This window comes from Faecalibacterium sp. An58 (genome assembly GCF_002161515.1).
GTDB lineage: Bacteria > Bacillota > Clostridia > Oscillospirales > Ruminococcaceae > Faecalibacterium > Faecalibacterium avium.
Window position 1 is genome coordinate 1 of the sequence record NZ_NFHX01000017.1, and the last position, 46,869, is coordinate 46,869.

The 46,869-nt window shown below is 63.2% G+C and carries 41 protein-coding genes, 2 tRNA genes, 1 rRNA gene and 1 pseudogene; 28 read left to right on the forward strand and 17 right to left on the reverse strand.

From position 1 onward, the window contains the following. Positions 1–200: 200 nt before the first annotated feature. Both B5G12_RS10040 and B5G12_RS10045 read right to left on the reverse strand, forming a co-directional pair. Positions 201–1,859: a phosphoenolpyruvate--protein phosphotransferase gene (locus B5G12_RS10040; RefSeq protein WP_087324831.1), complete on the reverse strand. Its 1,659-nt coding sequence runs from the start codon at positions 1,857–1,859 to the stop codon at positions 201–203. Then, positions 1,856–3,022 (reverse strand): patatin-like phospholipase family protein, encoded by a 1,167-nt coding sequence (locus B5G12_RS10045; protein WP_087324832.1) that lies wholly within the window; start codon positions 3,020–3,022, stop codon positions 1,856–1,858. Before B5G12_RS10045 ends, B5G12_RS10040 begins: the two co-directional genes overlap by 4 nt. A 263-nt stretch (positions 3,023–3,285) precedes the next feature. On the opposite strand from B5G12_RS10045, the gene B5G12_RS14985 reads away from it, so the two are divergent. Further along, positions 3,286–3,441 (forward strand): hypothetical protein, encoded by a 156-nt coding sequence (locus B5G12_RS14985; RefSeq protein WP_242956006.1) that lies wholly within the window; start codon positions 3,286–3,288, stop codon positions 3,439–3,441. An 81-nt stretch (positions 3,442–3,522) separates the two neighbouring features. Here B5G12_RS14985 and B5G12_RS10050 read toward each other — a convergent pair whose 3' ends face one another. Further along, positions 3,523–4,647, reverse strand: a complete 1,125-nt coding sequence (locus B5G12_RS10050) for an FKBP-type peptidyl-prolyl cis-trans isomerase (protein ID WP_242956007.1) — start codon at positions 4,645–4,647, stop codon at positions 3,523–3,525. 298 nt (positions 4,648–4,945) lie between these two features. On the opposite strand from B5G12_RS10050, the gene B5G12_RS10055 reads away from it, so the two are divergent. The 4 genes from B5G12_RS10055 (at position 4,946) to B5G12_RS10070 (ending at position 8,083) form a co-directional block, all read left to right on the forward strand. After that, entirely contained in the window at positions 4,946–6,118 is a 1,173-nt protein-coding gene (locus B5G12_RS10055; RefSeq protein ID WP_087232908.1) for an NAD(P)-dependent malic enzyme, read from the forward strand. A gap of 12 nt (positions 6,119–6,130) precedes the next feature. Beyond that, positions 6,131–6,970, forward strand: a complete 840-nt coding sequence (locus B5G12_RS10060) for a fumarate hydratase (protein ID WP_087324833.1) — start codon at positions 6,131–6,133, stop codon at positions 6,968–6,970. A 26-nt stretch (positions 6,971–6,996) separates the two neighbouring features. Then, positions 6,997–7,551 carry a Fe-S-containing hydro-lyase gene (locus B5G12_RS10065; RefSeq protein ID WP_087232902.1) on the forward strand — a complete coding sequence of 185 codons (555 nt, stop codon included), beginning with the start codon at positions 6,997–6,999 and terminating at the stop codon, positions 7,549–7,551. A 124-nt stretch (positions 7,552–7,675) separates the two neighbouring features. Beyond that, positions 7,676–8,083, forward strand: coding sequence for a metal-dependent transcriptional regulator (locus tag B5G12_RS10070; RefSeq protein WP_087324834.1), 408 nt, complete (start codon positions 7,676–7,678; stop codon positions 8,081–8,083). A 108-nt stretch (positions 8,084–8,191) separates the two neighbouring features. Here B5G12_RS10070 and pckA read toward each other — a convergent pair whose 3' ends face one another. Continuing rightward, positions 8,192–9,781: a phosphoenolpyruvate carboxykinase (ATP) gene (gene pckA, locus B5G12_RS10075; protein WP_087232896.1), complete on the reverse strand. Its 1,590-nt coding sequence runs from the start codon at positions 9,779–9,781 to the stop codon at positions 8,192–8,194. 496 nt (positions 9,782–10,277) lie between these two features. Here pckA and clpB point away from each other — a divergent pair, with 496 nt between their 5' ends. Both clpB and B5G12_RS10085 read left to right on the forward strand, forming a co-directional pair. Next, on the forward strand, positions 10,278–12,890 hold the full coding sequence (clpB, locus tag B5G12_RS10080) for an ATP-dependent chaperone ClpB (RefSeq protein ID WP_087324835.1): 2,613 nt from the start codon (positions 10,278–10,280) through the stop codon (positions 12,888–12,890). Between the two features lie 152 nt (positions 12,891–13,042). Further along, positions 13,043–14,344: a hemolysin family protein gene (locus B5G12_RS10085; RefSeq protein ID WP_087324836.1), complete on the forward strand. Its 1,302-nt coding sequence runs from the start codon at positions 13,043–13,045 to the stop codon at positions 14,342–14,344. Between the two features lie 55 nt (positions 14,345–14,399). Here the strand turns inward: B5G12_RS10085 and B5G12_RS10090 are convergent, their stop codons facing one another. Then, positions 14,400–15,221 (reverse strand): MerR family transcriptional regulator, encoded by an 822-nt coding sequence (locus B5G12_RS10090; protein ID WP_158099712.1) that lies wholly within the window; start codon positions 15,219–15,221, stop codon positions 14,400–14,402. A gap of 87 nt (positions 15,222–15,308) precedes the next feature. On the opposite strand from B5G12_RS10090, the gene B5G12_RS10095 reads away from it, so the two are divergent. After that, positions 15,309–15,971 (forward strand): YitT family protein, encoded by a 663-nt coding sequence (locus tag B5G12_RS10095; RefSeq protein ID WP_087324856.1) that lies wholly within the window; start codon positions 15,309–15,311, stop codon positions 15,969–15,971. A gap of 9 nt (positions 15,972–15,980) precedes the next feature. Here B5G12_RS10095 and B5G12_RS10100 read toward each other — a convergent pair whose 3' ends face one another. The 4 genes from B5G12_RS10100 to B5G12_RS10115 form a co-directional block, all read right to left on the reverse strand. Continuing rightward, a complete protein-coding gene (locus B5G12_RS10100; RefSeq protein ID WP_087232884.1) occupies positions 15,981–16,865 on the reverse strand; it encodes a LysR family transcriptional regulator in 885 nt (294 codons plus the stop codon). Between the two features lie 113 nt (positions 16,866–16,978). Further along, a complete protein-coding gene (locus B5G12_RS10105) occupies positions 16,979–17,218 on the reverse strand; it encodes a phage holin (RefSeq protein WP_087324838.1) in 240 nt (79 codons plus the stop codon). A 29-nt stretch (positions 17,219–17,247) separates the two neighbouring features. Beyond that, on the reverse strand, positions 17,248–17,478 hold the full coding sequence (locus tag B5G12_RS10110; RefSeq protein ID WP_087324839.1) for a hypothetical protein: 231 nt from the start codon (positions 17,476–17,478) through the stop codon (positions 17,248–17,250). Between the two features lie 4 nt (positions 17,479–17,482). After that, positions 17,483–17,881, reverse strand: coding sequence for a YcbK family protein (locus B5G12_RS10115; RefSeq protein WP_087324840.1), 399 nt, complete (start codon positions 17,879–17,881; stop codon positions 17,483–17,485). A 265-nt stretch (positions 17,882–18,146) separates the two neighbouring features. Between B5G12_RS10115 and B5G12_RS10120 the strand changes: the two genes are divergently transcribed. Beyond that, positions 18,147–19,514 (forward strand): MATE family efflux transporter, encoded by a 1,368-nt coding sequence (locus B5G12_RS10120; RefSeq protein ID WP_087324841.1) that lies wholly within the window; start codon positions 18,147–18,149, stop codon positions 19,512–19,514. A gap of 108 nt (positions 19,515–19,622) precedes the next feature. Here the strand turns inward: B5G12_RS10120 and B5G12_RS10125 are convergent. Together B5G12_RS10125 and B5G12_RS10130 are read right to left on the reverse strand one after the other, a co-directional pair. Beyond that, positions 19,623–19,713, reverse strand: a tRNA-Ser gene (locus B5G12_RS10125). A gap of 33 nt (positions 19,714–19,746) precedes the next feature. Continuing rightward, positions 19,747–19,834 (reverse strand) — tRNA-Ser (locus B5G12_RS10130). 305 nt (positions 19,835–20,139) lie between these two features. Here B5G12_RS10130 and B5G12_RS10135 point away from each other — a divergent pair. Further along, positions 20,140–22,929 (forward strand): glycoside hydrolase family 2 TIM barrel-domain containing protein, encoded by a 2,790-nt coding sequence (locus B5G12_RS10135; RefSeq protein WP_087324842.1) that lies wholly within the window; start codon positions 20,140–20,142, stop codon positions 22,927–22,929. A gap of 200 nt (positions 22,930–23,129) precedes the next feature. Here B5G12_RS10135 and B5G12_RS10140 read toward each other — a convergent pair. Then, positions 23,130–23,717 (reverse strand): annotated as a pseudogene (locus B5G12_RS10140) (recombinase family protein); the annotation flags it as partial. A gap of 128 nt (positions 23,718–23,845) precedes the next feature. Continuing rightward, positions 23,846–24,475, reverse strand: a complete 630-nt coding sequence (gene udk, locus B5G12_RS10145; RefSeq protein ID WP_087232865.1) for a uridine kinase — start codon at positions 24,473–24,475, stop codon at positions 23,846–23,848. A gap of 161 nt (positions 24,476–24,636) precedes the next feature. Here udk and B5G12_RS10150 point away from each other — a divergent pair, with 161 nt between their 5' ends. After that, positions 24,637–25,251: a C39 family peptidase gene (locus tag B5G12_RS10150; protein ID WP_087324844.1), complete on the forward strand. Its 615-nt coding sequence runs from the start codon at positions 24,637–24,639 to the stop codon at positions 25,249–25,251. A 66-nt stretch (positions 25,252–25,317) separates the two neighbouring features. Here B5G12_RS10150 and B5G12_RS10155 read toward each other — a convergent pair whose 3' ends face one another. Further along, entirely contained in the window at positions 25,318–26,349 is a 1,032-nt protein-coding gene (locus B5G12_RS10155) for a glycosyltransferase family 2 protein (protein ID WP_087324845.1), read from the reverse strand. 164 nt (positions 26,350–26,513) lie between these two features. On the opposite strand from B5G12_RS10155, the gene B5G12_RS10160 reads away from it, so the two are divergent. The 13 genes from B5G12_RS10160 (at position 26,514) to B5G12_RS10220 (ending at position 39,357) form a co-directional block, all read left to right on the forward strand. Beyond that, on the forward strand, positions 26,514–28,046 hold the full coding sequence (locus tag B5G12_RS10160; RefSeq protein WP_087324846.1) for a RecQ family ATP-dependent DNA helicase: 1,533 nt from the start codon (positions 26,514–26,516) through the stop codon (positions 28,044–28,046). Between the two features lie 145 nt (positions 28,047–28,191). Continuing rightward, complete coding sequence (locus B5G12_RS10165; protein WP_087232853.1) at positions 28,192–29,046, forward strand: type III pantothenate kinase; 855 nt, start codon at positions 28,192–28,194, stop codon at positions 29,044–29,046. Next, positions 29,043–30,023, forward strand: coding sequence for a Gfo/Idh/MocA family protein (locus B5G12_RS10170; protein WP_087232850.1), 981 nt, complete (start codon positions 29,043–29,045; stop codon positions 30,021–30,023). Before B5G12_RS10165 ends, B5G12_RS10170 begins: the two co-directional genes overlap by 4 nt. Before the next feature lie 88 nt (positions 30,024–30,111). Then, positions 30,112–30,720 carry an ECF transporter S component gene (locus B5G12_RS10175; protein ID WP_087232847.1) on the forward strand — a complete coding sequence of 203 codons (609 nt, stop codon included), beginning with the start codon at positions 30,112–30,114 and terminating at the stop codon, positions 30,718–30,720. Positions 30,721–31,021: 301 nt separating this feature from the next. Continuing rightward, positions 31,022–31,804 (forward strand): NAD(P)-dependent oxidoreductase, encoded by a 783-nt coding sequence (locus B5G12_RS10180; protein WP_087324847.1) that lies wholly within the window; start codon positions 31,022–31,024, stop codon positions 31,802–31,804. Beyond that, positions 31,801–32,403, forward strand: coding sequence for a dipicolinate synthase subunit B (locus B5G12_RS10185; RefSeq protein ID WP_087324848.1), 603 nt, complete (start codon positions 31,801–31,803; stop codon positions 32,401–32,403). The genes B5G12_RS10180 and B5G12_RS10185 overlap by 4 nt, the downstream gene beginning before the upstream one ends. A gap of 100 nt (positions 32,404–32,503) precedes the next feature. Continuing rightward, entirely contained in the window at positions 32,504–33,817 is a 1,314-nt protein-coding gene (locus B5G12_RS10190) for a D-alanyl-D-alanine carboxypeptidase family protein (protein WP_087324849.1), read from the forward strand. Positions 33,818–33,846: 29 nt separating this feature from the next. Continuing rightward, positions 33,847–34,413: a dTDP-4-dehydrorhamnose 3,5-epimerase gene (gene rfbC / locus B5G12_RS10195; protein ID WP_087232835.1), complete on the forward strand. Its 567-nt coding sequence runs from the start codon at positions 33,847–33,849 to the stop codon at positions 34,411–34,413. A 5-nt stretch (positions 34,414–34,418) separates the two neighbouring features. After that, the gene (locus B5G12_RS10200; protein ID WP_242956008.1) at positions 34,419–35,228 is read left to right on the forward strand and encodes an ABC transporter permease; all 810 of its coding nucleotides are present in this window, start codon (positions 34,419–34,421) and stop codon (positions 35,226–35,228) included. A gap of 16 nt (positions 35,229–35,244) precedes the next feature. After that, positions 35,245–36,003 carry an ABC transporter ATP-binding protein gene (locus B5G12_RS10205; protein ID WP_087232831.1) on the forward strand — a complete coding sequence of 253 codons (759 nt, stop codon included), beginning with the start codon at positions 35,245–35,247 and terminating at the stop codon, positions 36,001–36,003. A gap of 3 nt (positions 36,004–36,006) precedes the next feature. After that, complete coding sequence (locus tag B5G12_RS10210) at positions 36,007–37,887, forward strand: glycosyltransferase family 2 protein (protein ID WP_204245674.1); 1,881 nt, start codon at positions 36,007–36,009, stop codon at positions 37,885–37,887. A 34-nt stretch (positions 37,888–37,921) separates the two neighbouring features. Then, positions 37,922–38,458 (forward strand): DUF5662 family protein, encoded by a 537-nt coding sequence (locus tag B5G12_RS10215; RefSeq protein ID WP_087324850.1) that lies wholly within the window; start codon positions 37,922–37,924, stop codon positions 38,456–38,458. Between the two features lie 254 nt (positions 38,459–38,712). Continuing rightward, entirely contained in the window at positions 38,713–39,357 is a 645-nt protein-coding gene (locus B5G12_RS10220; protein ID WP_087324851.1) for a hypothetical protein, read from the forward strand. Positions 39,358–39,648: 291 nt separating this feature from the next. Here the strand turns inward: B5G12_RS10220 and B5G12_RS10225 are convergent, their stop codons facing one another. Next, complete coding sequence (locus tag B5G12_RS10225; RefSeq protein ID WP_087233674.1) at positions 39,649–40,077, reverse strand: RrF2 family transcriptional regulator; 429 nt, start codon at positions 40,075–40,077, stop codon at positions 39,649–39,651. 293 nt (positions 40,078–40,370) lie between these two features. Between B5G12_RS10225 and cysK the strand changes: the two genes are divergently transcribed. Together cysK and B5G12_RS10235 are read left to right on the forward strand one after the other, a co-directional pair. After that, complete coding sequence (gene cysK, locus B5G12_RS10230) at positions 40,371–41,303, forward strand: cysteine synthase A (RefSeq protein ID WP_087233671.1); 933 nt, start codon at positions 40,371–40,373, stop codon at positions 41,301–41,303. Between the two features lie 6 nt (positions 41,304–41,309). Beyond that, a complete protein-coding gene (locus B5G12_RS10235) occupies positions 41,310–42,446 on the forward strand; it encodes a GGDEF domain-containing protein (protein ID WP_087324852.1) in 1,137 nt (378 codons plus the stop codon). 82 nt (positions 42,447–42,528) lie between these two features. Here the strand turns inward: B5G12_RS10235 and nrdG are convergent, their stop codons facing one another. After that, complete coding sequence (gene nrdG / locus B5G12_RS10240; protein WP_087324853.1) at positions 42,529–43,083, reverse strand: anaerobic ribonucleoside-triphosphate reductase activating protein; 555 nt, start codon at positions 43,081–43,083, stop codon at positions 42,529–42,531. Positions 43,084–43,637: 554 nt separating this feature from the next. Between nrdG and B5G12_RS10245 the strand changes: the two genes are divergently transcribed. Then, positions 43,638–43,859 (forward strand): hypothetical protein, encoded by a 222-nt coding sequence (locus B5G12_RS10245; RefSeq protein ID WP_087233662.1) that lies wholly within the window; start codon positions 43,638–43,640, stop codon positions 43,857–43,859. 110 nt (positions 43,860–43,969) lie between these two features. Here the strand turns inward: B5G12_RS10245 and nrdD are convergent, their stop codons facing one another. Continuing rightward, positions 43,970–46,141, reverse strand: a complete 2,172-nt coding sequence (nrdD, locus tag B5G12_RS10250) for an anaerobic ribonucleoside-triphosphate reductase (RefSeq protein WP_087324854.1) — start codon at positions 46,139–46,141, stop codon at positions 43,970–43,972. Between the two features lie 646 nt (positions 46,142–46,787). Between nrdD and B5G12_RS10255 the strand changes: the two genes are divergently transcribed. Further along, positions 46,788–46,869, forward strand: a 16S ribosomal RNA gene (locus B5G12_RS10255); the annotation flags it as partial.

Below are 46,869 nucleotides of genomic sequence, written 5' to 3' on the forward strand. Positions count from 1 at the left end.
CAAAGAGGAATAGAACCATATTCCTTCTGTTGTTGATCGCACCAAAACAAAAGAACTTTTGCGTCACGAAAGATAGGGTCCCTCTGCGGGGGCCGGCTGCAAAGCCGGCCCCCGCATTGTTTTGCGTGTCGCTTTCAGCGTGCAGAAAAGGCCGCCCCGAAGGGTGGCCTGTGCGCGTTATGGTTTGGCGGGAAGGACGGTCAGCCCTCCTGCTGGGGCGGGCCGGCCCGGTGGGGGAGCGCCTCGGCGTCCAGCAGGGCTTTCTTGACGCTGAGCAGGTTCTGCGGGCCCATCGAAAAGCTGCGCAGGCCCATGTGCAGGTACTGCACCGCGTTGTCCGGGTCGCCCACCGCCAGACCGCAGATGCCCACCGGGATGCCGTGGGCCTTGGCGGCGTCCACCGACATACGGATCAGCTTGTACATGGCCTTGCTGGTGGGCTGGAAGTACCGCTCGGCGCTGGTGATCTCCCGCCCGGCCGCGTGGGTGTACTGGGTCAGGTCGTTGGTGCCGATCACAAAGAACTGGCACCCGTGCCGGGCAAAGTCCTCGGCGATCAGACAGGCCGCCGGTATGCTGAGCATGATCCCAAAGGGGACTTTGCTGTTGTAGGGCACCCCGCGTTCTTCCAGGTTCTGGCGGCAGTGTGCCACCAGTTTCATGGCGTCGTCCCAGTCCTCTACATTGGTCACCATGGGGAACACGATCCGCAAAGGCCCCCGGGCGGCGGCCCGCATCAGGGCCCGGATCTGTGCCTCGAACCGGCGCGGGCTGCGCAGGCTGCTGCGGATGCCCCGCATCCCCAGATGGGCCGACTGATCCCCCCGGTAAATGTTGGACAGGGTGCGGTCCGACCCGAAATCGAAGGTGCGCACCGTCACCGGCTTGCCCCCTGCGGCGGCAATGCAGGAAGTGTAGTAAAAGTATTGCTCCTGCTCGTCAAAGGTGTCCCCCGCCAGGATCTGGTAATCGCTGCGCAGCAGCCCCACCCCGGCAGCCCCCGACTGGATGGCGCTGTCGATGTCCTCGGGGCCGAAGCAGTTGGCCAGCAGCTCGAAGGATACCCCGTCCCGGGTCATGCAGGGCATATCCTGCAAGGGCATCTCCATGTCTCCCTCGCTGGCCCGCTGGTCCGTGCAGATGCGGGTCACCGCCTGCTGGCGGGTGGCGGCGTCCGGGTCCAGGATGCACACCCCCTGGTCGGCGTCCAGCACCACGATCCGGCCGTCGCAGTCGTCCAGAAAATCCCGCCCCACCTGCACCAGGCTGGGGATCTTGCGGGCCCGGGCAATGATGGCCGCATGGCTGAGGGTGCTGCCCTCGGATGTGATGATGCCCAGGATCATCCCCGCCGGGATGCTGAACAGGTCGCTGGGCATCAGCCGGTCGGCGGCCAAAATCACCGGATGGTCCAGCGTCAGCCGCATCCGGGGCCGGTCGCACAGAATATTGATCACCCGCTGGGTGGCGTCCAGGATATCCACATTGCGCAGCTGCAAATAGGTGTTGTCGGTCATGGCCCGCAGCTGGTCGGCATAGCGCTGGCCCACCCGGTTGATGGCCTCGGCGGCGCCGGTGCCCGCCTGTATGTAAGAGCGCACCTCACTGAGGAAGCTGTCATCCTCCAATAGCATACTCTGGAACAGGAAGATGGCCTGTTCGCTGTCCGCCGAACGGCTGGCCATGGATTCCAGTTCGCTCTGGGCGGTGCGGATGGCGTCCTCCAGCAGCAGGAGTTCCTTCTCGGGGTTCTGGGGATTGCGGTTGAAGGAGGAGCGGTCCCGGCTGCTCATGGCCAGCAGGCTGACCTGTCCCAACACCAGTCCCGGCGATACGGATACACCCTGATAACGCTTCATGTGATCACCTCCGGCACATACGGCCCGGTCAGCGCCCGGCGGACCAGGGCCTGCAAATACAGATGGGGCAGCAGCGCGGCCCGGGCGGCCAGTGCGCCGCTGCCGCTGCCGTCGAACAAGGGGTCAAAGGCGGCTAGCCGCTGGTGGTCGCACTGGGCCAGGAAAGCCTGCCCCAGTTCCTCCACGGTGTACATCCGGGCGGGGTCCACGCCGGCCTCCTCTGCGGCTGCTTCCAGGGGGGCCAGAGGCGTGTCCTCCAGCCCGGCCAGAGCCAGGGCCGCCGCCGAGGACAGATGGGCGGCCGGCCAGCGCCCCCGAACGGCTTCCTGCAGGGGGTCCAGCCTGGCCCGGAACAAAGCCGCAGCCTCGGCGCTGCCCGGCAGGGCGATGGCATAGGCGTCCCCCCGCAGCCGTCCGAAGGCCCGCAGGGTGTCGTAATAGCCCAGCTCGATGTTCCGCCGCGCCACCGCCGGATCGAACCGCAGGATGTCCCCCAGTTCCCAGTGGCTGCGGATCAGGGTGGTGGGCAGGCCGGTGCGGTTGGGCCGGGTGATGCCCAGCCCCTCCAGGTCCACGCAGACCAGCTCGGTGGCCCCCATCCGGGCGGCCAGGCCGGCGGGCATATTGTCCGCGTAGCCTCCGTCCATGTATTTGACCCCGTCGATGTCCCGGGCCTGGATGGCGGGGAAGCAGGCCGCCGAGGCCAGCAGGTAATCCGCAGCCCTGCCCTGGGGGATCTCCTCCAGGGTCAGCTGGTGGGGGCGCAGGCCCCGCTGTTCCACCGTTACCAGTCCGAACCGGATGGGGGAGGCCCGCAGCGCTTTTTCGTCCAGCACCCGCCGCACGATGTCCTCCAGAGGGGAGACGTCCACGCCGCCCTCGGCCACGAACTGGCGCACCGCCTCGCCCAGGCCCTCCAGACCCGAGCCGGGGGCGGGCAGCTCCATCACATCCTTGCTGCGGATGCTCAGCCACATATCCCGGGCCGTCTCATACTGCCCCAGGACGTACATGGCGCCGTTCAGACAGCCGACGCTGGTGCCGGTGACCACACCGGCCGTCCAGCCCAGCTCGTCCAGGGCGCGCCAGACCCCTACCTGATAGCTCCCGCGGGCGCCGCCACCGGCCAGCACCAACCCCCGGCAAAGTTTTTCTGTGCCCATCCGGCATCCCTCCTTTGGGCCGTCCGATCCGAACGATCATATTCAGTATACCACAAAACCCGGACGATTTCTGCCTCCCGGGCAACGCGCAAAATATACAAATTTACGAGAGAGTTTTTGCCACAAAGCCCCATCTGATATTCCAGTTGCTGCCAGTCTGGCCGGATGGGCGGATTTTTGACAAGACCTGGCGGGATAGGAATAGCTTTCGGGGCAAAGGGATGGTACAATCAAGGCAGAACGATCCAAAGGAGGGAGCTTTGATGCCCGATCTCAAACTGGTGGCCGCCGATGTGGACGGCACCTTCGTCCGCTCGGATTACACCTACGACAAGCCCCGCTTTGCCCGCCGGGTCTGCCCCTCCAACGACCAGGATGGGGTGCTGGTCACCCTGGAACAGCTTTTCCCCGACGAATGACCAGAGGATAAAACGACAAACGCCCCCGCCGTCTTTGGGACAGCGGGGGCGTTTGGGCGATACGGGGTGATTTGGGCCGGCTCAGCTGATCTGGGCGCCTTCCCGCAGGGTGGACAGGACCTTGTCCTGCAAGGCCAGCAGGTGGACGTAGCCTTCACCCATGGTCTCGGTGTAGCTGGCATAAGCCTCCAGCTCGGCATCGGTGGGGGCCAGGTCCAGGCTCTCGGCCACCGCCTGGAAGATCAGCAGCTGGTTGCAGCTGTTCAGGATGTCGGACTCGGTGTCGGCCAGCAGGGCGTCGGCGTTGTCGTAGCCCATGAAGCCGGACAAGAACTCGTCCAGGCTCTCGTAGCCGAACATGGACGCATAGCTGTTGTAGTAGCTCAGTTGGCTGCATACCTGGTAGTTCAGCAGCACCTGGGGCACGCTGGAGATCTCGGCGTTTTCGGTCAGATAGTCCACGATGGCGTTGGTCAGGTTGGAATCGTAGAGGCTGTCGTGGAAATACTGGTCCACATCCGCCACCGTGTGCAGGTCGTTGGAAGCGCCGAAATTCTCCTCCACCCAGGCGTCGGTGGCCTCGGGCAGGACGCTGACCGCCAGGCTGTTGAGGGTGACCGAGAACACGGCTTCCTTGCCCGACAGGGTGATGGGGTTGCCCGCCTCGTCGGTGGAATCGCCGTAATCGTCGGGGAAGGTGACGGTGACGTCAAAGCTGTCTCCGATGTTGTGGCCGATGATCTGATCCTCAAAGCCGTCGATGAAAGAGCCGCTGCCCAAGGTCAGGTCATAGCCCTGGGCGGTGCCGCCGGTAAAGACGACCCCGTCCACCGTGCCGCTGTAATCGATGTTGGCGATGTCGCCCGTCTCAGCCGGGCGGCCGGTGACCGGCTGGTTGACGCGGTTGGATTCCAGCAGGTTGTCCCACAGGGTCTGGATGTCCTCCTCGGAGGGCTCGACATCCGACTTCTTGAGAGGGATGGCGGCGTAGTCCTCGGGCAGGGTAACGTAGTCCAGGGCGGAGACGCCCTCCCAGTGCCCGTTGGCGTCCAGCCCCTGGCTGTAGGTAAAGTTCTGGTAGTCGTAGTTGGCGGCGGGGCCCAGCAGGGTGCTGGAGGACGCCGAAGAAGCGGCGCCGCAGCCCACAACAGAGACGGCCAGCGCCAGCGCTGCGGCCACGGCCGCGGCAGAGCGTAGATGCTTCAAAGTGAAAACCTCCTGATCGGTGGATGGGCGCAGGCATGGGCCGCGCCCTTTGCAAACAAAGCGATGCCCTGAGCGCGCCCGAAACGCCGCCGCGCTTTGCGGCCGGCCTTGAGGCACATCCCCGGGCAGGGGCGTACCCCAGTATACCGGAGAATTGTAAAAAAAGAAAGTTCTTTTACAAAATTCCCATAAATCCCGCCGCTCCAGGGCACTTTTGGGCCAAATGTGCCGTTCTGCGGGTGGAAACTGCTGCCCCCTTTGTGCTACAATAAGAAAAACGGCTTTGAGGAGGACAAGTATGGATTACAACAAGGCAGCTTTGGAAATGCACGAGGCCCATCAGGGCAAGGTTGGGATGCACAGCAAGGTGGAGGTGCGCACCCGGGACGAACTGGCCACCGCCTACACCCCCGGCGTGGCCGAGCCCTGCCGCCGCATTGCCGCCTGCCCCGAGGATGTCTACCGCTACACCTTCAAGGGCAACATGGTGGCGGTGGTGTCCAACGGCACCGCTGTGCTGGGCCTGGGGGACATCGGGCCCCAGGCGGCCCTGCCGGTGATGGAGGGCAAGGCGGTGCTGTTCAAGCAGTTCGGCGGGGTGGACGCTTTCCCCATCTGCATCGACGCCCACGACGCCGCCGGCGTCATCGCGGCCTGCAAGGCCCTGGCCCCCACCTTTGGCGGCATCAACCTGGAGGACATCAAGAGCCCCGAGTGCTTTGAGATCGAGCAGACCCTGGAGCGGGAGCTGGACATCCCGGTGTTCCACGATGACCAGCACGGCACCGCCGTTGTGGTCACCGCAGCCCTCATCAATGCGCTGCGGGTGGTGGGCAAAAAGATGGAGGAGGTCCATATCGTGCTGAACGGGCCCGGCGCCGCAGGCACCGCCATCATCAAGATGCTAATGACCGCCGGGGCCAGGGACATCATCGCGGTGGACCAGTTCGGCACCCTGTACAAGGGCTGCAACAGCGCCGAGGCCCACAAGAACTGGCTGGGCGAAGTGACCAACCCCCGCCAGGTCAAGGGCGGTCTGGCCGACGCCATCCGCGGGGCGGATGTGTTCATCGGGGTGTCCAAGCCCGGCTGCCTGACCGCAGAGATGTGCCGCACCATGGCCCCCGACGCCATCGTCTTTGCCATGGCCAACCCCACCCCCGAGATCATGCCCGATGAGGCCAAAGCCGCCGGCGTGCGGGTGATGGCCACCGGCCGCAGCGATTTCCCCAACCAGGTCAACAATGTGCTGTGCTTCCCCGGCCTGTTCAAGGGCGCTTTGTCGGTGCGCGCCCGGGACATCAACGACCGGATGAAGCTGGCCGCCGCCTATGCCATCGCCGACCTCATCACCGATGACCAGCGCAGCGACGAATGCATCATCCCCGGCGCCTTCGATCCCCGCGTAGCCGAGGCCGTGGCCCAGGCTGTGGCCCAGGCCGCCCGGGATACCGGCGTCGCCCGGCTGTAAGGAGGACCTGCCATGCGTACCATCCCCGCCCAAAAGCTGACCGACGCGGTGGCGGCCCTGTGCATCCAGGCCAACACCCGGCTGCCCGCAGACGTTCAGGCTGCCCTGGACGCCGCCCGCACTTCGGAACCGTGGCCCCTGGCCAGGACCACCCTGGACCTGCTGTGGTCCAATCTGGACGCCGCCCGCGAGGCCGATCTGCCCATCTGCCAGGATACCGGCATGGCCTGCGTCTTTGTGGAGCTGGGCACCGATGTCCATATCGAGGGCGACTTTGAGGCCGCCATCCACGAGGGGGTGCGCCGGGGCTACACCGACGGCTACCTGCGCAAGAGCATTGTGGCCGACCCCCTGCGCCGGGGCAACACCGGCGACAACACACCCGCCGCCATCACCGTCCACCTGGTGCCGGGGGAGGGCTGCACCATTACGGTGGCCCCCAAGGGCTTTGGCAGCGAGAATATGAGCCGCATCGCCATGCTCAAGCCCGCCGACGGGGTGGAAGGGTTCAAGCGGTTCGTGGTGGACACCGTGCGCCAGGCCGGTTCCAATCCCTGCCCCCCGGTCATCCTGGGCGTCGGGGTGGGCGGCAGCTTTGACAAGGTGGCCTATCTGGCCAAGAAAGCCCTGCTGCGCCCGCTGGACGTGCCCAACCCCGACCCCTACTATGCGGGCCTGGAGCGCGCTTTGCTGGAGGAGATCAACGCCCTGGGCATCGGCCCCCAGGGGTTTGGCGGGCGCACCACCTGCCTGGGCCTTGCCATTGAGCAGATGCCCACCCATGTGGCGGGCCTGCCGGTGGCGGTCAACGTGTCCTGCCATGTCACCCGGCGGGCCTGCGCCGCCCTGTGAGATGGCAGGGCAGAAAAGGAGATGCTATGGAATACAAACTGACAGCCCCCTGCACCGCCGCCGACCTGGCCCCCCTGCGGGCCGGGGACACCGTACTGCTGTCGGGGGTGGTGTATACCGCCCGGGACCAGGCCCATAAGCGGATGATGGAGGCCCTGGACGCCGGCGAACCCCTGCCTTTCCCTCTGGAGGGCAGCGCCATCTATTATGTGGGGCCTACCCCGGAACGCCCCGGCCAGGTGATCGGCTCGGCCGGGCCTACCACCTCGGGCCGTATGGACAGTATGTCCCCCCGCCTGCTGGACCTGGGAAACCGGATCATGATCGGCAAGGGCAAGCGGGACGCCGCCGTCAAGGAGGCGGTGGTGCGCAACGGAGCCGTCTATCTGGCGGCTCTGGGCGGGGCCGGGGCCCTCATGGCCCGCAGCGTCCTCTCCCTGGAAGTCATCGCCTGGCCCGATCTGGGATGCGAGGCGGTGCGCCGGCTCACCGTCCGGGATATGCCCCTGACGGTCATCCTGGACAGCACGGGGGGCGATCTGTACCAGTCGGGCCCCGCCGCTTACCTGGCCAGCCTGTAAAAGTCCTTTTTTCGACACAAACAGCCCGGTCCGCTCTTGCGTGCCGCAGCCGGTTGTGGTACTCTTATAGATACAGACCAACATCACCTGCCCGCCGGGCAGTAAACAGGAGGCAGAACCAATCATGACCATCCACCAGTCCGCTGAAGATTATCTGGAAACCATCCTGATGCTCACCGAGCGCCAGGGCAAAGTGCGCTCCATCGACGTTGTCAACGAGCTGGGCTTCACCAAAGCCAGCGTCAGCATCGCCATGAAGAAGCTGCGGGAAAACGGCTACATCGCGGTGGACGGCGAGGGCAATCTCAGCCTGCTGCCCCCTGGCCGGGAGATCGCGGAGCGGATCTACAGCCGCCACCGCCTGCTGACCCATTTCTTCATCCAGCTGGGCGTGGACGAAAAGACCGCCGCTGCCGATGCCTGCAAGGCTGAGCACATCCTCAGCGAGGTCACACTGGAGAAGATCCGCGAGTGCGCGCTGCTGACCGACGCCGAGAACTCCTGTAAAGACGCGGACAAGACCGACAGCTGAGCCTGCCGCAGAAAAAAGCCGCCGCCCCATGCATCACGGGGCGGCGGCCTTTTTGTCGTGCCGCAGGAGCGGCGCGTTTGCGTTCAGAAGATCATGCCGGGGGCAGACTTACTTTGCCTTGGGGCCGGCGTTGGCGATCTCGGCGGCCATGTGGGGATACTTCTTGGCGAAGTTGTCCTCGAACATCTTGGCCAGCTTGTTGGCCTGCTGGTCATAGGCGGCCTTGTCAGCCCACATGCCGCGGGCATCCAGCATCTCGTCGGGCACGCCGGGGCAGCTGGTGGGATAGTCCACGTTGAAGACGTCGTGGTGCTTGAACTCCACGCTGTCAAAGCTGCCGTTCAGAGCGGCGGTGACCATGGCGCGGGTGTAGCTCAGCTTCATGCGCTTGGCGCCGTCGGCTGCGCTGCCGCCGGCCCAGCCGGTGTTAACCAGGTAGACCTTGGTGCCGTACTGGTCCAGCTTCTCACCCAGCATCTTGGCGTACACCTGGGGATCCATGGGCATGAAGGGCTCGCCGAACAGGGTGGAGAAGGTGGGCTGGGGCTCGGTGATGCCGCGCTCGGTGCCGGCCAGCTTGGAAGTGAAGCCGGTGACGAAGTGGTACATGGCGGCTTCCTTGCTCAGACGGCTGATGGGAGGCAGGACGCCGAATGCGTCGGCGGTCAGGAAGATGACCACCTTGGGGATGCCGCCCTCGCCGGGGATCTGGGCGTTGGAGATATAGTCCACGGGGTAGCCCACGCGGGTGTTCTCGGTCAGGCTGTCGTCGTCAAAGTCCAGCTCGCGGGTCTCGGGGTCCATGACCACGTTCTCCACCAGGGAGCCGAACTTGATGGCGCGGAAGATGTCGGGCTCGTTCTCTTCCTTCAGGTTGATGCACTTGGCGTAGCAGCCGCCCTCGAAGTTGAAGATGCCGTCGGGACTCCAGCCGTGCTCGTCGTCGCCGATCAGCTTGCGGCCGGGGTCGGCGGACAGGGTGGTCTTGCCGGTGCCGGACAGGCCGAAGAAGACGGCGGTCTCATGGGTCTCGGGGTCCATGTTGGCCGAGCAGTGCATGGGCAGCACGTTCTCCTTGGTCATGACGTAGTTCATGGTGGAGAAGACGCTCTTCTTGATCTCGCCGCTGTACTGGCTGCCTGCAATGACGATCAGGTGTGCCTCGTAGTCGATCATGATGGCGGCCTCGCTGTTGACGCCGTCCACCTCGGGATCGCACTTGAAGCCGGGTGCCACCAGCATGGTGTAGTCAGGCTCGCCGTAGTTGGCCAGCTGCTCTGCGGTGGGGCGGATCAGCAGCTGATGGATGAACATATTCTGGCTGGCCAGCTCGTTGATGACCCGGAACTTCTTGGTGTACTTGGGATCTGCGCCGGCGTAGCCGTCAAAAATGAAGACCTCGCGGCCCTGCAAATAAGCTGCCACCTTGCCCTTGATGGCGTCGAACTTCTCGCGGCTGATGGGGCGGTTCACCTTGCCCCAGGCGATGTCGTCGTGCACGCCTTCGGTGTCCACGATGAACTTGTCGTTGGGCGAACGGCCGGTGTACTTGCCGGTGGTGACCACCAGCGCGCCGGTCTTGCTCAGGGCGCCCTCACCGCGGCGCAGCGCAGCCTCGGTCAGCTGGGCCGGGGTCAGGTTGCGGTAGACAGCCTTGGGCCCGATGATGCCATATTTTTCAATGCCGTAGGTTTCCATAGCTAACATCCCTCCGTTGGTAAATTCTGAGCAAATGGGCCCCGCGCAAAGACGGTGCCCATTCGCTACTAGTGCAGTATGATTATACCACATATCCCTTGGATATGACAAGGGCGGCGGCTCCTTTTTGGATGCAGCGACAACAAAAGCTCCTCAAAAAGCCCAAAAATTGACACCCGCCCGTCCTTCCCGGCGCGTAAATTTTTTGTGAACAGCCCCCTTTCGCCCCTCTCCCCTCTTGACAGAAGACCGCCCTGCGAGTATACTTTTAGCAGTCGAAAGACTAGAGTGCTAAAAAGCCTGTGCAGAGCAGGCGGGAGGCATACCATGACAAGACAGATCAAGATATTGGATGTGCATTCAGGCCAGGCCGGGGTTTGTGTCGGCGCGGCCCGGCCGTGCTAGCAGTCGGACGTTGCAAGTGACGAGCTGACGCGCCGGCCAGGGCCGGCCGCATCCCCGGGCCTTTGGGCGCCGGAGAATGGAGGGAAAGCATATGAACACCAATCAATATACCCAAAAGACCGTCGAGGCCATCCAGGCCGCCCAGCAGCTGGCAGTGGAGTACCAGCACAATGCTCTGGAGCCGGAACACCTGCTGCTGGCGCTGGCCAGCCAGGAAAACGGGCTGATCCCCCAGCTGCTGCAAAAAATGAATGTGGACGCGGGCAGCTTTGCCGCCGCCGTGTCCGAGAAGCTGGCCGGCCTGCCCCGGGTGTCCGGTTCGGGCCGGGACCCCGACAAGATCTATATCTCCCAGGCCGCCGACAAGGTGATGAACGCCGCCGCCCGGGAGGCCAAGGCCATGAAGGACGAGTTCATCAGCGTGGAGCACCTGATGCTGGGCCTGCTGAGCGAGACCAACGCCAACACGGCAGGGCTGTTCCGGGCCTTCGGCATCACCAAGGACGGCTTCCTCAAGGTCCTCAGCTCGGTGCGCGGCAACCAGCGCGTGACCACCGATAACCCCGAGGAGACCTACAACGCCCTGCAGAAGTACGGCCAGGACCTGGTGGATCTGGCCCGCAAACAGAAGCTGGACCCGGTGATCGGCCGGGACCAGGAGATCCGCAACGTGGTGCGGATCCTCTCCCGCAAGACCAAGAACAACCCCTGCCTGATCGGTGAGCCCGGCGTGGGCAAGACCGCCATCGCGGAGGGTCTGGCCCAGCGGATCGTCCGGGGGGACGTACCCGAAAACCTGAAAGACCGCACCATTTTCAGCCTGGACATGGGGGCCCTGGTGGCCGGCGCCAAGTACCGGGGCGAATTTGAAGAGCGGCTCAAGAGCGTGCTGAACGAGGTCAAAAAGAGCGAGGGCAAGATCATCCTCTTTATCGATGAGCTGCACACCATCGTGGGCGCCGGCAAGACCGACGGCGCCATGGATGCGGGCAACCTGCTCAAGCCCATGCTGGCCCGGGGCGAGCTGCACTGCATCGGCGCCACCACCCTGGACGAATACCGCCAGTACATCGAGAAGGACCCCGCCCTGGAGCGGCGGTTCCAGCCGGTGCAGGTGGATGAGCCCACGGTGGAGGACACCATCTCGATCCTGCGCGGCCTGAAAGAGCGGTATGAGGTCTTCCACGGGGTCAAGATCAACGACAGCGCCCTGATCGCCGCCGCCACCCTGTCCAACCGGTATATCACCGACCGGTTTCTGCCCGACAAGGCCATCGACCTGGTGGATGAAGCCTGCGCCATGATCAAGACCGAGATGGAGAGCATGCCCAGCGAGATGGACGACATGGCCCACAAGATCACCCAGCTGCAGATCGAGCAGGTCAGCCTGAAAAAGGAGACGGACGCGCTGAGCCAGAGCCGCCTGAAGGACATCGAAAAAGAGCTGGCCGAGCTGCAGGATAAGTTCAAGCAGATGAAGGCCCAGTGGGAGAACGAGAAGAACGCCATCAGCAAGGTGCAGTCCCTGCGGGAGCAGATCGAGCAGACAGGCGCCGCCATCGAGAAGGCCCAGCGGGAATACGACCTGAACAAGGCCGCCGAGCTGAAATACGGCCGGCTGCCCGAGCTGCAGAAACAGCTGGCCGCCGAGGAGAAACTGGCCGCCGAAAAGAAGGAGGCCAGCCTGCTGCGGGACCGTGTCACCGAGGAGGAGATCGCCCGGATCGTGGCCCGCTGGACCGGCATCCCGGTGGAAAAGCTGGTGGAGGGCGAGCGGGAGAAGCTGCTGCATCTGGCGGACGTGCTGCACAAGCGTGTGATCGGCCAGGATGAGGCGGTGACCAAGGTCAGCGAGGCCATCCTGCGCAGCCGCGCCGGCATCGCCAACCCCGACCGGCCCATTGGCAGCTTCCTGTTCCTGGGACCCACCGGCGTGGGCAAGACCGAGCTGGCCAAAGCCCTGGCCCAGGCCCTGTTCGACGACGAGAAGAATCTGATCCGCATCGACATGACCGAGTATATGGAGAAGTTCAGCGTCAGCCGCCTGATCGGCGCGCCTCCGGGATATGTGGGCTATGAGGAGGGCGGCCAGCTGACCGAGGCGGTCCGCCGCAAGCCTTACAGCGTGGTGCTGTTCGACGAGGTGGAAAAGGCCCATCCCGACGTGTTCAACATCCTGCTGCAGGTGCTGGACGACGGCCGCATCACCGACAGCCAGGGCCGCACGGTGGACTTCAAGAACACCATCATCATCCTCACCTCCAACCTGGGCAGCGACATCATCCTCAGCGACCTGGAGCAGCGCCGCGCGACCGGTTCCAACGAACTGAGCGACGAGGCCCGACACCAGATCGACACGCTGCTGCGCGGCAAGTTCCGTCCCGAGTTCCTCAACCGTCTGGACGAGATCGTCTATTACAAGAGCCTCACCAAGGAGGAGGCCCGTCAGATCGTCAGCCTGCAGCTGGAGGATCTGCGCCGCCGGATGGAGGAGGGCAAACGTCTGCACCTGCAGGTGACCGACAGGGCCAAAGACGCCATCATCGACGCGGCCTACGACAGCATCTATGGCGCGCGGCCCATCAAGCGGTTCATCCAGAGCCGGATCGAGACCCTGATCGCCAAAGCCATCATCGGCGGCAGCTATGCCGAGGGCGATACCCTGACGGTGGACTGGGACGGCAGCGCTTTTACCCTGGGGTAAAATCTCAGTAAAGCATCCCCATCCCCTTGCATACCCGAACCAAGTATGCTATGATAAAAAAAGAATGTGCTTTCCGTCGCTGAAAGCCGGCGGCGGAAGGCACATTTTTTGTTCCGTAAACCAATACAGAAAGTGGAGTTGATCGAATCTTTATGGACGATGGCAGTATGATAGCCCTGGCGGCCCTGATCCTGCTGGTGGCGCTCAGCGGCTTTTTCTCGGCGGCAGAGACCGCCTTTGCCTCCCTCAACGAGATCCGCCTCAAAAGCCGGGCAGAGGAGGGGGACGCGGCAGCGGCCCGGGTGCTGGCTCTGTCCCAGCAGCGGGATAAGGTGTTCGCCACCATCCTGGTGGGGGATACCGTCGCCAACCTGGCGGCAGCCTCTCTGGGGGTGCTGCTCCTGATCCGTCCGCTGGGCGCGCTGCGGGGCACTCTGGTGTCGGCTTTGATCCTGGCGGTGCTGATCCTGCTTTTTGGCGAGATCGGTCCCCGCAGCCTGGCCCGAGAGATACCCGAAAAGGTGGCCACCGCCTGCGCACCCCTGCTGCAGGTGTTCATCACCCTGCTCACACCCTTTACCTGGCTGTTCGGGCTATGGTCCAAGCTGGTGGGACGGCTGTTCCATGTACAGGCCGAGCCCGATTCCATCACCGAGGGCGAGCTGATCACCATGGTATCCGAGGCCGAGAGCGAGGGTGAGCTGACCGACCGGGAAGGGGAGCTGATCCGCAGTGCCATCGAATTTGACGATGTGGAAGTAGGGGAGATCCTCACTCCCCGGGTGGACGTGGTAGCCGTCAAGGATACCATCCCCCTGGAGGAGCTGGCCCAGGTCTTTGCCGAGTCGGGCTATTCCCGTCTGCCGGTCTACCACGGCACCATCGACAACATCACCGGCGTGGTGCACGAGAAGGACTTCTACTTAGCCCGGCTGCGCAACCAGGCATCGCTGCAGGCGCTGGTCACGCCGGCCCTGTTTACCACCGACAGCACCAAGATCTCGGCCATGCTGCGCACCTTCCGGGAGGAGCATCACCACATGGCAGTGGTGGTGGATGAGTACGGCGGCACCGAGGGCATCATCACCCTGGAAGATATCCTGGAAGAGCTGGTAGGGGAGATCTGGGACGAACACGATGAAGCGGTGGAGGAGTTCCGGCCCCAGCCCGGGGGCGGCTGGCTGGTGTCCGGCACGGCCAGCGTGGACGACCTGTACGAAAAGCTGGAGATCCCCCCGCAGCAGACCGATTCCAACACGGTCAACGGCCTGCTGCAGGACCTGACCGGCCATCTGCCCAAGGTGGGGGACGGTTTCCGCCTGGGCAATTACAGCGGCGTGGTCACCCACACCGCCCGCCGCCGGGTCACCGAAGTGCGCCTGACCCCCATACCGCCCCGGCCCGATCGGGAGGAACACAGCCGCCGGGCCTCCCGGGTCTTTGAGGCTTCCTGAGAGCAGAACCAAAACAGATGAGCGCCCCGCCAGGCAGGTCCCGGCGGGGCGCTTTTTATATCTGCGGCTCGACGTAGAAAGCGATCTTGGTGATGTATTCGCTCTCGTCGTGGGTGGTGATGTAGTCGTTGATGCAGAACTCATAGGAGTCGGACAGGATGCGCAGCCCTGCCTGCCGGCAGTGGTCCAGCAGCTTTTCGTAGGAGCGTCCCACCGACAGATAATCCCCTACATGGTAGATGCAGGCCCGGCGCCCCGGGGGCAGCCTGCGGACCCCGGCGGCCTGGCCGGTGGGGTCGATGGGCAAAAAGGCCAGGGATGCCTCGGTGTACCGGCCCGCCAGGATGCGCTCGAAAGGCACCACCACCCCGGACTGGAAGAACACCGGCAGCTGTTCCTGAAAGGCGTCCACAAAGCACTGCTTGCTGGCCAGGCTGACCTCCCGCAAACTGTAAGGGGCAGCCACCGGACGGCACAGCAGGTACTGCTCCCCGGCGTCCTCCAGCTGGACGCCGGCCTGGGCCCTGGCTTTGGCCTGCTCCATCTGCTGGCAGCGGTGCTGGACCCGGCTGCGCAGCAGACGCAGTTCGGCGATCTTCTGGTCGATCACGTCCAGCTGCCGGTGCAGCATGGCCAGGCTGCTGTCCAGGTGGTAGTGCTGCATATGCCGGCGGATCTCCTCCAGAGAGAAGCCGATCTTTTTCATCACCAGGATGGTGTCCAGGTAGTCGATCTGGCTGGCGCTGTAATAGCGGTAGCCGTTGTGCGGGTCCACATAGGCCGGACGGAACAGGCCGATCTTGTCGTAGAAGATCAGCGTCTGCTTGGAGATGTTTTGATACCGGGCCACCTCCCCGATCGAGAACAGATTTTCCATGGATACCCCCTTGACAATATAGTTACTATATCCTTTATACTGGTATTGTACAGAGGAACAAGCAAAAACGCAAGAAGGAGTTTTCGTATGCTTCGCAACACATCCAGGAATTGGGCCAAATGGGGCCCCAGGCTGCTGGAAGGCCTGACGATGCGCAGGGTGGGTCTGATCCTGCTGGGAGCCATGATCTGCACCTTCGGCATCCACAACATCCATCAGCAGACCGGCATCACCGAGGGCGGCGTCATCGGCATGATGCTGCTGGTGGAAAACTGGCTGGGCATCTCCCCGGCCATCGTCACCCCCGTACTGGACCTGACCTGTTACCTGCTGGCCTTCAAATACCTGGGAGGCGGGTTCATCCGCACTTCGGTGGTGTCCACCCTCAGCGTCTCTTTGTTTTATAAGATCTGGGAGCAGTTTCCCCCGATGCTGCCTGACCTGTCGGCTTACCCCCTGGCGGCCTCGGTGCTGGGAGCCCTCTTTGTGGGCCTTGGGGTGGGCATCATCGTGCGGCAGGGAGGTTCCAGCGGCGGCGACGACGCCCTGGCGCTCACCATCTCCCGCGTGACGGGCTGGCGGCTGTCCCGCAGTTATCTGTTCACCGACCTGGTGGTGCTGGTGCTCTCACTGAGCTATATCCCCTTCGCCAGGATCGCCTACTCCATCGTCACGGTCACCCTGTCCTCCTGGATCATCGACCGGGTGCAGGGCTTCCGCTTCCGGTGTTCGGCCTCCAAAGCCCAGTAACGGCTTTTCTCAATGCAGTGGGGCGCTGTTCTTGCAGAAATCCACGATGTGGTGGAACATCTGTTCCACCGCCGGGGCCATGGCCGCCGGCCGGGGCAAAGCCAGGCCCACCACGCGCTCCTCGGCGGGCTGGATGGGCAGGATCTGGATGTGGGCGCTGCAATCCTTGATGGTCAGCTGGGGCAGGATGGACATTCCGATCCCGGCTTCCACCATGGCGATGTTGGACATATCGTCGATGACATGGCAGCAGCGCTGCACCCCGATCTTGTACTTCTTCAAAAAGCGGCGCATATCGGCGTCGGTGGCGTCTCCCTGCACCACAAAGTTTTTCTGGCTCATCAGGGCGGGGGTCATCACCCCTTCCGGAGGGGTGGGCCAGTCCGCCGGCAGGATGGCGTACAGGGGTTCCCGCAGCAGTTCGGTGAGGGCAAATTCCTCCTGGCAGCTGGAGGCCAGGAACCCGATGTCCACCTGGCCGCTGCGCAGCCATTCCTTCACGTCGTCGTAGGTGCCCTGGTAGATCTCCACCTCGATCTGGGGGAACTGCTCCTTGAAGCTCTGCAGGATGCCGGGCAGCAGGTGGGTGCACACCGAGCTGAAGGTGCCCAGCCGCACCTTGCCTTTTTCCAGGCCGTTCAGCCGGGCGATGCTCTGCTGCAGGGCCTCGTCGCTGTTCAGCACCGCCCGGATGGCAGGGTAGAGGGAAGCGCCGTAGCTGGTCATGGTGACGCCGCTTTTGCCCCGGGTGAACAGGGCGAAGCCCAGCTCCTCCTCCATCACGGCAATGGCGTGGCTGATGGCGGAGGGGGTCAGGTGGAGCTGCTGGGCCGCCTTGTTGAAGCTGCCCTGCCGCGCCACCGCGTCAAAGATCTCGTATGAAAACAAAGTCATCCCAGTACACTCCTCCGCTGTGAATCTTTTTCATCTTGCATGTGAAGGTGATGAGCCTCTTTATAGGAAGTGTACTATCTCCCATGCCCTTTGTCAAGCGGTATCCCGGGTTTTCACTTGCTGCGGGCCGCTTTCAGGGCCGCATCGGCCCGGATGGCGGGGGCGGTGAAGCTGTTGTTCTTCCACCAGGCCGCCAGGGAGGCCGCCACCGTCAGCCCGGTGGTGACCAGGGCTTCCAGCTGGTCGTCCTGGATGGGAAGCACCGGCTTGCCTGCCGCCGACAGGATCTGGTTGGTGAGCGCCAGCGCAAGGCAGGCGGTGCGTGCGATGGTTCCAATGGAAATGTGGTTCATGTTGTGCTCCTTTCGGTTTGGATGTTGGTTCAGGCGCGGGGCGGGCCGGGCTGGCGTTCCAGCGCGGACAGGCGGCGGTCGGCCGCCTTGAGTTTTTCTTCCAGCACCGGCACGCGCTGGGCGAAGTTGTTGTGGGCCCGCACCTCCCTGGTCAGCTCTTCCAGTTTGGTGTCGGTGACGGCCTGGCTGCGGCTGTTGGCGATCAGCACTCCCGCCAGGGTGACCCCGCCCGAGAGCAGGGCGGCCCAGATGGTCTCCATGGCCTCACCCCCGCCAGCGGCTCTTTTGAGGCCGCACATCGATGTGGGTGAAGGTGCCATAGATCCCGATGCCCCCGGCGTCGGGCAGCAGGGTCTCCGCATAGGCGGCCACGGCGGCGGGGGCTGCCCCCTCCACCTGGATGTCGGCCGCCAGGCCGTAGAGATGCTGGCTGCGGGGGCTGCTGCCCCGGGTGGCCGCGTTGTGGGCGGGGGTGCGGTAGCCCGAGGTGATGGTCACCGGCGCGCCGAAATGGGTGCGGATGGCCTCCAGCACATTGGCCAGGCGGGGCGACACGAACACCGGGTCGCTGCCGTCTTTGCAGGCGAACTCCCGCACCTTGAAGTGGGGCGCCGCCTGGCTGTCCCCTTCGGCCGCCAGGCTGTAAGATCGTACGTCTGTCATTGGGTTCCTCCTTTCTGTGGACGGTTTTTCTGTGTCCATTTTCCCACGCCGGAAGGCCGGGGGCCAGTGCGTCCTTTTGCGCGCAGAATGCTGCGGCTTTTGGCCATGCGGTTTTGGCTTTTGCCGTGCGCTGGGTGGATTGCTTTCTGCAAAATCGATGGTTGCATTTCGCACGCCGGCGCAGTAAACTATAATCCGCTCCCGGCCGGAGCGGCTATGCGAAGTCAAAGATGCGTATCTTGCAGAAAGAAGGAACCATACAACTATGCGGCATTCGTCTGAGATCGATATGTGCAGCGGCCCCCTGGTGGGCAACCTGCTGCGTTTTTCCCTCCCGCTGATGGCGTCGGGCATCCTGCAGCTGCTGTTCAATGCGGCGGACATCATCGTGCTGGGCCAGTTCGCCAGCAGCAGCGCCATGGCTGCGGTGGGCGCCACCTCCTCGTTGAACAGCCTGATGGTCAACCTGTTTTTGGGCCTGTCCATCGGGTGCAGCGTGGTGATGGCCCACAGCTATGGCGCCCAGGACTGGCGCCGGGTGCAGGACACCGTCCACACCGCCATCCTGCTGGCCCTGTTCTGCGGGGCGGCCCTGATCCTGCTGGGGCTGCCCCTGCTGCCCGTCCTGTTGGGATGGATGGACACCCCGGCCGACCTGATGGACCAGTCGGTGCTCTATATGCGGATCGTCTTTCTGGGAATGCCCGCCATGATGGCCTATGACTTTGGGGCGGGCATCCTGCGCGCCATCGGAGACACCCGCCGGCCCCTGTTTTTCCTGACGGCAGCCGGGATCACCAACGCCTGCCTGAATGTCTTTTTCGTCCTGGTTTTTCATATGGATGTGGCGGGGGTGGCCCTGGCTACTTCCATCTCCCAGTATCTGTCGGCCGGCCTGATCCTGCGGTGCCTGGCCCGGCCCGGCACCCGCTACCAGCTGCACCCCCGCCAGCTGCGGCTCCACAAGGCCACCCTGCTGCAGATCCTGCGGGTGGGGCTGCCTGCCGGCATCCAGAGCGTGGTGTTCTCGGTCTCCAACGTGCTGATCCAGTCCTCCATCAACAGCTTTGGCACCCTGGCCGTGGCAGGCAGCACCGCCGCCGCCAACATCGAGAACTTTGTCTACACCGCCATGGAGTCGGTGTACCAGGCGGCCCTCAACTTCACCAGCCAGAACATCGGCGCGGGCCAAAAGGAGCGGGTGCCCCTCATCCTGCGGGACTGCCTGCTGCTGGTGGCGGTGATCGGGGCCGTCCTGGGCGGCCTGGCGGTGCTGTTCGGGCGGCAGCTGCTGTCCATCTACACCTCGGATCCCCAGGTGCTGCCCTATGGCATCGACCGCATCCATGTGGTCTGCCTGACCTATCTGCTGTGCGGCCTGATGGACGTGGCCTGCGGGGTGGTGCGGGGAATGGGCGCCGCCGTCACCCCCACGGTGGTCTCCCTGACAGGGGCCTGCGGGCTGCGCATCGTCTGGATCTTCACGGTGTTCGGGTCGATGCACAGCCTGTTCGTGCTGTACCTGTCCTATCCCGTCACCTGGATCGTCACCTTTACCATGCATATGGTGTGCTTTGTCTGGTTCTACCGCCGGCTGCGCCGGTCCGGCGCGGCCACCCTGCACACGGCGTGAACAGCACAAAAGGGCCGCCCTTCGGGGCGGCCCTTTTTATACGGACGCTGCCGGCGCCTGGCCGGGCATAAAAAATACCAGGGACCAACCTGTGGTTCCTGGTATTTTTGGCGGAGTAGGAGGGATTTGAACCCTCGCGCCGGTTTCCCGACCTACGCCCTTAGCAGGGGCGCCTCTTCGGCCTCTTGAGTACTACTCCAGAGCAAAGTCAGTAAAACTGATTCAAATAAAATGGCGGAGAGAGTGGGATTCGAACCCACGGTGCATTGCTGCACGGCAGTTTTCAAGACTGCTTCCTTAAACCACTCGGACATCTCTCCTCGTGGGCATCCCGCATCAAGCTGCGCCCGCCGAATGCCTATTCATGATACCAGTTTTGCACAGCCTTGTCAAGCCCCAATTTCAAAAAGTTGCATCGAAGCCCGCGCCTGCGCCCCGGCGGGCTTCGGCGCACGCCAAACCGGGGTGCAAAAAACGCTCTGCGCCGCTCCCGGGGGAGCCGGAGGTGCAACATTCCTCTATCCGGGCGGCTGATTTTCGCGTTGACAGCCATCTGAACGAAAGGTAAAATCTAGGGTAGAATCCTTTTGTACATTCCGCCTGCTTTTTTAAAGGAGGACCTATCATGAATGCTCCTGTTCCCGAACTGAACTGGCTGGAAGACCCGCAGGTCTTTGCGGTCAACCGGCTGGACGCCCACTCGGACCATGTATGGTATGCCGATGGGTCGGACCTGCGCCAAAGCCTGGACGGCCCCTGGCGCTTTGCATACAGCCCCTGTCCGGCTCAAAGGCCCGCCGCCTTCTGGCAGGAGGGGGCGGACCTGACCGGTTTTGCGGAGATCGCGGTGCCCGGGCACATCGAACTGCAGGGCTACGGCCAGATCCAGTATATCAACACCATGTACCCCTGGGACGGCTGCCACAACCTGCGCCCGCCCCGGATCGCCTGGGACGACACTCCGGTGGGCAGCTATGTCAAGACCTTCCGGCTGGATGAGGCCCTGCAGGGCAAGCGGGTCTGCGTCTCCTTCCAGGGGGTGGAGCGGGCTTTCTACTGCTGGTGCAACGGACAGTTTGTGGGGTACAGTGAGGACAGCTTCACCCCCGCCGACTTTGACCTGACGGCTTATCTGCGCCCGGGGGAGAACCGCCTGTGCGTGGAAGTGTATAAAAACTGCAGCGGCAGCTGGCTGGAGGACCAGGACTTTTTCCGGTTCTTCGGCATTTTTCGGCCGGTGTACCTCTATGCCAAGCCTTCGGTGCACATCGAGGACCTGTGGCTGCGGGCGGGCCTGGAGACCGACAACACCACCGGCACCCTGGCGCCCCGCCTGCGTCTGAGCGCCGCGGAGGGCGCGTCTGTGGAGGGCTGCGGGCTGCACTGCACCGTGACGGCCCCCGGCGGCCGGGTGATCTGGGACGCCCCCATGCCCCTGGACAAGGGCGGGGACGGCTGCTGGTACGGCGCGCCGGTGCGGCTGCCCGACATCCGCAAGTGGGATCATGAGGACCCGGCCCTTTACGAAGTGACCCTGACTTTGCGGGACGCCGGCGGCGCCGTGCAGGAGACGGTGCCCTACAAGACCGGTTTCCGCCGCTTTGGGATGGACCAGGGCGTCATGAAGCTGAACGGGGAGCGGATCGTTTTCAACGGGGTGAACCGCCATGAGTGGAATCCCGAGACCGGGCGCGCCATCGGCCCCGAGGATATGTACCGGGCCATGGAGACCTTCCGCCGCAACAACATCAATGCGGTGCGCACCTGCCACTATCCCGACCAGACCCTCTGGTATCATCTGTGCGATGAAAACGGCATCTACATGATCGACGAGACCAACCTGGAGAGCCACGGTTCCTGGCAGAAGATGGGCCGGGTGGACCCTGCCTGGAACGTGCCGGGCAGCCTGCCCGAATGGCGGGACTGCGTGGTGGACCGGGCCCGCTCGATGTTTGAGCGGGACAAAAACCACACCGCCATCCTGATCTGGAGCTGCGGCAACGAGTCCTATGCCGGGGAGGATATCCTGGCCATGAGCGACTTTTTCCACCGGAACGACCCCGGCCGCCTGGTGCACTACGAAGGGGTGTTCCACTGCCGGGCCTTCGACCAAATCAGCGACATGGAGAGCCGGATGTACGCAAAGCCCGATGAGATCCGGGCCTATCTGGACGCCAAGCCCGCAAAGCCCTTCATCCTGTGCGAGTATATGCACGACATGGGCAACAGCCTGGGCGGGATGGAGAGCTACATCCGCCTGGCCCGGGAATACCCCCAGTACCAGGGCGGCTTTGTGTGGGACTACATGGACCAGGCCCTCTGGCAGCCGGGCGTGCAGGGCCGCCGTCTGGGCTATGGCGGCGACTTTGGAGAGCGCCCCACCGACTATGCGTTCAGCGCCAACGGCATCGTCTTTGCAGACGGGACGGAGAAGCCCGCCATGCAGGATCTGCGCTACTGGTACGACACCCCCGCCCGTCGGGCTGCCTGGGACGCAGAGAATGCCCGTCAGGCTGCGGCCTGTACGCTGCCTCCTCTGCGGGCCGGCGGCCCTCTGACCGTGGTGGAAGGGGACGTCAACCTGGGGGTCCAGGGCGAGGGCTTTGCCCTGCAATTCTCCTACACCGAGGGGGGCCTGGCCTCCCTGCGGAAAGGGGATACCGAGTGGATCTGGCGTGCGCCCCGCCCGGCCCTGTGGCGCGCCCCCACCGAGAACGACCGGGGCTGCGGCTTCCCGGTGGCCAGCGCCGCCTGGATGGCGGCCGACGCCTACCCCAAACTGGAGGGCTGGACCACCGCCAGGGAGCCGGACGGCAGCGTGCGGATCACCTATACCTTCCGCTTCCCCACGGTGCCGGGGGCCTCGGCGGATCTCTGCTATACCGTCACAGGCAGCGCCCTGCGGGTGGATGCCCGCTACCATGGGACCGAAAACGCGCCCGAACTGCCGTTGTTTGGGGTGCGCTTTGCCACGGTACAGCCCGCCGCCCGGGTGAGCTGGACCGGCCTGTCCGGGGAGACCTACCCCGACCGGTATAAGGGGGCGAAATTCGGCGCATGGAGCGAGACGCCCCACATCCCCGCCTACCTGGTGCCCCAGGACTGCGGCGTGCATATGGGCACCCACACGCTGACGGTGCACCAGCAGGGCCCGGCCTGCCGCACCACTGCGGCCCTCACCCTGCGGATGGCCGACGGCAGACCCTTTGCCTTCTCGGCGCTGCCCTATACCCCCCACCAGCTGGAGAGCGCCGCCCATGCGGACGAGCTGCCCGCCCCCGCCCATACCATCCTGACCGTGATGGGCCCTGTGCGGGGCGTCGGCGGCATCGACAGCTGGGGCACCGATGTGGAACCCGCCTGCCGTGTCAGCGGCCGGCAGGATCACGCCGTCAGCTTCCTCATCGAGCTGTGAGTGCAAAGGGCCGCACCTGCCCGGCATAACAAATACAGCGCCGCCCCTGGCCCAAAAAGCCGGGGACGGCGCTTTTGTTTTTATATGTTCCGGGAGCCTTCGCCCTCCTCCCGGGCGGAAGGCGGGGATCCCTCCTCCGCAGGCGGCTGCCCGGTCCGGGGAACTTCGTCCCGGACCATGAGCTGGGCGCGCTGCTCGTCCTCGTAGCGGCGGGCCCGGTAGTAGAAGGTGTTGTGGTTCATGTGGCACAGTTCGGCAGCCTGACGGAGGGTGATCTGGCCCGACCGCCAGGTCCGGTGCACCGCATAGAAGTTTTCGGGCAGAGGTTTGGAGGGACGGCCAAACTGGACGCCCCGGGCTTTGGCGGCCGCGATCCCCTCGGCCTGGCGCTGGCGGATGTTTTCCCTCTCGTTCTCGGCCACGAAGGACAAGATCTGCAGCACCACATCGGCCAGGAATGTGCCCAGCAGATCCTTGCCGTGGCGCGTGTCCAGAAGCGGCATATCCAGCACAACGATATCGATGTCCTTTTCCTGGGTCAAAAAGCGCCATTGGACCAGGATCTCCTCGTAGTTGCGGCCCAGCCGGTCGATGCTTTTGATGTAGAGCAGGTCGTCCTTGCGCAGACGGCGTACCAGCCGCTTGTATTCCGGCCTCTGGAAATCCTTGCCGGACTGCCGGTCCACATATACATTCTGGGCGGGTACCTGCGCCTGGCGCAGGGCGATCCACTGGCGGTCGTCGTTTTGTTCGCGGGTGCTGACCCGGATGTAGCCATAGACGCTCACGGTTCTCCTTCCTGCCTTTCTGGGTCCGGCGGATTGGACAGGCGGCCCCTTCTTATTGTAACGCTTTGAAGGCAGTCAGGATAGAGTATTCTTGCATCCTTTTTTGGAAGGCTCTGTCCATGGGGCTGTTATAAAGTCTGTGCCTGCTGGATCAGGCTGCGGATGTGGTGCACCAGCATTTCCAGGGCGGGGCCGTTTTCGCCGCCGTTGGGCACGATGATGTCGGCGTTGCGCTTGCTGGGTTCCACAAAAGCTTCGTGCATGGGTTTGACGGTGGTGAGGTACTGGGTGATGACGCTGTCCAGAGAGCGCCCGCGCTCTTTGACGTCCCGCAAAATCCGCCGCAGGATCCGCTCATCGGCGTCGGTATCCACAAAGATCTTATAGTCGAACAGCTCCAGCAGCTCGGGCTCCACAAAGGGCAGGATGCCCTCCACGATCAGCACCGGAGCCGGTTCGATATGGCGCACCTGGTCCGACCGGTTGTGGATGGCGTAGTCGTAGACCGGGCAGTCCACCCCGCGGCCTGCCTTCAGCTCCTGCAGGTGATGGACCAGCAGCTGGTTGTCGAAGGCGTCGGGGTGGTCGTAGTTGAGCAGGCAGCGCTTTTCATAGGGCAGGTCGTCGTGGCGCTTGTAGTAGCTGTCGTGGGGGATCAGCCGCACCTCTTCTTCCCCGAATCTTGCTTTCAGCCGCAGAGCCAGGGTGGTCTTGCCGCTGCCCGAGCCCCCGGCGATGCCAATGATCAGACTGTTCATACTGTTCCTCCCTGCGGTCTGGCGCAGCAGGCCGCTTTGTAGTATACTGGTGGCAGAGGCCGGGCGCCGCCCGTGTAAAACCTCTGTAAAGCTTTCTACCATCATACCACAAAACCCTCGGTTTTGACAGGGCCTGACACCCTGCCTTGGGAGGATATTCTATGAAAAAAATCATTTTGGCCCCCTACATCGACCAGACCCGGCGCTGGGTGAACGGCTGCGAGAGCATCAGCGCCGTGATGGCTCTGGGCGCGGTGGGGGTGCAGGTGGACCCGGACACCTTCATTGCGCGCGACCTGCCCCATGCCCCGTTCTGGGAGCAGGACGGGCAGCTGTGGGGCCCCGACCCCCATTATGTCTATCCCGGCGACCCCCACGACCACACCGGCTACGGCTGCTATGCCCCCTGCATCTGCCAGGCCATGACCAGCGCGCTGGAGGCCGCAGGGGCTGCGGACCACTTTGCGGTGGTGGACGAGACCGGGCGAAGCGCCGCCGAGCTGTGCGGCTACATCGACCAGGGGCTGCCGGTGGTGTTCTGGGCCACCCTCGACTTTCAGCCGGTGCCGGGGGTGGACCGGTGGCGGCTGCCCAACGGCAGGATGTTCGACTGGAAGCTGAACGAGCACTGCCTGCTCCTGGTGGGCTACGACCAGGACCGCTACTGGTTCAACGATCCCTGGCACAACCACGGCCTGTGCGCCCAGCCGAAAGAGCTGGTGGAGGAGTGCCACCGGGCCCAGGATCTGTACGCTGTGGCGCTGCGCCGCAAATGACAGGCGCCCGGCCCGAAACGAAACCCCCGCCTTCCTGTCCGGGAAAGCGGGGGTTGGATCGTTGGATCAGTTGAACTTGACCACTTTGCGGGCCAGGCGGTAGCCCAGCACGGTGACCTTGTCTCCGCCGGGGAAACGCAGGTCGGTCAGGCCGCCCAGGGACAGCTTGATGCGGCGGTATACCCGCTTGCTGACATGGGCGCGCAGGTAGTCCCACAGCTCTGCCTTTTTGGCTTTGGCCTCGTCGCTGCCGTCCAGGATCAGGAAGATGCCGCTGATGGCCATCATGACCGACAGGTACTGGATCATATAGCTGCGCAGCCGGGCCTGCTCGGGGGGCAGCGCGTCCAGATCCTGGCAGTCGATCATATACCGGGTGACCCGCAGCTGCTGGTCCACCCGCTTGACCATGACGCTCTCGTTGACGCTCTGGTCCGCCCGGCCGATGAAGTACCGGTACAGGTCCAGGTCCATATAATACATACTTTTGACGTAGGGCAGGGGCTGGTAGATGAAGATGTTGTCCACATAGAAGGTGTGCTTGGGCAGCACCATCCCGCACCGGCGCAGCACCTCGGTGCGGTAGATCACCGAGTGCATCAGGATGTTCTGGTCGGGCCGGAACCGTCCCACGTGCATCCAGGTGAACAGCCGGTTCTGGGGGAACACGTTGGTGTACCGCACCGTGTGGCTGGTGCCGTCCTCGGTGTGCTCGTAAACATAGTTGCACAGCATCAGGTCGGGCGCCGTGCCCCGGTGCAGCAGCAGCCGCAGCCGGTCCAGCACCTTGGCCAGAGCGTCGGTGTCCAGCCAGTCGTCGCTGTCCACAACTTTATAATAGATGCCGGCCGCATGGCGGATGCCCTGGTTGACCCCTTCCCCGTGGCCGCCGTTCTCCTGGTGGATGGCGCGGACCACACCGGGGTATTTGGCGGCGTACTCGTCGCAGATGGCAGGGGTGTCGTCCTTGGTGGAGCCGTCGTCGATCAGGATGATCTCGGCATCCTCGCCGGCGGTCAGCAGGGTGTCCACGCAGTGGCGCATATAGGCCGCTGAATTATAGCAGGGCACCGCAAAGGTGATGAGCTTTTGTTCCATAAGGCGTACTCCTTACTTGATGAAAGACGGCGGACAGGCCGCCGCAGCGTATGCCTTTATTATAGCACGGCCCGGTGGGAAAATCTATCGCCCCGGCAAGGAATCTATGGCCCCTGCGGCCGGAATGTGGTATACTTGCCGCCGGAAAGGAAAGGAGGCAGCTTATGGAAGACCGGTACAGCGTGCTCAAACGAGTGTTCGGCTACGACCGTTTCCGCCCGGGGCAGGAGCAGATCATCGAGGCTTTGCTGCGCGGACAGGACGTGATGGCGGTGATGCCCACCGGCGCAGGCAAATCGGTGTGCTACCAGGTGCCCGCTCTGCTGCTGCCGGGGCTGACGCTGGTGATCAGCCCCCTGATCAGCCTGATGCAGGACCAGGTGCGGGCGCTGGTGGCGGCGGGGGTGCCTGCGGCCTACCTCAACAACAGCCTCAACGACCGGCAGAAGGAGCTGATGCTCCGCCGCGCCCGGGAGGGGCAGTACAAGATCATCTATGTGGCCCCCGAGCGGCTGCTGATGCCCGGCTTTGCGGCCCTGGTGCACTGCCGCCCGGTGAGCATGGTGACGGTGGATGAAGCCCACTGCATCAGCCAGTGGGGCCACGATTTCCGCCCCAGCTACCTGCAGATCCGGACCTTTGTGGAAGGGCTGGCCGAACGGCCCGTGGTGGGGGCTTTCACTGCCACGGCCACCGGCCAGGTGCGCCGGGACATCGAGGAGCAGCTGGGACTGCGCAGCCCCCTGCGGCTGGTGACCGGCTTTGACCGGCCCAACCTGCGGTTCGAGACACAGCGGCTGACCAACTCGGACAAGCCCCACGCTCTGGTGGATCTGCTGCTCGAGGCCGGGGACGTCCCCGTCATCGTCTATTGCAGCACCGTCCGCCAGGTGGAGCAGACGGCCCAGACGCTCCAGGGGCTGGGCTTTGCGGCGGCGGCTTATCACGGCCAGCTGCCCGCCGAACTGCGCCGCCGCACCCAGGAGGATTTCCTCTTTGACCGGGTGCAGGTGATGGTGGCCACCAATGCCTTTGGCATGGGCATCGACAAGCCCAATGTGCGGATGGTGGTCCACTACAATATGCCCCGGGACCTGGAGAGCTATTACCAGGAGGCGGGGCGGGCGGGCCGGGACGGGGAACCTGCCCGCTGCGTGCTGCTGTACGCTCCCAGCGATGTGCGCACCGCCCAGTTTTTCATCGACAAGGAGGAGACGGAGGGCACCGGGCCTCTGGTCCAGCGCCAGGAGAACGCCCGGCTGGCCCGGGAACGGCTGCGGTACATGACCTTTTACGCCACCACCCAGCGGTGCCTGCGGGCCGAACTGCTGCACTACTTTGGGCAGAAGGCGCCCGTCCGCTGCGGCAACTGCTCCAGCTGCCTGCAGCCCAAAACCGTCCTGCCGGCGCCCCGGCCCGCCGCGCCCCGGGCAAGGCCGGCCGCACCGGCCGCCAGGGCGGCGGGGCTTGGCCCGGGGGATCAGCAGCTGCTGGCCGCCCTCTACGCCGTGCGCAAGGAACTGGCCCGCCGGGATAAGCTCCCTGCCTTCACGGTCTGCTCCGACGCGGCGCTGCGCCAGCTGTGCACCCGCCGCCCGTCCAGCATGGCCCAGCTGCTGGAGATCCCCGGCATCAACGAGGCCAGGGCCCAGCGCTACGGTCCGGCCCTGCTGGATGCGGTGCGCCGGTACGGCTGACCCGCCCTTGACGGCAGCCCGCCAAAATATCTTGCGCCGGGCCTTGTATCCGGCGGCGAAATGATGTAAAATAAAGCGACATGGCAGGCCGCCCGGCTGTGCGGCCGCCGCTGTGAAAGGAGGGGCCGAAAGGCTTTCTGACAACATGATCTTAGCCATCGATATAGGCAACACCACCGTCGCCCTTGGGGGCATCCGGGACGGACGTGTATGCTTTGTGGCCCACATGGACACGGTGCGCACCCGCACCGCCGCCGAATACCGCGCCGAGATGGAGCGCATCTTTGCGCGGCGGCGCAACCCCGAGCGCAAGGTGTGGTTCGAGGGGGCTGTGCTCACCAGCGTGGTGCCCCAGCTCACCGGGCCGCTGGCCGCCTGCGCCCGGCACTACACCGGCAAAGATCCGGTGATCGTAGGACCTGACATCCGCACCGGCCTGCGGATGGGGGTGCCCGAACCCCAGATGGTGGGCAAGGACCGGATCGCCGACGCCGCCTATGCGGCGGCCAACTACCCATTGCCGGTCATCACGGTCGATCTGGGCACCGCCACCACCTTCAATGTGGTGGACGGCCGCCGGGTGTTCCGGGGAGGCGTCATCTGCCCGGGGCTGTCCACCGGGCTGCGGGCGCTGGGAGACCGGTGCGCCCAGCTGCCCCAGATCCATCTGGCCCGGCCGGCCCATGCCATCGGCACCACCACCCAGGAGTGTATGCTCTCGGGGTCGGTGCTGGGCACCGCCGTGCTGGTGGACGGCATGGTGCAGCGCATCGAAGAAGAGCTGGGCTGTCCCGCCACCCTGGTGCTGACCGGGGGCCTGGCCAAATATGTGGCGCCCCTGTGCCGCCACCCCCTCACTTATGACCCCGAGCTGATGCTCAAGGGGCTGGCGCTGCTGTATGAGATGAACAGCCGCCCCGCCCGCCGCGGCCGCCGTCTGCCTGCGCCCCGGCGGGAGCACACGGCCCGGACCCAGCCCAAAAGGAGGAATGCAGGATGAAACTGGGCATCGTAGGAAGCGGCAAGATCGTCCAGGAGTTCCTGCCCTGGCTGGTCCAGGCCCCGACGGTGGAGGTGGCCGCCCTGTGCAGCACCGAGCGCAGCGCCGAAAAGGCCGCGGCGCTGTGCCGGCAGTACGGGGTCCCGCTCCACGTCACCGACTATGGCCGGCTGCTGGAAGCGGTGGACACGGTCTACATCGCCCTGCCCAACCTCTTGCACACAGCCTATGCCAAAGCCGCCCTGGAGGCCGGCCGCAATGCGATCGTGGAAAAGCCCCTGGCCCCCTGCGCCGCCGAAGCGGCCCGGCTGGCGGCTCTGGCCCGCAGCAAAGGGCTGTACCTGTTTGAGGCGGTCACCACCCAATACCTGCCGAACTACCGCAAATTGCAGGGGCTGCTGCCCCGGGTGGGCCCGGTCAAGGTGGTGCAGTGCAGCTTCTGCCAGTATTCCAGCCGGTACGACGCGTTCCTGGCAGGGCAGACCGCCCCTGTATTCGACCCGAACCAGGCGGGGGGCGCCCTGATGGACCTGGGGGTCTACAACGTCAGCTACATCGTGGGCCTGTTTGGGGAACCCCAGCAGGTGCACTATGCCGCCAACGTCGAAAAGGGCGTCGATACCAGCGGCATCCTCACCATGGATTACAGCTCCTTCAAGGCGGTCAGCATTGCCGCCAAGGACTGCGCCGCACCCGCCCGCTATCTGATCCAGGGCACCAAGGGGTATCTGCTCCAGAAGAGCACCGCCAATCTCTGCGGCCCTTTGACCCTGCACCTGAACGACGGCACCGAGGAACACTATTCCCTCAACGGCAAGCGCATCCGGTGCGCAGCCGAATTCGAGGCCTTTGCCCGTGCCATCGACGCGGGGGACCAGGAGCTGTGCAGCCATATGCTGGACACCTCCCTGGCGGTCAGCCGGGTCCTGACGGCGGCCCGGCGCAGCGCGGGGGTGCGTTTCCCCTGTGACAAGTAAAAAGCAAAAGCAAACCCCGCCCCCTTTGGGGCGGCCAGCGTGCGCCGTATCCGGCAGTTTGGACGGAACGGCAGCAGGAGGTCTTATCATGACAAAACGAAACAATACCCATCTGCAAGTGTTGACCCGCCTGGGGCTGCTCATCGCCATCGAGCTGGTCATGAAAGCCATCGGTCTGGGCAGCGTGCCGGTCGGGCCCCTCTACATGAGCTTCCTCACACTGCCCATTGCGGTGGGCGCCATCACCATGGGGCCGGTGGCCGGCCTGGTGCTGGGCGCGGTGTTCGGCCTGGTCAGCTTTTATGACGCGGTCAGCGGCGGTTCGGCCATGACCAGCGCCCTGTTCCAGGTCAGCCCCCTGCACACGCTGATCCTGTGCGTGGGCACCCGTCTGCTGATGGGCCTGTGCGTGGGCCTGATCTACGAGGCGCTGCGCCGCCTGGACAAAAAGGGCACCTGGAGCTGCATCATCAGCGCCATGTGCGCCCCGCTGCTCAACACCCTGTTCTTTATGGGGTATATCGTGCTGGCATTCTATCACTGCGACTATGTGCAGGGCCTGGTGGCCGCCAACGGCGCGTCCAATCCCCTGATGTTCGTGGTGCTGCTGGTGGGCATCCAGGGCGTGGCCGAATTTCTGGTCAGCGGTCTGCTGGGCGGCATCGTGGCCCGGGCCGTGGAGCGGTATCTGAAATAAATCATCCCAATGGAAGCGGACCGCTCAAAGCGGCCCGCTTTTCAGCGTGTCGAAAAACGACACGCTCCAGGGGGAACCCATTTCTGCGCGCAGCCGCGCGTCAGAAATTCCTTCCCCCTGGTATCCCCCTGGGGACAAAATTTAGCGCTGAACCGCGCACTCGCCGCAAAGCGGCTCGCACACTCTCAGCGCTAAATTTCCCTGTATGTGTCCCGCCCGTACGCACATGTCGTCCGGGCGGGACGTTTTTGTCACCACCCGGAGAGGCCCGGCATAGGCTGGGGCACAGGGGGGATAGACCATGACAGACAGACTGTTTGCGGTGATCGGGGAGGACGGCAGGCAGGCCGCCGCTGCCCGGGCGCTGGCCCGGGCAGGCTGCCAGGTAGGAGGCATCGGGCAGATCGCCCGGGCCGGCTACATCCTGCTGCCCATGCCTCTGGATGACCAGATGGCGGGGCTGCTGCGGGCTGCCCGCCCTGGGGCGGTGGCGCTGGCGGGCAGGCCCTCGGAACGGGCGGCCCGCATCGCCGCGGATGCCGGAGTGGAGCTGGTGGACTACTATGCCCGGCCCGAACTGGTGATCCGCAACGCCATCCCTACGGCGGAAGGGTGCATCGGCATCCTGCTGGAAAAACGCCCCCGCACCCTGTGGGGCGCCCGGGTGGGGGTGACGGGGTACGGCCCGGTGGGGCAGGCGCTGGCCCCGCGGCTGACCGCTCTGGGTGCCCGCGTGACGGTGGCCGCCCGGCGTGCAAGCCAGCGGGCCCTGGCCCAGAGCCAGGGGGCCGGGGCCGTCCCGCTGAGCGGACTGCGCCAGGCCGCCGCCGGCTTTGATATTTTGGTGAACACGGTGCCCGCCCCGGTGGTGGGACGGCAGGTGCTGGAGGCTTTGCCCCCGGACAGCCTGACGGTGGACCTGGCCAGCGCCCCCGGCGGGGTGGATCTGAGAACGGCTGCTGCTTTGGGCCGCCGGGCCATGACCGCCCCCGGCCTGCCCGCCCGGTGCGCCCCCGACAGCGCCGGGGAGTATGTGGCCCAGACCGTGCTGGAGATCCTGCGGGAACGGGAGGTGGCAGAATGAACGCTGAACGACAAAAAACGGTGGCCTTTGCGGTGTGCGGCAGCTTTTGCACCCTGGGTGCGGCTGTGCCGCAGGCTGCGCGGCTGGCGGCGGAGGGCTGGCGGGTGCTGCCCGTCATGAGCTTTGCGGCGGCGGGCACCGACACACGGTTTGGCAGCGCCGCCGGCTGGAAGGCCCGGCTGGCGGCAGCGGCCGGCCATGAGGTGCTGGACACCCTGACGGCGGTGGAGCCTCTGGGACCCCAAAAGCTGGCGGACGCCCTGGTGATCGCGCCCTGCACCGGGGCCACCCTGGCCCGGCTGGCGGCCGGCCTGTCCGACACGCCGGTGACCCTGGCAGCCAAAAGCCTGCTGCGGGTGGGCTGTCCGGTGGTGGTGGCGGTGTCCACCAACGACGGCCTGTCCGGCTCGGGGGAGAATATGGCCCGGCTGATGCAGCGCAAGGGCTATTATTTTGTGCCCTACGGCCAGGACGACCCACAGAACAAGCCCCACAGCCTGAAGGCGGACCTGGAGCTTGTCTCCGAGACGCTGTCCCAGGCCCTGGACGGACGGCAGATCCAGCCGGTGCTGCTGCAAAGACCTCTTTCCCCTCACTGAAAAGTGTGCTATACTAAAAAATATCTGGGAACGCCCGGATGCACCCCATACGGGGAAATGGACAGAAAAACGGCGGGCCTCCCGCCGGGAAGAGGAACACATGAGAGGAATCGCCAAGGCCTTCGGGGCCTTTGCAGCGGCGCTGGCCCTGGTGGTGCTGGCGCTGCCTGCCCGGGCGGCAGGGCCCCAGCTGACCGCCACCCGGGCCTACTGCATCATGGACGCGGCCAGCGGCCTGGTGCTGGCCCAGCAGAATATGGATGAGGAGCTGCACCCCGCCTCCATCACCAAGGTGATGACCCTGGGTCTGGCGTGCGAAAAGGCCCAGGGGGACTGGAGCGGCAGCTACCCGGTCACCCATGAGGACGTATACTCCCTGGCCGGCACCGACTCCAGCCACATCGCCCTGCTGGAAGGGGAGCAGGTGCCTCTGGAGGACCTGCTGTACGCCACCATGATGGCCAGCGCCAACGACGCGGCCAACGTGCTGGCGGAATACATCGGCGAGGGGACCATCCAGGACGGGGTGGACGCCATGAACGCCAAGGCTGCTCAGCTGGGGCTGCAGCACACCCACTTTTCCAATCCGCATGGCATCAGCGACGAGGAACACTACACCAGCTGCTACGATATGGCCCGGATCCTGCGGTGGGCGCTGGATCAGCCCGGCTTTGAGCAGCTGTTCACCAACAACGAAATGTATATCATGCAGCCCACCAACCACCAGCCGGTCACTCGCTATTTCTCCCAGCAGGATTCCATGCGGGTGGGCTCCAGTATGTTCTACGAACCCACCATCCTGGGCTCCAAGATCGGATACACCGACATCGCCCGGCAGACCTACATCTGTCTGGCCGAGAAGAACGGCCTGCGCCTGATCTGCGTGGTCATGCGCAGCGACAGCCGTGCCGACCGCTATGCCGATGTGCGCACACTGCTGGAATATGCGTTTTCTACCTGGACCGGGTATACTGCTATTGACCCTGCACAGAATGCCGTCCAGATCAGCGTCCGGGGCGGGGGCGGCCCGCTGGGCCAGCTGACCCTGAATGCCCCCGGCATCCGCCTGCCTCTGGCGGCGGGCCTTGACGCCGGGAACGTGACCCTTTCGGTGGACCTGCCGGAGGAGTACATCCTGGGAGAGGAGCTGGAGGCCTGGGCGGTGTACACCGTGCAGGGCAACGCCTACCAGGAGACGGCCAGCGTGCGGGTGCCTTTGCAGCCGGAAGGGCTGGACGCGCTGCTGGCGGGCAGCCGCGGCGCGGCGCATCCGGCGGCGGAGGACGTGGCCCCGGCGGGGCATCTGGCCCTGGTGCTGGGGACGGCGGCAGCCGGGATGCTGGCAATGGGCGCGGCGGTCTTTTTGTGGGGCCGCAAATCGATACGCACAGACCGGGCAAAGCCTGTGGAATAGAAAACATTGGATAGAGAGGAAGAACGATTATGGGCAAGTTTACTTTTACCGAGACCGAGATCCCCGGGGTGGTGGTCATCCAGCCGGAAGTGTTCGGGGATGACCGCGGCTACTTTATGGAGACCTACAAGAAGGGCGATTTCGCTGCGGCGGGCATCGACCGGGAGTTCGTGCAGGACAATCAGAGCCGCTCTTCCCGGGGCGTGCTGCGCGGGCTGCACTTCCAGAAGCAGCACACCCAGGGCAAGCTGGTGCGTGTGACTCTGGGCGAGGTGTACGACGTGGCGGTGGACTGCCGCCCCCACAGCGCCACCTTTGGCAAGTGGGTGGGGGTGACCCTGTCGGCGGAGAACAAGAAGATGTTCTATATCCCCGAGGGCTTTGCCCACGGCTTTTTGGTGCTCAGCGATGTGGCCGAGTTCTGCTATAAGTGCACCGACGTCTACGACCCCACCGCCGAGGGCGGCATCCCCTACGATGACCCCACCGTGGGCGTGGTGTGGCCCGACTGCGGCTGCCCCCATAAGACCAGCGATAAGGACAAGCGGCACCAGCCCTTTGCCCAGCAGACCTTTGATTTCTTTGCAGAGTGGTGATCGCCGTGGCAAAACTGAGCGCAATGTGGAACGCCCTTTGGCGCTACCGCTATCTTCTGTATAACCTGGTCAGCCGGGATTTCAAGCTGAAATACCGCCGCAGCGTGCTGGGCGTGGTGTGGAGCGTGCTCAACCCGCTGCTGATGTGTCTGGTCTACTGGGCGGTGTTCAGCAGCCTGATGGATATGCGCGGCAGCGGCATCGACAATTTCCCCGTCTTTTTGATGTGCGGCCAGCTGCTGTTCAACTTTTTCAACGAATCCACCTCCACCAGCATGGGCAGCATCATCAGCGCCGCCCCTCTGCTGAAAAAGGTGTATATCCCCAAGTATATCTTCCCGCTGGAGAAGTGCTGTTTTGCCATGGTCAACTGTGTGTTCAGCTTTGTGGCGCTGCTGCTGGTGATGGTGTTCACCGGCAGCCCCTTCCACCTGACCGTGTTCCAGGCGCTGTACCCGCTGGTGACCCTGTTCTTCTTCAGCCTGGGAGTGTCCTTGTTCCTGGCGGCGTGCACCGTGTTCTTCCGGGACATCCAGCACATCTGGAGCGTTTTTATCACGGCGCTGCTGTACTTTTCGGCCATCTTCTATGACCCTGCCCAGATGACCTTTTCCATCGGCGGGTTCAATATGCAGCAGGTGATCGCCCTCAACCCCATCTATTGGTATATCACCGGCTTCCGCCGCACCGTCATGTGGGGCGTGCCGCTGGACCTGCGGATGGTGGAGGTGTGCGGCCTGTGCGCAGTGGTGTCGATGGCGGTGGGCCTTGTGGTGTTCCGCCGCACCCAGGACCGCTTTGTGCTGCATATTTGAGAGAGGAGGAGCACGGATGGACACACCCAATACCCAGCCCATCATCGAGATCCAGAACGTCTCGATGTGCTTCAACCTGGCCAGCGAAAAGCACGAGAGCCTGAAAGAATACTTTCTGGCCATGGTCCAGGGGCGGCTGCATTACGACGAGTTTTACGCCCTCCGGGACGTCAGCCTCAACATCATGCCGGGGGACTTCTACGGCCTGGTGGGGCTGAACGGCTCGGGCAAATCCACCCTGCTCAAGACCATTGCAGGGGTATATAAGCCCACCCGGGGCCAGGTGGTGGTGCGCGGCACCATCGCCCCCCTCATCGAGCTGGGGGCCGGCTTCGACATGGACCTGACCGCCCGGGAGAATATCTACCTCAACGGCACGGTGCTGGGTTTTTCGCCCAAGTACCTGGATGAAAAGTTTGACGAGATCGTGGAGTTCAGCGAGCTGCAAAACTTCCTGGACGTGCCCCTCAAGAATTATTCCTCGGGCATGGTGGCCCGTATCGGCTTTGCCATCGCCACCATCACCAAGCCCCAGATCCTCATTGCCGATGAGGTGCTGGCGGTGGGGGATTTCCTGTTCCAGCAGAAATGCGAAAAGCGGATGCAGGAGCTGATGGCCGGGGGCACCACCGTCATTCTGGTATCCCATTCCATCGAGCAGATCGAGCGGATGTGCACCAAGGTGGCCTGGCTGAGCCATGGGCGCCTGAAGATGAACGGGGACACCCAAACGGTCTGCGACGCCTACAAGGCCACCCAGCGGGGGGAGGTATAAGGCATGGACCAACAGCAGCGCAAACGGATGGCACAGCTGGGCCAATACGCGGTGCAGGTGGCAAGGCAGGAGGGCCTGCCCGCCATGCTGCGCCGGGGGGCCGGCTTTGTGCGCCGGCGCTTTTTTGGCAGGAAGGCCCGTTACCTGCCCGCCAAAAAGGTGCTGGAGGCCCAGCGGGCGGAGTACGAGGGCAAAACGCGGGAGAACTGCGGCCTGCCCACCATCAGCATCCTGACCCCGCTGTACAACACCCCGCCGGCCTACCTGCGGGCCTTTTTGGATTCCTTTGTGGGCCAGACGGCCCCCAATGGCCAGCTGTGCCTGGCGGATGCGTCCGACGCCGACCACCCCGAGGTGGGCCGTATCGTGGCGGAGTACCAGGCCCGCTGCCCCCGCATCCGCTGCCGCAAGGTGGAGAACAAGGGCATCGCGGCCAACACCAACGCCGCCGCCCTGCTGGCGGACGGGGAATACCTGGCCCTGGCCGACCACGACGACGTGCTGGCCCCCCATGCCATGTACGCCATGGGACAGGCCATCCTGGACCTGCGGGCGGAGGGTAAGCCCGACGGCTTTTTGTACAGCGACGAAGCGCTGTTTGAAAAGGACATCCGCCGGCCGCTGACGGCCCATTTCAAGCCCGACTTTGCCCCCGATTACCTGCTGTGCTGCAACTACATCTGCCATTTGGCGGTGTTCCGCCGGGAACTGTATGTGGGAGTCGGCGGGGAGCGCGGCGAGTACGACGGCAGCCAGGACCACGACCTGTTCTTCCGCCTGGCAGAGGCGGTGGGGGGCGCGGCCCATCTGCCCCAGGTGCTGTATTACTGGCGGGTACACAGCGGTTCCACCTCCGGGGGCGCTGCGGCCAAACCCTATGTGACGGCGGCGGCCAAGCGGGCCATCGAGGCCCATCTCGCCCGCACCGGCCAGCAGGGCCAGGTGGAGGACGGGCTGTTCCCCAGCACCTACCGGGTCAGATGGCAGATCCAGGGCCAGCCCAAGGTCAGCGTCCTGATCCCCAACAAGGATCACACCGACGATCTGGAACAGTGCCTGCACAGCCTGTACGCCCGCACCTTGTGGGAAAACTACGAGGTGATCGTCATAGAAAACAACTCCCAGCAGCCCGAGACCTTTGCGTATTACAAGCAGGCCCAGCGCCGCTACGATGGGCTGCGGGTGGTCCAGTATCCGGGCAAGGGGTTCAACTTCTCGGCCATCAACAACTTTGGCCGCCGCTACGCCGCAGGCAGCTATCTGCTGCTGCTGAACAACGACGTGGAAGTGACCGACGGGGACTGGATGACCGAGCTGCTGCGCCAGTGCGCCCGGCCCGGGGGCGGGGATATCTGCGGCGCCATGCTCTATTATCCCGACGACACCATCCAGCACGCCGGCGTGATCACCGGTCTGGGCGGCTATGCGGGGCACAGCCATAAGTACAAGCAGCGGGGCGGCAGCGGGTATATGTTCCGGGCTGCCACGGTGCAGGATCTGTCCGCCGTCACCGGGGCCTGTATGCTGGTCAAGGCCAGTGTGTGGGATGCGGTGGGAGGCCTGGATGAGCGGTTCGCGGTGGCCTTCAACGACGTGGACTTCTGTCTGCGGGCCCGGGACGCGGGGTTCCGGATCCTGTGGACCCCTTACGCCTGGCTGTACCACCACGAGAGCAAGAGCCGGGGGGCGGACGACGCCGACCCGGCCAAGGCCCGGCGCTTTGCGGCCGAGCAGCAGCGGCTGTACGACCGTCACGGCAGGGAAAATATCCTGGACGACCCCTATTATAACCCCAGCCTGACCCAGGACCGGGAGGACTTTTCGGAGAGCGCCGACCTGAAAAAGCTGCAATCGGGGCAGCTGAAGGTGCGCTTCCGGCGGTAGGACCTTGCAAAAATAGGAAAAGGAGTGGAACGCGATGAACATCCGGGGGCATTTTGACACCATCACCCATCACAAGCTGCTGGTCATGAAGTATTGCTTTGCCTGCGGCCTGTACCGGCAGGGGCTGGCCCATGACCTGAGCAAGTACAGTCCCACCGAGTTCATCCCGGGCTGCATCTACTACCAGGGGGACCACAGCCCCAACGAGGCCGAGCGCCAGGCCAAGGGATACACGGCGGCTTGGTTGCACCACAAGGGCCGCAACAAGCATCACCTGGAATACTGGATCGATTACGGCACCGGCAAGGGGGGCCTGGCCGGCATGAAGATCCCCCTGCGGTACATCTGCGAGATGGTCTGCGACCGCATCGCCGCCAGCCAGGTGTACCTGGGGGACAAGTATACCGACGCCTCCCCGTGGGAGTATTATGAGCGCAGCAAAAGCCATTACCTGATGCACCCGGCCTCCCGGGCCATGCTGGAAAAGCTGCTGCGCATGGTGCGCGACAAAGGCCAGGACCGCACCTTCGCCTACATCAAAGCCCTGCTTGGCCTGCATCAGGAATATTGAGCCGCCCTTCCCAAGAGCCGGCGGAAAGCAAAAAGCGCACGCTTTCGCGTGCGCTTTTCGTTTGCCTCAAACTCCTCCTGCCTCTAAAGTTAGATCACATGAACTAAAGAAAATAAAGAAAAAATGGAAAAATTGAAAATTGGGTCTTGACACCGGGGGGGGTATGTTATGATAGGCACACAAAGGAAAGGACCTTCCTTTGAACCTGTTTTGGGTCTCTATCTTTTATACACCATAAGGAGGAAAAATTCATTATGAAACTCAAGAAGATTGCTTCTCTGGCGCTGGTCGGCATCATGGCCGTCAGCATGCTCACCGCTTGCGGTGAGGGCACCGGCAACGGCGGCGAGAATGGCAACGGGGAAGAAGTCACTCCGAGCGCTAGCTATACTGTAACCGTTCTGGGAGATACAAGTGATGTGACTCAGGCCAAACTGAGCGCTAGTTCTAGCACTACGTTGGATAAAGCTGTGGCATTTGTTGCTAATAACTATACTATTGCTTCTAATGCAGTGTCCCAGAACCTTTCTGCAATTCCCAATGGTTGGAATCAGGTTACTGCCGTAGAGAATATTATGCTCGGCGCTACTTATAAGGATAATATGGATACTTTTAGTTTTGCTCCTGCTAGCTATGGAGAAAAAACTTACTGGATTATGTATCATGTTAGCCGTGCCATGACCGATGAGTATATTACTGAGCAGATTGCTGATAAGCTGGATGACTGGGCAGTAAGCATGGTCAATGATGACGAAATTGTTGATAATGCTACTTGGGATTATACGGTAAGTGTGGCTAAGGCTGATTGCCTTGCTGGGAATGAACCTGATCGTGCAAAAGACAGTGTTATTGTTGGTGTTGCTGTTACTTTGACAAAGACTGATGTCAAGTACAACTGAGAAACTTTACTTATAACACCCCCGGGGCACCATACCGGGAGATGATATAAGGGGCGTGCGGGTGCCAGAGACCACCTGCGCGCTCGGGTAAAACACCCATCCGATGTGGCGGCAAAGAGGAATAGAACCAATATTCCTTCTGTTGTTGATCGCACCAAAACAAAAGAACTTTTGCGTCACGAAAGATAGGGTCCCTCTGCGGGGGCCGGCCGTACGGCCGGCCCCCGCATTGTTTTGTGGGCGGACGGCGCAAAAAGCCCCCGCCATCCTTTGCGGGATGCGGGGGTGGGGTCAGATCACATAGTCGTCCCCGGCCTGGGCGGGGCGCGCCAGGTCGGCCAGGGTGATCTTGTCCAGATAGGCCCGGATCACCTCGTCCAGGCCGCGCCACATTTCGTAGGTGCGGCACTCGGACAGCCGGCCGCAGTCGGCGCCCGGCTCCAGACAGGCCACCGGGGCCAGGTTGCCTTCGGTCAACAGCAAAATGTCCGATATCCGGTATTGGCTGGGGTCGCGGGTCAGGCGGTATCCGCCGCCTTTGCCGCGCAGCCCCTGCAGCAAACCGTTCTGCACCAGGGTCTTGAGGATGTTTTCCAGGTACTTTTCCGAAATCTGCTGGCGGGCGGCGATCTCTTTCAGAGGGGTGTATTTCTCGGATTGGTGTTCGGCCAGGTCGATCATGACCCGCAGGGCATACCGGCCCTTGGTGGAAACGATCATATCATCCGCTCCTGTCCAGCCTGCGCGGGGCACAGGCTTTTTACCTATTATACGACAAGGTAAATGGATTTTCAACCGTATACGGTCGGAGTGTTGACAAAAATAGTGCCCAAAGTTATAATTCCCTTAAAACCAGTGGTCAATAGGGGTGTATCGGAAAAGCCAACGATGCCGCAAGATTCGTCCCGACCTGCCGCAGCGGCGCGGCAGATGGTATTTTTGGCAGACCGAACCGTAGGGGGCAGATACACCCTGGCAAAGGGCCGCCCCCGGCCCGCACAGGAGGTATACCCATGAGCCATATTTATACATCCGCCGACCAGCTGATCGGGCATACGCCCCTGCTGGAGCTGACCCACATCGAGCAGAACGAATTGCTGGAGGCCCGGATCCTTGCCAAGCTGGAAGCCTTCAATCCGGGCGGCTCGGTCAAAGACCGGGTGGCCAAGGCCATGCTGGATGACGCTGAGGCGCGCGGCCTGCTGGGCCCCGGCGCGGTGATCATCGAGCCGACCTCGGGCAATACCGGCATCGGTCTGGCCAGCGTGGCGGCAGCCCGGGGCTACCGGGTCATCATTGTCATGCCCGAGACCATGAGCGTAGAGCGCCGGCTGCTGATGAAGGCATACGGCGCCGAACTGGTGCTGACCGAGGGCAGCAAAGGGATGAGCGGAGCCATTGCCCGGGCCGAACAGCTGGCCGCCGAGATCCCCGGCTCCTTCATCCCCGGCCAGTTCGATAACCCCGCCAACCCGGCCGCCCACCAGAGCTCCACCGGCCCTGAGATCTGGGAGGACACCGACGGCCAGGTAGACCTCTTTGTGGCGGGCGTCGGTACCGGCGGCACCATCACCGGCGTGGGCCGCTATTTAAAGGAAAAGAATCCCGCCATCCGTGTGGTGGGGGTAGAGCCTGCCGGTTCGGCGGTGCTCAGCGGGGGTGCGCCGGGCCCCCACGGCCTGCAGGGACTGGGGGCAGGCTTTGTGCCCAAGGTGCTGGATACCGCGGTCTACGACGAGATCCTTCCGGTCACCGACGAGGCAGCCTACACCACCGGCCGCCGTCTGGGCCGTGAGGAAGGGGTGCTGGCAGGCATCTCGTCGGGCGCCGCCCTGTGGGCCGCCATCCAGCTGGCCCGCCGCCCCGAGAACAAGGGAAAGACCATCGTCACCCTTCTGCCCGACACCGGCGACCGGTATCTGTCCACCAAGATGTTCTCGGAGTGAGGGATTATGGCAAGTTTGCTGGAGCAATGGCTGGCGCTTGCCATGCCCATGCTGGAGGTCCTGTTTTTCAACCTGCTCACCTTTGAGCTGTGCGCCCGCCGCCGGTACAGCCTGCGGTACACCGCCGGGGTGCTGGCCGCCTTTACGGCGGTTTTCCTTGCGGCGTGGATGGGGATGCAGGCGATGGGCTTTCCAACGGGCAACGGGCAGATGACGCCGCTGAGTTTTCTCTACCTGCTGCCCTACAAATACCTTTATAAGGGCACCTGGACCGGTTTGGCCATCGTTATGTGCACCTGCTGGATCTACACCTTGGGGGTGCTGACACTGACCATCCAGCTGACCGCCCTGCTGGACCTGAACGGCCCCTGGGCCGTTGTGGCGGTGGAAAGCCTGCTGTTCCTGGCCAGCCTGACGGCCTTCTACCGGCTGGCGCTCCCCAAGTACAACTATGTGCTGCAGCACATGGAAGGCGCCCCCGCCCACTGGAACCGCTTCATCGTTGCGGAGAACTGCCTGTGGCTCCTGCTGCTGTACACCATGCATCTGTCCTTCCTGGATACCGAAGGGAAGGTGGTGCATCTGCTGGCGGTGCTGCTTCTGCTGACCGTCATCTATGTGTCCTACTTCATCCTGTACCGGGCGCTGCTGGATACCGACCGGATGGTCCAGCTGGAAAAAGCCGCCCTGGAAGACCCGCTCACCCGTCTGGGGAACCGCGCCTGTCTGTGGCAGGACCTGGACGCCATGCTGGGAGAGCAGAAGCTGTTCTCGGTGGTGTTTATGGACCTGGACCGCTTCAAGCAGATCAACGACCAGTACGGCCATATGGTGGGGGACGCTTACCTCCAGCACTTTGCCCGGATCAGCGCGGAGATACTGGCGCCCCGGGGCAGGGTCTACCGGTTCGGCGGAGATGAGTTTGTGGCGGTGTGGCCCGGGGTGATCCCTGCGGCCATCCTCCAGGAGATCAAGGCCTGTTCCAGATGGGACGAGGGGGCGCCCTGCCCCTTCAATCAGGTCAGCATCGGGGTCCTGCACTGCCGCCCGCCCCACCGCGGCGCCGAGAAGATCCTGCAGCAGGTGGATCAGCTGATGTATCGGAACAAGCTGAAAAAACAGGGCGGAGACCTCCGGGAGTGAGTCCCGGACGTTCCCGCCGCATATTTGGGCCTGTATGAGACAGCCCGGCCTTTTGGCCGGGCTGTCTTTTTGGGTCAATCCGTCAGTCCATGGTGTGGGTGGAAAAGACCGGTTTATCCTCCCACAGGACAGGGCGGCCCGCTGCCAGGGTCCTGGGCATATCCAGCAGGCGCTGGTTGGCGCTGCCCCGGAAGCGCAGGGAGATATTGTACTGCGCCTGGACAAAGGGACCGTCCACCAGTACGTCCAGCAGGGCCAGCAGGCTGTCGGTCTCGGCGCAGCGGCAGCGGCTGGGCTGCTGCCCCAGCAGCTGTTCCAGGGTGTAGCCGGAATAGCACCACACCGTCTTGCCAGGGTAGAGGGATTTGAAATTGCGCACAAAGGGGAGCAGTTCCTTTTGGTTGGCCGGCTCCATGGGCTCGCCCCCCAGAAGGGACAGCCCTGCGATATAGTCGGGCTGGCAGGAGGCAAAGATTTGGTTGCGCACTTCTTTGGTGAAGGGCTGGCCGTAGCCGAAATCCCAGGCCACCTCGTTGAAGCAGCCGGGGCACCGGTGGGTGCAGCCCGAGACGAACAAACTGGTGCGCACGCCGGGACCGTTTGCGATGTCGCAGTATTTGATGTTGGCGTAGTTCATGGAAATTCCTCCTTGCCGCAGGGTAATTGCGGCAGAAATGGCCCTGCCTGGGAGGGCCTTTTGTTTGTTACAGAATTACAGATCGTTCTGCAAATAAGAGTGTGTACGATGCGCGAACACTTTTCCGTGTAGATGGAACGAAAAATATTGCCTGGGACTGGTAAAACTTGTATGTGACGCCGAAATCCGTGATTGTTCACAAAAAGTTATTGATTTCGTTGTGCAGGATGAATATAATACAGGCAAGGACGCAGATAGAGGGCGTCCTGGAAAGGCCGGCGGTCGCCGCCGGAAATAAGTGGCCCGTTTGGTTTCAAAGCGAGGGCTGCGCACCGGAGCTTTGGCCCGGGCAATGCACGAGCAATGGGAGCCATTGCTCAGACCAAAAGGAGAGACCACTATGAAATATATCGAACTGATCCTTGCTTCGATCAGCACCAAGGCCGCCATGCAGAGCCGGATGGAAGACGCCTGCGTTGACCGCTGGGGCTTCTGCCTGGACAGCCAGAACTGACCGAAGCCGACCAAAACCGACAGAAAGGATGGATGCTTTTATGATCGAGAGAGTCAGAGTAAGAAACATTGACCAGATCAATAAGATCGCCTATGTGGCCAGCGCGCTGGACAGCGACGTGGGTATCCATGACGCCAACGGCCAGATCGCCGATGCCAAGAGCCTCTTGGGGCTGCTGCGGCTGGACTACACCCGCCCTGTGGAGGTAGTCTCGGAGAACGCCCGGGCCCTGCGTGCCTGCGTGCGCGCCTGCGCTGTCTGAGCGCCCTGCCGGAAACCGATACGGCGCCCCGGGACCTGAGGGTCCCCGGGCAGACATAGGATGACACAAAGAAACCCCCGCCGGAGCGATCCGGCGGGGGTTTTTGGCACTTACAGGTGGAGCACCCGGTCCCGGATCTCCTGGGTACGGCCCTGGTTCCAGAACTGTGTCCCGATATAACCGCAGGTGCGGCGGGCCACGTTCAGCTTGCTCTGGTCGCGGTTGCCGCACTTGGGGCACTCCCACACCAGCTTGCCGTCGTCCTCCACGATCCGGATCTCGCCGTCGTAGCCGCAGCACTGGCAGTAGTCGGATTTGGTGTTCAGTTCCGCGTACATGATGTTGTCGTAGATGAACTGGAGCACGCTCATGACGGCCTCCAGGTTATCCTGCATATTGGGCACTTCCACATAGCTGATGGCGCCGCCCGGCGACAGCTCCTGGAACTCGCTCTCAAACTTGAGCTTGGTGAAGGCGTCGATCTGCTCCGACACATGGACATGGTAGCTGTTGGTGATATAGTTCTTGTCGGTGATGCCGGGGATGATGCCGAACCGCTTCTGCAGGCAGGTGGCAAACTTGTAGGTGGTGGACTCCAGCGGGGTGCCGTAGAGGGAGTAGTCGATGTTCTCGGCCTGCTTCCATGCCTTGCAGCAGTCGTTCATGTGCTGCATGACGCTGAGCGCAAAGGGCTTGGCTTCGGCGTCGGTGTGGCTCTTGCCGGTCATATACTTGACGCACTCATACAGACCTGCATAACCCAGGCTGATGGTGGAGTAGCCGCCGAACAGCAGCTTGTCGATCTTCTCGCCCTTCTTCAGGCGGGCCAGGGCGCCGTACTGCCACAGGATGGGAGCGGCGTCGCTGAGGGTGCCCAGCAGCCGCTTGTGACGGGCCTGCAGGGCCCGGTGGCACAGGTCCAGTCGCTCGTCAAAGATCTTCCAGAACTGCTCGAAGCTGCCCCCCGAGCTCAGGGCTACGTCCACCAGGTTGATGGTCACCACGCCCTGGTTGAACCGGCCGTAATACTTGGGCTTGTTGGTCTCGGGATCCACATAGGGAGTCAGGAAGCTGCGGCAGCCCATGCAGGTGTAGCAGTGGCCTTCGCCGTTCTTATCCACCTTCAGCTCCAGCATCTTCTTCTCGGAGATATAGTCGGGGACCATCCGCTTGGCGGTGCACTTGGCAGCCAGCTCGGTCAGATAATAATAGGGAGAGCCGGGGCGGATGTTGTCCTCCTCCAGCACATAGATCAGCTTGGGGAAAGCGGGGGTGATCCACACGCCGGCCTCGTTCTTGACGCCCTGGTAGCGCTGGCGGATGGTCTCCTCGATGATGATGGCCAGATCGGCTTTCTCCTGGGGGCTGCGCGCCTCGCCCAGATACATAAAGACGGTGATGAAGGGAGCCTGGCCGTTGGTGGTCATCAGGGTGACCACCTGGTACTGGATGGTCTGGACGCCGCGGTTGATCTCAGCCCGCAGCCGCTTTTCCACGATCTGCTTTTTCCGCTCCTCGGTGACGGGCAGGCCCTCCATCTCGCTTTCCACCTCGGCTGCGATCTTCTTGCGGGAGACATCCACGAAGGGAGCCAGGTGGGTCAGGCTGATGCTCTGGCCGCCGTACTGGTTGGAGGCCACCTGGGCGATGATCTGGGTGGCGATGTTGCAGGCGGTGGAGAAGCTGTGGGGCTTCTCGATAAAGGTGCCCGAGATGACGGTGCCGTTCTGGAGCATATCCTCCAGGTTGACCAGGTCGCAGTTGTGCATATGCTGGGCAAAGTAGTCGGCATCGTGGAAGTGGATCAGGCCCTCCTGGTGCGCCTTGACGATGTCGGGGGGCAGCAGCAGCCGCGCGGTCAGGTCTTTGGAGATCTCGCCGGCCATATAGTCCCGCTGCACGCTGTTGACGGTGGGGTTCTTGTTGGAGTTTTCCTGCTTGACCTCCTCGTTGTTGCACTCGATCAGGCTGAGGATGCGCTCGTCGGTGGTGTTGGTCTGGCGCTTGAGGTTCTGTACATAGCGATAGGTGATATAGTGGCGGGCCACGTCGTGGGCCTGGATGTCCATCAGCTGGTTCTCCACCATATCCTGTACCTCTTCCACGCTGACAGCGCGGTTGAGACACTGGCACTTGTCGGTGACCGCTGCGGCAATCTGGGTGATCTGCTCGCGGCTCAGGCGGAGCTTTTCGTCCACCGACTGATTCGCCTTGGAGACAGCCACAATGATCTTGGTGATATCAAAGGGCACTTCGGTGCCGTTCCGCTTGATGATCTTCATGAGGTCCTCCTTCTCTCTGGTGCAGACTGCACAGGGCGCCGGCCGCGCCGCAGCTGCATCTATGGTTATGGCAGGCCTGCCCTCTGCCCGGGGACCGTCCGGAACAGCCTCTCTTTATTAATAGGAAATAGGCCCTGCGCGTCTGTGCGATGGAACAGGCGGCCAGCGGCCGCCTGCTCTACAATGTCTATCATACCATTATTTAGGGCCAAGTCAAGTCTCTGACCACAACATTTAGTGTTTTTCGGAATGTTGCCCAAAAATGGAGCCGGAATTTCAGAGGGAATCAGGGGCCAGGGAGAGAAGCGGAAAAGATCCCAAAAAGTTGAAAAAAGGGGTTGACAAAAGGAGGAAAGAGTAGTACTATACATGAGCGCTCCACGGGGCGCCCACAAAACGCAAAAGAGCTTGCGAAAAGCTTCAAAAAAGAGCTTGACAAGCAAAAGCGGATGTGGTAAAATGAACAGGTCGCCGGTCGAGAGACAGAGCGACGCAGGACCTTGAAAATTGAACAATATCGAATACTTGTAACGGAACCTTTTAAAGTGTTGGAAACACTTAAAATTCCAAAAAAGTAATTCACAGGACGCAAGCGATTGCGTGCTGAGAAACAAGATTTAACACTTTTTAAAGTGATAAATATCATTTTATAAAGAGTTTGATCCTGGCTCAGGACGAACGCTGGCGGCGCGCCTAACACATGCAAGTCGAACGGAGTTGAGAGGAGC

Bases quoted from the DNA above. Each gene is read 5' to 3' on its own strand.
- nrdG (WP_087324853.1), bottom strand. From the start codon at position 43,083: ATGAACTACGCCAACATCAAATACTGCGACATCGCAAACGGTCCCGGC.
- B5G12_RS10120 (WP_087324841.1), top strand. From the start codon at position 18,147: ATGCGGCATTCGTCTGAGATCGATATGTGCAGCGGCCCCCTGGTGGGC.
- cysK (WP_087233671.1), top strand. From the start codon at position 40,371: ATGAGCCATATTTATACATCCGCCGACCAGCTGATCGGGCATACGCCC.
- B5G12_RS10110 (WP_087324839.1), bottom strand. From the start codon at position 17,478: ATGGAGACCATCTGGGCCGCCCTGCTCTCGGGCGGGGTCACCCTGGCG.
- B5G12_RS10095 (WP_087324856.1), top strand. From the start codon at position 15,309: ATGCTTCGCAACACATCCAGGAATTGGGCCAAATGGGGCCCCAGGCTG.
- B5G12_RS10070 (WP_087324834.1), top strand. From the start codon at position 7,676: ATGACCATCCACCAGTCCGCTGAAGATTATCTGGAAACCATCCTGATG.
- rfbC (WP_087232835.1), top strand. From the start codon at position 33,847: ATGGGCAAGTTTACTTTTACCGAGACCGAGATCCCCGGGGTGGTGGTC.
- B5G12_RS10155 (WP_087324845.1), bottom strand. From the start codon at position 26,349: ATGGAACAAAAGCTCATCACCTTTGCGGTGCCCTGCTATAATTCAGCG.
- B5G12_RS10180 (WP_087324847.1), top strand. From the start codon at position 31,022: ATGACAGACAGACTGTTTGCGGTGATCGGGGAGGACGGCAGGCAGGCC.
- B5G12_RS10065 (WP_087232902.1), top strand. From the start codon at position 6,997: ATGGAATACAAACTGACAGCCCCCTGCACCGCCGCCGACCTGGCCCCC.
- B5G12_RS10060 (WP_087324833.1), top strand. From the start codon at position 6,131: ATGCGTACCATCCCCGCCCAAAAGCTGACCGACGCGGTGGCGGCCCTG.
- B5G12_RS10210 (WP_204245674.1), top strand. From the start codon at position 36,007: ATGGACCAACAGCAGCGCAAACGGATGGCACAGCTGGGCCAATACGCG.
- pckA (WP_087232896.1), bottom strand. From the start codon at position 9,781: ATGGAAACCTACGGCATTGAAAAATATGGCATCATCGGGCCCAAGGCT.
- B5G12_RS10160 (WP_087324846.1), top strand. From the start codon at position 26,514: ATGGAAGACCGGTACAGCGTGCTCAAACGAGTGTTCGGCTACGACCGT.
- B5G12_RS10055 (WP_087232908.1), top strand. From the start codon at position 4,946: ATGGATTACAACAAGGCAGCTTTGGAAATGCACGAGGCCCATCAGGGC.
- B5G12_RS10045 (WP_087324832.1), bottom strand. From the start codon at position 3,022: ATGGGCACAGAAAAACTTTGCCGGGGGTTGGTGCTGGCCGGTGGCGGC.
- B5G12_RS10225 (WP_087233674.1), bottom strand. From the start codon at position 40,077: ATGATCGTTTCCACCAAGGGCCGGTATGCCCTGCGGGTCATGATCGAC.
- B5G12_RS10115 (WP_087324840.1), bottom strand. From the start codon at position 17,881: ATGACAGACGTACGATCTTACAGCCTGGCGGCCGAAGGGGACAGCCAG.
- B5G12_RS10085 (WP_087324836.1), top strand. From the start codon at position 13,043: ATGGACGATGGCAGTATGATAGCCCTGGCGGCCCTGATCCTGCTGGTG.
- B5G12_RS10040 (WP_087324831.1), bottom strand. From the start codon at position 1,859: ATGAAGCGTTATCAGGGTGTATCCGTATCGCCGGGACTGGTGTTGGGA.
- B5G12_RS10185 (WP_087324848.1), top strand. From the start codon at position 31,801: ATGAACGCTGAACGACAAAAAACGGTGGCCTTTGCGGTGTGCGGCAGC.
- B5G12_RS10215 (WP_087324850.1), top strand. From the start codon at position 37,922: ATGAACATCCGGGGGCATTTTGACACCATCACCCATCACAAGCTGCTG.
- B5G12_RS10175 (WP_087232847.1), top strand. From the start codon at position 30,112: ATGACAAAACGAAACAATACCCATCTGCAAGTGTTGACCCGCCTGGGG.
- B5G12_RS10105 (WP_087324838.1), bottom strand. From the start codon at position 17,218: ATGAACCACATTTCCATTGGAACCATCGCACGCACCGCCTGCCTTGCG.
- B5G12_RS10135 (WP_087324842.1), top strand. From the start codon at position 20,140: ATGAATGCTCCTGTTCCCGAACTGAACTGGCTGGAAGACCCGCAGGTC.
- udk (WP_087232865.1), bottom strand. From the start codon at position 24,475: ATGAACAGTCTGATCATTGGCATCGCCGGGGGCTCGGGCAGCGGCAAG.
- B5G12_RS10205 (WP_087232831.1), top strand. From the start codon at position 35,245: ATGGACACACCCAATACCCAGCCCATCATCGAGATCCAGAACGTCTCG.
- B5G12_RS10220 (WP_087324851.1), top strand. From the start codon at position 38,713: ATGAAACTCAAGAAGATTGCTTCTCTGGCGCTGGTCGGCATCATGGCC.
- B5G12_RS10150 (WP_087324844.1), top strand. From the start codon at position 24,637: ATGAAAAAAATCATTTTGGCCCCCTACATCGACCAGACCCGGCGCTGG.
- B5G12_RS10165 (WP_087232853.1), top strand. From the start codon at position 28,192: ATGATCTTAGCCATCGATATAGGCAACACCACCGTCGCCCTTGGGGGC.
- B5G12_RS10100 (WP_087232884.1), bottom strand. From the start codon at position 16,865: ATGACTTTGTTTTCATACGAGATCTTTGACGCGGTGGCGCGGCAGGGC.
- B5G12_RS10090 (WP_158099712.1), bottom strand. From the start codon at position 15,221: ATGGAAAATCTGTTCTCGATCGGGGAGGTGGCCCGGTATCAAAACATC.
- B5G12_RS10190 (WP_087324849.1), top strand. From the start codon at position 32,504: ATGAGAGGAATCGCCAAGGCCTTCGGGGCCTTTGCAGCGGCGCTGGCC.
- nrdD (WP_087324854.1), bottom strand. From the start codon at position 46,141: ATGAAGATCATCAAGCGGAACGGCACCGAAGTGCCCTTTGATATCACC.
- B5G12_RS10235 (WP_087324852.1), top strand. From the start codon at position 41,310: ATGGCAAGTTTGCTGGAGCAATGGCTGGCGCTTGCCATGCCCATGCTG.
- clpB (WP_087324835.1), top strand. From the start codon at position 10,278: ATGAACACCAATCAATATACCCAAAAGACCGTCGAGGCCATCCAGGCC.
- B5G12_RS10170 (WP_087232850.1), top strand. From the start codon at position 29,043: ATGAAACTGGGCATCGTAGGAAGCGGCAAGATCGTCCAGGAGTTCCTG.
- B5G12_RS10245 (WP_087233662.1), top strand. From the start codon at position 43,638: ATGATCGAGAGAGTCAGAGTAAGAAACATTGACCAGATCAATAAGATC.
- B5G12_RS14985 (WP_242956006.1), top strand. From the start codon at position 3,286: ATGCCCGATCTCAAACTGGTGGCCGCCGATGTGGACGGCACCTTCGTC.